General features: G+C 34.0%; 59 protein-coding genes, 2 riboswitches and 1 other annotated feature. Of the genes, 10 read left to right on the top strand and 49 right to left on the bottom strand.

Features of this window, described 5'->3' with window-relative positions:
- Nucleotides 1-225: 225 nt before the first annotated feature.
- The 9 genes from FYJ50_RS10565 to FYJ50_RS06530 form a co-directional block, all read right to left on the bottom strand.
- Entirely contained in the window at nucleotides 226-1,413 is a 1,188-nt protein-coding gene (locus tag FYJ50_RS10565; RefSeq protein ID WP_205946460.1) for a DUF4825 domain-containing protein, read from the bottom strand.
- Between the two features lie 310 nt (nucleotides 1,414-1,723).
- Entirely contained in the window at nucleotides 1,724-2,530 is an 807-nt protein-coding gene (locus tag FYJ50_RS06565; RefSeq protein ID WP_154460320.1) for an alpha/beta hydrolase, read from the bottom strand.
- A 34-nt stretch (nucleotides 2,531-2,564) separates the two neighbouring features.
- Nucleotides 2,565-3,479: a transketolase family protein gene (locus tag FYJ50_RS06560; protein WP_154460318.1), complete on the bottom strand. Its 915-nt coding sequence runs from the start codon at nucleotides 3,477-3,479 to the stop codon at nucleotides 2,565-2,567.
- A gap of 2 nt (nucleotides 3,480-3,481) precedes the next feature.
- Nucleotides 3,482-4,294 carry a transketolase gene (locus FYJ50_RS06555; RefSeq protein ID WP_154460316.1) on the bottom strand — a complete coding sequence of 271 codons (813 nt, stop codon included), beginning with the start codon at nucleotides 4,292-4,294 and terminating at the stop codon, nucleotides 3,482-3,484.
- Nucleotides 4,295-4,510: 216 nt separating this feature from the next.
- Entirely contained in the window at nucleotides 4,511-5,308 is a 798-nt protein-coding gene (locus FYJ50_RS06550) for an HAD family hydrolase (protein ID WP_154460314.1), read from the bottom strand.
- An 11-nt stretch (nucleotides 5,309-5,319) separates the two neighbouring features.
- Nucleotides 5,320-5,946 carry a hypothetical protein gene (locus FYJ50_RS06545; protein ID WP_154460312.1) on the bottom strand — a complete coding sequence of 209 codons (627 nt, stop codon included), beginning with the start codon at nucleotides 5,944-5,946 and terminating at the stop codon, nucleotides 5,320-5,322.
- A 35-nt stretch (nucleotides 5,947-5,981) separates the two neighbouring features.
- The gene (locus FYJ50_RS06540; RefSeq protein WP_154460310.1) at nucleotides 5,982-6,362 is read right to left on the bottom strand and encodes an ATP-binding protein; all 381 of its coding nucleotides are present in this window, start codon (nucleotides 6,360-6,362) and stop codon (nucleotides 5,982-5,984) included.
- An 8-nt stretch (nucleotides 6,363-6,370) separates the two neighbouring features.
- On the bottom strand, nucleotides 6,371-7,195 hold the full coding sequence (locus tag FYJ50_RS06535) for a protein phosphatase 2C domain-containing protein (RefSeq protein ID WP_154460308.1): 825 nt from the start codon (nucleotides 7,193-7,195) through the stop codon (nucleotides 6,371-6,373).
- 35 nt (nucleotides 7,196-7,230) lie between these two features.
- A complete protein-coding gene (locus tag FYJ50_RS06530) occupies nucleotides 7,231-9,069 on the bottom strand; it encodes a glycogen synthase (RefSeq protein WP_154460306.1) in 1,839 nt (612 codons plus the stop codon).
- 74 nt (nucleotides 9,070-9,143) lie between these two features.
- Nucleotides 9,144-9,223, top strand: a riboswitch (ZMP/ZTP riboswitch).
- A gap of 35 nt (nucleotides 9,224-9,258) precedes the next feature.
- On the opposite strand from FYJ50_RS06530, the gene FYJ50_RS06525 reads away from it, so the two are divergent.
- A complete protein-coding gene (locus tag FYJ50_RS06525) occupies nucleotides 9,259-9,858 on the top strand; it encodes a formate/nitrite transporter family protein (protein ID WP_154460304.1) in 600 nt (199 codons plus the stop codon).
- A 39-nt stretch (nucleotides 9,859-9,897) separates the two neighbouring features.
- On the opposite strand, the gene fucO is transcribed toward FYJ50_RS06525, so the two are convergent.
- From fucO to FYJ50_RS06465, 12 genes are all read right to left on the bottom strand, one after another.
- Complete coding sequence (gene fucO / locus FYJ50_RS06520) at nucleotides 9,898-11,046, bottom strand: lactaldehyde reductase (protein ID WP_154460302.1); 1,149 nt, start codon at nucleotides 11,044-11,046, stop codon at nucleotides 9,898-9,900.
- A 61-nt stretch (nucleotides 11,047-11,107) separates the two neighbouring features.
- Nucleotides 11,108-11,653 carry a pyridoxamine 5'-phosphate oxidase family protein gene (locus FYJ50_RS06515; RefSeq protein ID WP_154460300.1) on the bottom strand — a complete coding sequence of 182 codons (546 nt, stop codon included), beginning with the start codon at nucleotides 11,651-11,653 and terminating at the stop codon, nucleotides 11,108-11,110.
- 16 nt (nucleotides 11,654-11,669) lie between these two features.
- A complete protein-coding gene (locus FYJ50_RS06510; RefSeq protein WP_154460298.1) occupies nucleotides 11,670-13,895 on the bottom strand; it encodes an HAD-IC family P-type ATPase in 2,226 nt (741 codons plus the stop codon).
- 86 nt (nucleotides 13,896-13,981) lie between these two features.
- Nucleotides 13,982-15,199 (bottom strand): iron-containing alcohol dehydrogenase, encoded by a 1,218-nt coding sequence (locus FYJ50_RS06505; RefSeq protein WP_154460296.1) that lies wholly within the window; start codon nucleotides 15,197-15,199, stop codon nucleotides 13,982-13,984.
- A gap of 78 nt (nucleotides 15,200-15,277) precedes the next feature.
- Nucleotides 15,278-15,592 carry a YbjQ family protein gene (locus FYJ50_RS06500; RefSeq protein WP_154460294.1) on the bottom strand — a complete coding sequence of 105 codons (315 nt, stop codon included), beginning with the start codon at nucleotides 15,590-15,592 and terminating at the stop codon, nucleotides 15,278-15,280.
- Nucleotides 15,573-16,211 carry a MerR family transcriptional regulator gene (locus FYJ50_RS06495; RefSeq protein WP_205946459.1) on the bottom strand — a complete coding sequence of 213 codons (639 nt, stop codon included), beginning with the start codon at nucleotides 16,209-16,211 and terminating at the stop codon, nucleotides 15,573-15,575. The genes FYJ50_RS06500 and FYJ50_RS06495 overlap by 20 nt, the downstream gene beginning before the upstream one ends.
- A gap of 81 nt (nucleotides 16,212-16,292) precedes the next feature.
- Nucleotides 16,293-16,739, bottom strand: coding sequence for a GAF domain-containing protein (locus FYJ50_RS06490; RefSeq protein WP_154460290.1), 447 nt, complete (start codon nucleotides 16,737-16,739; stop codon nucleotides 16,293-16,295).
- Nucleotides 16,736-17,824, bottom strand: a complete 1,089-nt coding sequence (locus tag FYJ50_RS06485) for a PP-loop family protein (RefSeq protein WP_154460288.1) — start codon at nucleotides 17,822-17,824, stop codon at nucleotides 16,736-16,738. Before FYJ50_RS06485 ends, FYJ50_RS06490 begins: the two co-directional genes overlap by 4 nt.
- Nucleotides 17,825-18,158: 334 nt before the next feature.
- Nucleotides 18,159-18,986 carry a class B sortase gene (gene srtB, locus FYJ50_RS06480; protein ID WP_205946458.1) on the bottom strand — a complete coding sequence of 276 codons (828 nt, stop codon included), beginning with the start codon at nucleotides 18,984-18,986 and terminating at the stop codon, nucleotides 18,159-18,161.
- A gap of 47 nt (nucleotides 18,987-19,033) precedes the next feature.
- Nucleotides 19,034-20,125: a DUF7601 domain-containing protein gene (locus FYJ50_RS06475; protein WP_154460284.1), complete on the bottom strand. Its 1,092-nt coding sequence runs from the start codon at nucleotides 20,123-20,125 to the stop codon at nucleotides 19,034-19,036.
- Nucleotides 20,126-20,146: 21 nt separating this feature from the next.
- On the bottom strand, nucleotides 20,147-20,653 hold the full coding sequence (gene lepB, locus FYJ50_RS06470; protein WP_154460282.1) for a signal peptidase I: 507 nt from the start codon (nucleotides 20,651-20,653) through the stop codon (nucleotides 20,147-20,149).
- Between the two features lie 150 nt (nucleotides 20,654-20,803).
- Nucleotides 20,804-23,029: a vWA domain-containing protein gene (locus FYJ50_RS06465; RefSeq protein ID WP_205946457.1), complete on the bottom strand. Its 2,226-nt coding sequence runs from the start codon at nucleotides 23,027-23,029 to the stop codon at nucleotides 20,804-20,806.
- A 259-nt stretch (nucleotides 23,030-23,288) separates the two neighbouring features.
- Here FYJ50_RS06465 and FYJ50_RS06460 point away from each other — a divergent pair, with 259 nt between their 5' ends.
- The gene (locus FYJ50_RS06460; protein WP_154460278.1) at nucleotides 23,289-23,606 is read left to right on the top strand and encodes a hypothetical protein; all 318 of its coding nucleotides are present in this window, start codon (nucleotides 23,289-23,291) and stop codon (nucleotides 23,604-23,606) included.
- Here the strand turns inward: FYJ50_RS06460 and FYJ50_RS06455 are convergent.
- The 7 genes from FYJ50_RS06455 to FYJ50_RS06425 form a co-directional block, all read right to left on the bottom strand.
- Nucleotides 23,603-24,346: a sulfite exporter TauE/SafE family protein gene (locus tag FYJ50_RS06455; RefSeq protein ID WP_154460276.1), complete on the bottom strand. Its 744-nt coding sequence runs from the start codon at nucleotides 24,344-24,346 to the stop codon at nucleotides 23,603-23,605. The genes FYJ50_RS06460 and FYJ50_RS06455 overlap by 4 nt on opposite strands.
- A 26-nt stretch (nucleotides 24,347-24,372) precedes the next feature.
- Nucleotides 24,373-25,251, bottom strand: a complete 879-nt coding sequence (locus tag FYJ50_RS06450) for a DUF1848 domain-containing protein (protein WP_154460274.1) — start codon at nucleotides 25,249-25,251, stop codon at nucleotides 24,373-24,375.
- A gap of 20 nt (nucleotides 25,252-25,271) precedes the next feature.
- Nucleotides 25,272-25,955 carry a TatD family hydrolase gene (locus tag FYJ50_RS06445; RefSeq protein WP_154460272.1) on the bottom strand — a complete coding sequence of 228 codons (684 nt, stop codon included), beginning with the start codon at nucleotides 25,953-25,955 and terminating at the stop codon, nucleotides 25,272-25,274.
- Nucleotides 25,948-26,682 carry an ABC transporter ATP-binding protein gene (locus tag FYJ50_RS06440; protein WP_154460270.1) on the bottom strand — a complete coding sequence of 245 codons (735 nt, stop codon included), beginning with the start codon at nucleotides 26,680-26,682 and terminating at the stop codon, nucleotides 25,948-25,950. The genes FYJ50_RS06445 and FYJ50_RS06440 overlap by 8 nt, the downstream gene beginning before the upstream one ends.
- Nucleotides 26,683-26,689: 7 nt before the next feature.
- A complete protein-coding gene (locus FYJ50_RS06435; protein ID WP_154460268.1) occupies nucleotides 26,690-27,694 on the bottom strand; it encodes an ABC transporter substrate-binding protein in 1,005 nt (334 codons plus the stop codon).
- On the bottom strand, nucleotides 27,691-28,452 hold the full coding sequence (locus tag FYJ50_RS06430; protein WP_154460266.1) for an ABC transporter permease: 762 nt from the start codon (nucleotides 28,450-28,452) through the stop codon (nucleotides 27,691-27,693). The genes FYJ50_RS06435 and FYJ50_RS06430 overlap by 4 nt, the downstream gene beginning before the upstream one ends.
- A gap of 42 nt (nucleotides 28,453-28,494) precedes the next feature.
- Nucleotides 28,495-28,590, bottom strand: a riboswitch (TPP riboswitch).
- Between the two features lie 192 nt (nucleotides 28,591-28,782).
- Nucleotides 28,783-29,706 (bottom strand): DMT family transporter, encoded by a 924-nt coding sequence (locus FYJ50_RS06425; protein WP_154460264.1) that lies wholly within the window; start codon nucleotides 29,704-29,706, stop codon nucleotides 28,783-28,785.
- Between the two features lie 83 nt (nucleotides 29,707-29,789).
- On the opposite strand from FYJ50_RS06425, the gene FYJ50_RS06420 reads away from it, so the two are divergent.
- Together FYJ50_RS06420 and FYJ50_RS06415 are read left to right on the top strand one after the other, a co-directional pair.
- Nucleotides 29,790-30,950, top strand: a complete 1,161-nt coding sequence (locus FYJ50_RS06420; RefSeq protein ID WP_154460262.1) for an iron-containing alcohol dehydrogenase — start codon at nucleotides 29,790-29,792, stop codon at nucleotides 30,948-30,950.
- Nucleotides 30,950-31,393, top strand: coding sequence for an HD domain-containing protein (locus FYJ50_RS06415; protein ID WP_154460261.1), 444 nt, complete (start codon nucleotides 30,950-30,952; stop codon nucleotides 31,391-31,393). The genes FYJ50_RS06420 and FYJ50_RS06415 overlap by 1 nt, the downstream gene beginning before the upstream one ends.
- Nucleotides 31,394-31,408: 15 nt before the next feature.
- Here the strand turns inward: FYJ50_RS06415 and FYJ50_RS06410 are convergent, their stop codons facing one another.
- The 10 genes from FYJ50_RS06410 to FYJ50_RS06365 all read right to left on the bottom strand — a co-directional run bounded on the left by FYJ50_RS06410 (nucleotide 31,409) and on the right by FYJ50_RS06365 (nucleotide 41,015).
- Nucleotides 31,409-32,089, bottom strand: a complete 681-nt coding sequence (locus FYJ50_RS06410) for a 2-phosphosulfolactate phosphatase (protein ID WP_154460260.1) — start codon at nucleotides 32,087-32,089, stop codon at nucleotides 31,409-31,411.
- On the bottom strand, nucleotides 32,079-32,747 hold the full coding sequence (locus FYJ50_RS06405; RefSeq protein ID WP_154460259.1) for a methyltransferase domain-containing protein: 669 nt from the start codon (nucleotides 32,745-32,747) through the stop codon (nucleotides 32,079-32,081). Before FYJ50_RS06405 ends, FYJ50_RS06410 begins: the two co-directional genes overlap by 11 nt.
- Nucleotides 32,748-32,790: 43 nt before the next feature.
- Entirely contained in the window at nucleotides 32,791-33,732 is a 942-nt protein-coding gene (locus FYJ50_RS06400; RefSeq protein ID WP_154460258.1) for a thiamine pyrophosphate-dependent enzyme, read from the bottom strand.
- Between the two features lie 11 nt (nucleotides 33,733-33,743).
- A complete protein-coding gene (locus FYJ50_RS06395; RefSeq protein WP_154460257.1) occupies nucleotides 33,744-34,925 on the bottom strand; it encodes a pyruvate ferredoxin oxidoreductase in 1,182 nt (393 codons plus the stop codon).
- Between the two features lies 1 nt (nucleotide 34,926).
- Nucleotides 34,927-35,229, bottom strand: coding sequence for a 4Fe-4S binding protein (locus FYJ50_RS06390; RefSeq protein WP_154460256.1), 303 nt, complete (start codon nucleotides 35,227-35,229; stop codon nucleotides 34,927-34,929).
- A gap of 11 nt (nucleotides 35,230-35,240) precedes the next feature.
- Complete coding sequence (locus FYJ50_RS06385) at nucleotides 35,241-35,816, bottom strand: 2-oxoacid:acceptor oxidoreductase family protein (protein ID WP_154460255.1); 576 nt, start codon at nucleotides 35,814-35,816, stop codon at nucleotides 35,241-35,243.
- A gap of 44 nt (nucleotides 35,817-35,860) precedes the next feature.
- Nucleotides 35,861-36,085, bottom strand: a binding site (T-box leader).
- A 41-nt stretch (nucleotides 36,086-36,126) separates the two neighbouring features.
- Nucleotides 36,127-37,104 carry an asparaginase gene (locus FYJ50_RS06380; protein WP_154460254.1) on the bottom strand — a complete coding sequence of 326 codons (978 nt, stop codon included), beginning with the start codon at nucleotides 37,102-37,104 and terminating at the stop codon, nucleotides 36,127-36,129.
- Entirely contained in the window at nucleotides 37,101-38,132 is a 1,032-nt protein-coding gene (locus FYJ50_RS06375; protein ID WP_154460253.1) for an SPFH domain-containing protein, read from the bottom strand. The genes FYJ50_RS06380 and FYJ50_RS06375 overlap by 4 nt, the downstream gene beginning before the upstream one ends.
- 13 nt (nucleotides 38,133-38,145) lie before the next feature.
- Nucleotides 38,146-39,774: a putative manganese-dependent inorganic diphosphatase gene (locus FYJ50_RS06370; RefSeq protein WP_205946456.1), complete on the bottom strand. Its 1,629-nt coding sequence runs from the start codon at nucleotides 39,772-39,774 to the stop codon at nucleotides 38,146-38,148.
- Nucleotides 39,775-39,800: 26 nt separating this feature from the next.
- Nucleotides 39,801-41,015 (bottom strand): M15 family metallopeptidase, encoded by a 1,215-nt coding sequence (locus FYJ50_RS06365; protein WP_154460251.1) that lies wholly within the window; start codon nucleotides 41,013-41,015, stop codon nucleotides 39,801-39,803.
- 105 nt (nucleotides 41,016-41,120) lie between these two features.
- Between FYJ50_RS06365 and pdxR the strand changes: the two genes are divergently transcribed.
- Genes pdxR through FYJ50_RS06350 form a run of 3 tightly spaced genes read left to right on the top strand, consistent with a single transcriptional unit; the run spans nucleotide 41,121 to nucleotide 43,992 of the window.
- A complete protein-coding gene (gene pdxR, locus FYJ50_RS06360) occupies nucleotides 41,121-42,206 on the top strand; it encodes a MocR-like pyridoxine biosynthesis transcription factor PdxR (RefSeq protein WP_154460250.1) in 1,086 nt (361 codons plus the stop codon).
- Nucleotides 42,203-42,775 (top strand): flavin reductase family protein, encoded by a 573-nt coding sequence (locus tag FYJ50_RS06355; protein ID WP_154460249.1) that lies wholly within the window; start codon nucleotides 42,203-42,205, stop codon nucleotides 42,773-42,775. The genes pdxR and FYJ50_RS06355 overlap by 4 nt, the downstream gene beginning before the upstream one ends.
- Nucleotides 42,772-43,992: a class I SAM-dependent rRNA methyltransferase gene (locus FYJ50_RS06350; RefSeq protein WP_154460248.1), complete on the top strand. Its 1,221-nt coding sequence runs from the start codon at nucleotides 42,772-42,774 to the stop codon at nucleotides 43,990-43,992. Before FYJ50_RS06355 ends, FYJ50_RS06350 begins: the two co-directional genes overlap by 4 nt.
- Nucleotides 43,993-44,024: 32 nt before the next feature.
- Here the strand turns inward: FYJ50_RS06350 and FYJ50_RS06345 are convergent, their stop codons facing one another.
- From FYJ50_RS06345 to FYJ50_RS06305, 9 genes are all read right to left on the bottom strand, one after another.
- Complete coding sequence (locus FYJ50_RS06345; protein ID WP_154460247.1) at nucleotides 44,025-46,121, bottom strand: leucine-rich repeat domain-containing protein; 2,097 nt, start codon at nucleotides 46,119-46,121, stop codon at nucleotides 44,025-44,027.
- A 113-nt stretch (nucleotides 46,122-46,234) separates the two neighbouring features.
- Nucleotides 46,235-46,633, bottom strand: coding sequence for an ATP synthase F1 subunit epsilon (gene atpC / locus FYJ50_RS06340; protein WP_154460246.1), 399 nt, complete (start codon nucleotides 46,631-46,633; stop codon nucleotides 46,235-46,237).
- Nucleotides 46,623-48,023 (bottom strand): F0F1 ATP synthase subunit beta, encoded by a 1,401-nt coding sequence (gene atpD / locus FYJ50_RS06335; RefSeq protein WP_154460245.1) that lies wholly within the window; start codon nucleotides 48,021-48,023, stop codon nucleotides 46,623-46,625. The genes atpC and atpD overlap by 11 nt, the downstream gene beginning before the upstream one ends.
- Nucleotides 48,010-48,918 carry an ATP synthase F1 subunit gamma gene (gene atpG, locus FYJ50_RS06330; protein ID WP_154460244.1) on the bottom strand — a complete coding sequence of 303 codons (909 nt, stop codon included), beginning with the start codon at nucleotides 48,916-48,918 and terminating at the stop codon, nucleotides 48,010-48,012. The genes atpD and atpG overlap by 14 nt, the downstream gene beginning before the upstream one ends.
- Nucleotides 48,884-50,653 (bottom strand): F0F1 ATP synthase subunit alpha, encoded by a 1,770-nt coding sequence (atpA, locus tag FYJ50_RS06325; protein ID WP_154460243.1) that lies wholly within the window; start codon nucleotides 50,651-50,653, stop codon nucleotides 48,884-48,886. The genes atpG and atpA overlap by 35 nt, the downstream gene beginning before the upstream one ends.
- On the bottom strand, nucleotides 50,646-51,125 hold the full coding sequence (locus tag FYJ50_RS06320; RefSeq protein WP_154460242.1) for an ATP synthase F0 subunit B: 480 nt from the start codon (nucleotides 51,123-51,125) through the stop codon (nucleotides 50,646-50,648). Before FYJ50_RS06320 ends, atpA begins: the two co-directional genes overlap by 8 nt.
- Before the next feature lie 9 nt (nucleotides 51,126-51,134).
- Nucleotides 51,135-51,452, bottom strand: a complete 318-nt coding sequence (locus tag FYJ50_RS06315; protein WP_205946455.1) for an ATP synthase F0 subunit C — start codon at nucleotides 51,450-51,452, stop codon at nucleotides 51,135-51,137.
- A gap of 13 nt (nucleotides 51,453-51,465) precedes the next feature.
- On the bottom strand, nucleotides 51,466-52,281 hold the full coding sequence (locus tag FYJ50_RS06310; protein WP_154460240.1) for a F0F1 ATP synthase subunit A: 816 nt from the start codon (nucleotides 52,279-52,281) through the stop codon (nucleotides 51,466-51,468).
- A 74-nt stretch (nucleotides 52,282-52,355) separates the two neighbouring features.
- Nucleotides 52,356-52,670 carry a PTS lactose/cellobiose transporter subunit IIA gene (locus tag FYJ50_RS06305; RefSeq protein WP_154460239.1) on the bottom strand — a complete coding sequence of 105 codons (315 nt, stop codon included), beginning with the start codon at nucleotides 52,668-52,670 and terminating at the stop codon, nucleotides 52,356-52,358.
- Nucleotides 52,671-52,749: 79 nt separating this feature from the next.
- Between FYJ50_RS06305 and FYJ50_RS06300 the strand changes: the two genes are divergently transcribed.
- From FYJ50_RS06300 to FYJ50_RS06290, 3 genes are read left to right on the top strand one after another with little or no spacing between them, the layout of a single operon-like run.
- On the top strand, nucleotides 52,750-53,349 hold the full coding sequence (locus FYJ50_RS06300; RefSeq protein WP_154460238.1) for a YigZ family protein: 600 nt from the start codon (nucleotides 52,750-52,752) through the stop codon (nucleotides 53,347-53,349).
- A 12-nt stretch (nucleotides 53,350-53,361) separates the two neighbouring features.
- Entirely contained in the window at nucleotides 53,362-53,568 is a 207-nt protein-coding gene (locus FYJ50_RS06295; protein WP_154460237.1) for a hypothetical protein, read from the top strand.
- A complete protein-coding gene (locus FYJ50_RS06290; protein ID WP_154460236.1) occupies nucleotides 53,565-54,476 on the top strand; it encodes a GNAT family N-acetyltransferase in 912 nt (303 codons plus the stop codon). Before FYJ50_RS06295 ends, FYJ50_RS06290 begins: the two co-directional genes overlap by 4 nt.
- A 1-nt stretch (nucleotide 54,477) precedes the next feature.
- On the opposite strand, the gene FYJ50_RS06285 is transcribed toward FYJ50_RS06290, so the two are convergent.
- Both FYJ50_RS06285 and FYJ50_RS06280 read right to left on the bottom strand, forming a co-directional pair.
- Nucleotides 54,478-54,738: a hypothetical protein gene (locus FYJ50_RS06285; RefSeq protein ID WP_154460235.1), complete on the bottom strand. Its 261-nt coding sequence runs from the start codon at nucleotides 54,736-54,738 to the stop codon at nucleotides 54,478-54,480.
- A gap of 23 nt (nucleotides 54,739-54,761) precedes the next feature.
- Nucleotides 54,762-55,151: an inorganic diphosphatase gene (locus FYJ50_RS06280; protein WP_154460234.1), complete on the bottom strand. Its 390-nt coding sequence runs from the start codon at nucleotides 55,149-55,151 to the stop codon at nucleotides 54,762-54,764.
- Nucleotides 55,152-55,307 lie beyond the last annotated feature (156 nt).

The following is a 55,307-nucleotide window of genomic DNA, read 5'->3' as shown; positions in this document are numbered from 1 at the left end:
TACATGATGTGCAACGATTTATATAGCGACCGACGTAATGAATAATAAAAAACTCATCTATACAATTAAGTATAAATGAGTAAATTAGAATAAATATTAATGAGTCCAAACTTTTGGGTTCACTTCACAGTGTCTCCCTTTTTATTAAGATATGTGTAAAATACTAGATTAAATTTTAAAGTGAATTATTGATTTTTTCAGCTTTTCATATGTTGGTGGTCTCTATTATTCAAGATCCTGACTTTCCCTTTTCTCAAATATCTTCATGACATTTGATACAAATGTCGGATCCTTTATTTTTTCTTCTACATACTTCCTGAAATTCTTTGTAGAAATCGAACCATCTGTGAAAATTTCTGTATAATTTGGATAATTTTTCTCAATCGAATCACGGGTAACTATATAACTGCTCCCACTAAAATTAAAAGTAATATATTCAAGATTTTCAATCAAAACAAAAGCTGAAACAGAATTATATATCAAGGCTCTTTCCGTATACAAATCCACGTTATCATACCAGTCTGTAAAATGATAATCTATTATCAGTCCATAATCCTTAGAATCGATTTCATATACATATCCATATTCTGAAAGAGGCAATGCCTGAATTAGCTGACCTATGTTGCTGTTATCCCCTATATATTTGTTTTCGTACTGTAAAATATGTTCAATTGCACTGATATTCAGATTAAAAGGACTTACAGGAACGGTATCAATACCGTATTGCTTCTTACTATCAATGAGATAATATTCGTTTACAGTATCTGCATTGATTCGGTACACATTGTAAAATAGATTCTGGTATTCTATTAATTTGTTACCCATATCATCAAAAACAGTTGTTGTCTTATATCTATAAATCGGCGGACGTTCAAATTGTGTTACACCAATATAGTCTATGACAAAGAAAATACCTGCAATCAGAATAAATATACCCGATGAAATCAATCCTCTTTTCCACCTGGATGAAAAAGGCAGTTCTCTATAAATACCAATAACCATCACTAGAAGTCCTGCAATGGAATATATTTCTGACCAGCTGCTTTCTGAAGGAAAAATGGTAAAAGAACAAATACATATCAGGATGCCTGTTCCTATAATAAAAGAAGATATTTTCTTTTGTTCATTCTTAATCTTATTATCTGTGTACACAATGGTACTAAGCAAGTTTTGTTCTAAATATTCAACCGTCTTTTCTTCTTCAATGAATTCTCCTACCAATAATTCATTTATCGTAATTCCCAGTTCTTTACTAAGTGGTTCAAGTAAAGATAAATCTGGCATATAATTTCCATTTTCCCATCGGGATATAGTTTTATTGGTTACACCTAATCGTTCCCCAAGCTGCTCCTGTGTTAATCCTTTTTTCTTACGATTTTTCGCAATAAAAGATCCTATCTTTTTACTATCCATAGTTCAATCTCCTTTCAAAGAAAATGTTAAAACTTTTAACGTTAATTGAACACCCCACAAATAGCGAATCATCAATTCCAGCCTAATTTTTTCTTAAATGATGCAAAATTAACCTATCTTTTATATAAACCACCAACCATCTTCCTTTGTAGTTGATAATCTATTTTCCTTTTGTCTAAGTCTTTATTTGATACTCCTCTTTTCTAAAATTCTTTATAAATCAACATGACAAACATCAATTTTACTCATAATCATTTCATTCTACGTGATGGATAAAAAAGATGGAGACTCATTTTGTCTCCATTTTTCTTTATAAATTTACATTTCCACTACTGATTCCTTTTTCTTCTTCTAACTCCAGCCAGTCTAAAGCTCTTTTTATATACGTATCCCAGAAAGTCCAATCATGTCCTCCTGGACCTGTTTCAAAAGTATGAGGAATTTGTTTCTGATCTAAATATTGATGAAATTTCACATTAAATCGATACAATAATGAATCTTCTGTTCCACATGCCATATAGATATCTGGAATCTGTGAATTTTCTAAACGATTCACTAGAGCTATATAATCTTTATCGCTTCCTTTAATTTCATCTAAATTTCCAAATATAAATTCATAATAAGATCTTCTATGAAGAGGATTTGAACTGTTATCGTTTGATCTTACAATCAGATCCAGAATAAAAGCAGAAGATAAAGCTATGATGGAACCAAATGTCTCATGATATTTTAATCCATTGACCATGGCTCCATAGCCTCCCATAGATAATCCTCCAATAAATGTATCTTCTCTTTTAGTGGATAATGGAAAAGAACGTCTTGTAAAGGAAACCAGCTCCTCTCCAATAAATTTTGAAAAATACGCATTGGATTGAGGATGATCCACATAAAATTTATTTTCACCAGAAGGCATTACAACTGCTAAATTATGGTCTTGCGCCCATGCTTCAATACGAGTTCCATGAACCCAGTCATTCTGACTTCCATAAATTCCATGTAATAAATATAAAGTTTTATATTCTTTTATTTCATTTTCTTTATCCGTTGGTAATACAACATTTATATTGACTGTTCTCATCAAAGATTTTGAAAAGAAATTACAAGTTAAATATGCCATAAATCCTCCTAAAAAAGAGTGGAATCCTTCCACCCTACTTACTGGCGATTTTGGCAATTGCCTGAGCATCAATTTTATATTTTGCGAATAATTCAGCTGGTTTTCCACTTTCCCCAAATACATCCTGTACCCCCACTCGAACAAGTTTACAGGAAGACCCAGTTTCTGCTAAAACTTCGGCAACGGCACTACCCAAACCTCCAATGATGGAATGTTCTTCACATGTTACAATTGTATCATGAGTTTGTGCCAATTGTTGAATCAATTGTACATCAATTGGTTTGATCGTATGAATATTCACAACGGTTGGAGTCTCTTTCATCATTTCACTGGCTTTTAATGCTTCCTGAACCATTAATCCAGTAGCAACCAGTGCAACTTTCTTTCCTTCTTTTAAGATGACTCCTTTACCCAATTCAAATTTATAATCTTCTGGAGTGACCGTTTCCACTCCACTTCTTCCTAAACGGACATAACATGGACCTTCTGTATAAGCTACCGTTTTAATAGCTTGTTTTGCTTCATTATAATCACATGGAACAATTACTTTCATACCTGGAATTCCACGCATTAGACTAATGTCTTCAATACATTGATGAGAAGCTCCATCTTCTCCTACACTGATTCCAGCATGAGATGCACAGACTTTAACATTTAAATGCGTATATCCAATGCTGTTACGAATCTGTTCAAATGCACGACCTGTGGCAAACATCGCAAAAGAAGACGCAAAAGCAATTTTACCACTGGCAGCCAGTCCAGCTGCAACACTCATCATATTTCCTTCCGCAATTCCCATGTCAAAATGACGAGAAGGATCTACTTTTTTTGCTTCTCCACTTTTTGTACTTCCTGCTAAATCCGCATCCAATACAACAATATTTTTATCCTCTTTCAATAATTCTTTTAATGCATCACCATATGCAATACGAGTCGCAATCTTTGCCATATCTATGCCTCCAATTCTTTCATAGCTGCATGGTACTGTTCTTCATTTGGAGCCACTCCATGCCATCCTTGCTGATCTTCCATAAAGGAAACGCCTTTTCCCTTAATTGTCTTTGCGATAATAGCTGTTGGTTTTCCTTTTGTATTTCTGGCTTCCTCAAATGCTTTACGAAGCTGATCAAAATCATGACCGTCTACAGAAATTGTATGAAAATTAAATGCTTTAAATTTTTCTTCTAAAGAGAATACATTCATTACCTCACTGACACGACCATCAATCTGAAGATTGTTTTCATCAACAATAATGCATAAATTATCCAGCTGATAATGAGCTGCAGCCATAGCCGCTTCCCAGACTTGCCCTTCCTGACATTCTCCATCTCCTAACAGGGCATAGATACGATTTGAACTTTTATCCAGACGATTTGCCAAAGCCATACCTACTGCACAAGAAATTCCTTGTCCCAATGATCCCGTTGACATATCTACACCTGGAACATAATTCATATTTGGATGTCCCTGTAAACGTGAATTAATGGCACGGAAAGTCAATAATTCTTCTTCTTCCATAAATCCTTTTTCAGCCAGTACGGCATATAATGCAGGACTTGCATGTCCTTTACTCAATACAAATCGATCTCGATCAATACTGTTTAAATTTTCAGAATTGATATTCATTTCTTCAAAATACAAAAATGTAATGATATCCGCTGCTCCCAAAGATCCTCCTGGATGACCACTTTGAGCACTGTATACTTCCTTTACTATGTTTCTACGAATATTCTTTGCATGCAAAGACAATTCTTTATTTTCCATAATTCTGTCCGTCTCCTTTTTGCCTTTCCATTATAACAAGATTGTGCAAATTTTGCACTATTTGCAGGAATCATTCTTATAATCTTTACGCTCATTTACTATAAACGAATTTCCTTTATAAACAAAATTATTTTTATGAATTCCTTCAAAAACAATAAATATTTTTTGTTTAACGAAAATATTTAAGTCATTTCAAAAAAGATTCCTTATGGAATCTTAAAAATATTTCAATAAAAAGTCTCCCACTCCACCTTCATCACAAGATAAAGTCTGATATTCACAAATTTCTTTTATTTGATCCACTGCATTTTCCATTGCGACTCCATTAAAAGAAGACAACATTTCAAAATCATTCATTTCATCCCCAAAACACAATACATTTTCTCTTTGAATATTAAGCATTTGACACAATACATCTATTCCTGCCACTTTGCTTAAATCTGGATGGACAACTTCTGTTAATATCGGTGAACTGGCAAACATACGATAAGAACAGGGGTTTAAAGATTCAAATCGTTTTAATATTTCCACTTGAACTTCATGATCGGATACCAGTAACATTTTAGGATGATCACAAACGACATATTCTTTTAAATCTGTCTGTCTTTTATTTATATTGGCTTCTTTACAACGATACAGATAAGCCTCTGTTATTTTATTTGTGACCAGCGTATCGTTTTCAAATACACATAAAGATACATTAAGATCCTGATACGTATCAATAATCTGATGAATCACATCTTTTGGTAAATAATTCTGACTTTTCTGTTGTCCAGTTTTACAATCAATAATTGTCGCACCATTGTTACAAACCAGATAATCACAATGATTTTCTAAATTCCATCTCTTTAAATTCTTTTTTACCATCGCATAAGGTCTTCCCGTTCCTATCGCAAAAGGGATTCCTTTTCTTTTCGCATATTCAATTCCTTCAATATTTCGATTCGGACATTCATGTTTTTTATCAATTAATGTTCCATCTATATCACTGACGATTAATTTTATATCTTTCATAAAACCCTCTTTTATTCCTCTTTTATTCCACTTAATGCATATAAGATTTCATCTTCACTATAATCATCCCATACCAGTTCCTCTACCATTTCTTCCAGATCATAACCCTCCTCTAAACACTTCTGAGCCTTTCGTAAAGCCTTTAAATTATTTTTATTCTCTAAAAAAGAAATCGCACAAGCAATTTGAGAATCCTCAAATAAATCTTTTTGTAACTGTACTTTAATCTGTTCAAAATTCATATTTTCTTTTAAACATTCCAAAGCTCTTCTTTTTGCCTGTAAATTCCAGTCTATATTTAAAGGATCAATCAATTTTTCAGTCGATTTATATTGAAAACGAGTTAAAGATGCTTTTTTTATCAAAGCCATTTTGGAATATGGTTTTTCACGGGCATGAGTAAATAAGCTCTTTTGAAGATTTTTCGTTAATTTATCAATGGCTTCTTCTGTATCAAATTTTTCTTTTGATTTTCTATAAATCGTTTTTTTCTCTTCCAATTCCGGATGTGAATTTCTTAAAGCATAATATATAGCCCATCGATTCACCGGTGTATCTTTGATCAATGGACTGAAATAGGCATCATAAAATGGATCGTATGGATTTACAGGATATTCAAATGATTTATTCTTTTTCATATATTCATTATAGTAAAAAAAGGCGATTTTGTCGCCTATATATGTTTTCTCATTGTAAACACATTTTTCCCATTTAAATATTGATAATCTAAAGAATCCATTCGATTCTCTAAAATATACAATCCTATACCGGATTTACTGCGATTTAAAGAATCCGATAAAATTTCATTTTCTTTTGCCAAAGGATCAAATTGTACTCCATCATCCATAAAAGTCAATTCAATTAAAGAGTCTATTCGATTAATGAATAAATCAATGTAGCTGCAATTTGAATATTTCACAAGATTCACAAACACTTCTTCTATACATAATTTGATATCATCTAAACTATTTGAATCTATATTTTCTGTTTTCACATCAATCCATCGATAAATATCATTTAATTGTCCCAATTCTCTTTTAAATCTTTTTTTCATAGAATCTATTATAATCCAAAATTTAAATAAATATAGGTTGTATCGTCTCTTTTTTTCAATCTGGGATATAAAATACAATCCGCATCCATTTCCTGGTATTGATACAACTGCTTTTCAATGGGTTCATTTGTTTCAATGGCATCCAATATCTGTTTAATGTCTGAATAACCTGGATACATTAAGATCTGACTAAATCCATCACTCATACAACAGATCCTGTCTATATCTTTTAGATTCCATTCTTTTATGAGGGCATGAGAAATTCCTTTTTTTGAAGGGTCTAAAATATAATAATATTGATTGGATAATTTTCGATTTCGAATTAAATGTTCTTTAATTTCTATTTCTTCTCTTGTCTGTAAAAAAGGAATCTGTTTTTCTTTTGATAAAGAAATCATATGTTGAATGACACTTTGATCCAATTCATCTATTTTTTTATCTTCAAAAGACTCAATGCTTCCATCTTTCATCTGTATAATGCCAACACTGTCTCCCAATCCAAAATATTCCAGTTTATCTTCTTTAAAACGAAATAAAGAAATACAGGCATTTGGTAAATCAATCGAATCCATTGAATCAATATCCGAATATAGATTCTGAATTTCTGTAATCGCATTGTCAATAATTTTTGATAAAGAGAAAGGATCCTTTATATGCATTTCAATTTCTTTTTTTAACATTTGTACAAACCACATCGCATCATCTTCTGACATATAGTTTTTTTTCGATAAACCTGTTGCTCCATCCAATACCATAATATGAGAAGAAGAAAAGGAATACGCATCTTCATTGTATTTTTTATCACTGAAACAATAATATTTTGGTTTGTTCATTGTATCTCCTTAAAAAAGAGATTCAAAATGAATCTCTATTTTGTAACATCTACATATAAATCTTTATATTGTTTTGCGGAATTTTCCCAGGATACATCTTTGGCCATATCTCTTTGTACCATTTCATCCCAGCACCAGCGATTGTTGAAATATAAAGTTTTTGCACGATTGATGGCATCCAGTAATAATCCAGCATCATAACGATCAAATGTGAATCCATTTCCATCATTTGTATTTTTGTTATATGGTGCAACTGTATCTTTTAATCCACCTGTTTCACGAACGATTGGTACAGTTCCATAGCGCATCGCAATCAATTGTGTTAAACCACATGGTTCAAAACGACTAGGAACTAATAATGCATCAACCCCTGCATAAATTTCATGAGAACGAGCTTCATCATACATGATACTGCTTGATACATTTCCTCTATAATCATTTTCAAATTTTCTGAATGCATCTTCGTATACTTTATCTCCTGTTCCTAAAATCACAACCTGAGTAAAGTCATCCACAATTTCTGGTAATACCGCATTAATCAGATCCAATCCTTTCTGATCGGTTAAACGAGAAATCAGACCAATCACAAATTTAGAATGATCCTGATCCAGTCCTAATTTTGTCTGTAATGCCATTTTATTTCCAACTTTATTAGATACAACATTGGTAACATCATAATTAGAAGCTAAATATTCATCTGTAGCTGGATTCCAGATATCAATATCGATTCCATTTACAATTCCATGTAATTTTGGATTGTGATAACGTAAATGAGCATCCAGTTTTTCTCCATATTCCCATGTCTGAATTTCATTAGCATATGTATGACTTACAGTGGTAATCATATCCGCATAAGCCAATCCACCTTTTAACATATTGGCATCGTTATTTCCCTGTCCTAAACCATCTACATTAAATACATGATAAGGAAGATTTGTCCAGTATTGAATCGTTGGAACATTATAAATTCCCTGGAAACGTAAATTATGCACTGTTAAAATAGTTTTCGCACGACCTACTGGAGTTGGAGCAAATACAGTTTTCACATATACTGGGATCAATGCAGCCTGCCAGTCATGGCAATGAATGACATCTGGTGACCAGTTCATGTAATTTAAAGCAGCTAAAGCAGCTTTTGCGAAATAACAGAATTTAGGAATATCTCCTACAATGCTTGTATAAGGATTTCCTGAAGAGAAGAATTCTTCATTGTCAATAAAATCATAAATTACACCATCGTTAATATATTCCATAATTCCTACATAGAATTTTCTACCATCGGAACACAGATCCATATAGAAAGATCCTCTATAAACCATTTTTTCTTTATATTTATAAGGAATGCATTTATAGTTTGGAATCAGTACACGGACATCACAATTCAAGTCTACCAGTGCTTTTGGAAGTGCATACATTACATCCCCTAAACCACCTGTTTTCACAAATGGGAAACATTCAGAACCAATAAAAGCCACACTCTTTCTTGGACCATAAGTTTCAACTACCTGTTCTGCCATCTCTTTGGCTTCTTCAACAACTTCAGGTGTTACTTCTACAACTGGTTTTGTTTCTTCCACTTTTACTTCTTCAACTGGTTTTTCTTCTTTAGCGGTTTTTTCAACATTATCTTTTTTCACAGCTTTTTTACGAGTTTTCTTTACTGCTTTTACTTCATCTTTTTCTTTCTTTTCCGCTTTCTTTGTTGTTTTCTTTGGTTTTTCTTCTTTTTCGGATGGTTTCTTAGTCGCTTTTTTTGTTGTCTTCTTCACTGCTTTTGTTTCATCTGCAGCTTTTTTAGTACGCTTCTTTGTTGTTTTCTTTTCTACAACTTCTTCTGCAGCGACTTGTGTCTCCTTCACTTTTGTTTCTGCCATCTTAATACCTCCATATATCTTATATACTTATTTTACATCATTTATTGAAAAAGCAAAAATAAAATAATATAATTGAACCATCATACGACTGACGGAAGTAGAATTAACTACATGAAGTATGATTTTAAATGAGCCGACCGTCTGGGCAATGTATTTGTCCAGCTTTTTTTATGGACTAGAAAGGTTGTTATGAAACATTTTAAAACATTTTATTTAGCCGTTTTAGCCGGTATTGCCATTGGAATTGGTGGAACCATTTATTTATCTTTAGATAATAAAGTCATCGGTGCTTTATTTTTTGCGGTTGGTTTATATGCGATCTGTGTGCATGGATTAAACCTGTTTACTGGAAAAATTGGCTATGTGATCGAACAGAAACTATCTTATTGTCTGGATTTATTTTTGATCTGGGCTGGAAATCTGGCTGGAACATGGTTATGTGCTTTTCTGATTTCGTTTACTCGCTTATCCATTTCAGATACCGCAAAAACAATTTGTGAAATCAAAATGAATGATACTTTCATCAGTTTATTTATCCTGGCAATTTTCTGTGGTTTACTGATGTTTATTGCCGTAGACGGCTATAAGAAATGTCAAAATCCAATCTTATTATTTATTTGTGTCGCCGTCTTTATTTTATGTGGATTTGAACACTGTATTGCGGATATGTTTTATTTTTCAATGGCCAATGCATGGTCACTCACTTCTTTTATAGATATACTCATCATTACCTTAGGAAATGGCATAGGAGCTATATTCATTCCATTATCTAAAAAAATAAACAGCTAAAGCAAATGATGATTCAAAAAAAAGCCCGAAGGCTTTTTTTTACATTAATGATAAGAACATTGCTTTGATGTCTTCAATTGAAGCTGGTTTAGGATTTCCAGGAGCACATGCATCTTTAGCTGCATCTGCACTTAAAGCATCGATATCTTCCATAGGAACGACTCCTTTTAAAGACATCTGGATTCCTACATCTTCTCCTAATTGTTTAACTGCTGCAACCGCTAATTCACGTACTTCTTCCAATGGTTTTGTATAAGCACCTTCTACATCAAAAGCAGCTGCGATATCACGATATTTTTCTCCAGTTGCATCTGCATTGTATGCCATTACAGTTGGAAGTAAAGTCGCACAAGCTTTACCATGAGGCATTCCATAATAAGCTGATAATGTATGAGCCATTGCATGGTCAACACCTAAACCTACATTTGAGAATCCCATACCCGCAATGTATTGAGCCAGAGCCATCTGTTCACGACCCACTGGATCGTTTTTAACAGCAGCACGTAAATTTTTTGCGATCAGCTGAATGGCTTTAATATGGAACATATCACTTAATTCCCATGCACCTGCTGTAATATAACCTTCAATGGCATGTGTTAAAGCATCCATACCTGTTGCTGCAGTTAATCCTGCTGGCATACTTGACATCATATCTGGGTCAACGAATGCAACCACTGGGATATCATGAGGATCACAGCAAACGAATTTACGTTTGTTTTCTGGATCTGTAATAACGTAGTTAATTGTAACTTCAGCAGCTGTTCCAGCTGTTGTAGGTACAGCTAAAATAGGTGTACAAGGTTTAGTAGTTTCAGAAGCTCCTTCCAATGAACGAACATCTGCAAATTCTGGGTTTGTATTAATGATACCAATTGCTTTTGAAGTATCCATACTAGATCCACCACCAATGGCAACAATTACATCTGCTCCAGCTTCTGCATAAGCTTTTACCCCTGTCTGAACGTTTTCAATTGTTGGATTTGGCTGAATGTTGCTGTAAATTACATATTCAATTCCAGCTTCATCTAATAAATCCGTTACTTTTTTAGTCACTCCAAACTTAATCAGATCTGGATCGGATGCAACAAAGGCTTTTTTAAATCCTCTTGCCTTTATTTCATTTGGGATTTCTTTAATTGCACCTTTTCCATGATAGGATGTTTCATTCAAGATAAAACGATTTGCCATATTTTATAATTCCTCCTTTATGACTTGTTAATTTTATTTTACTCCAACAAAAATAAATTTACTAATAAATGTGTTCTTTTCCTTGAATAAAATCGATTTCAATTTCCAGTATTTTCGTTGTCTGTAACATACGATCATGATAAGGATGTTTTGTCCCTTCTATCAGTTTCAACAATACATCTTTCTTTATAGATAGATCCTTTACTTCCTTTAAAATTCCATACACCGAAACACTTCTATGATTATGTGTTCCAATTTCTGTATTGATTCCCAGATCCTGAATCAGATTATAGTTTACTTTATGATCTAATCCTTTCAATTTATATCCTTTCTGCGCACAGTGAAAATAAATATGTCCATCCAATACAATATGATTCATTCCAACTGCATGTGGATATGTGTCGGTATTTATACATAACGTTCCATATCTGAGTTCATTGATAACTTCCCAGCACCTCTGATAAGAAATCAGTTTTTCAGGATGTCTTATTTTTTCAACCGGTAAAAAAGTACAATCTGAATATCTTATGCATCCTTTTTTACATTCACATTCATCTTTAACAACTATTCCTTCTTCAAATTCATAAATAATATCATTCTGATTCATTCTATGATCCTTTCTATTAAAAACCAGCGATTCGACTACATATATTTGATAAAATTTTTAATACCGCCGGCATTAAACATACACTTATAAGTATATAAAGTATATGATTCCATTGTAAAGGAACTAGATAAAAAAATGAAGGGAAAAAAAGGATTGAAAATAGAAAACATACGCTCATAGAACCTATCAACAACTGTCTTATTTTCGTGAATGGTTTACAGACTCCTTTTAAAACAAATAAAGCATTACATCCAGCTAATATGGTACAGATTGTTGAATATTGTTCATTTGTCATCTCTATAAATTGACGATAGAAAAAACATCCTAAAACACTTAAAATTACACAAAATGCACCTGGTATCGCTTTTGATACAACATTCTTTAAAAGGTTTCCTTCTATACGATTTTCATTGGGTTCTAAAGTTAATACAAAGCTTGGAATTCCTGTAGATAAAGCAGAAATCAATGTCAATTGTATAGGTTTAAATGGATACTCCTTAATAATCAATAAAGCAAGTATGGCCAGTCCCATAGAAAATATATTTTTAACTAAAAATAAAGAAGCACTTTTTTGAATGTTATTGATAACACATCTTCCCTGTTTTAATAATTCCGGTAAAGAAGAAAACTGATTATTTAATAAAATTAAAGAAGCTATATTTTTACAGGCTTCACTTCCAGATCCCATAGAAATCGAACAATCGGCTTCTTTTAAAGCCATAATGTCATTAACTCCATCTCCAATCATTGCCACTATGTGACCTTGTTGTTTTAAGGAAGCAATCATTTCTTTTTTCTGTTTGGGAGCAACTCTTCCAAAAAATGAATATTGACTGATTTCATTTGGAATATTCTTTGATTGTCTCATATCAAAAGAGAGTCCATTTAAATTGGCTTGTTCACAAATGGATCGTACTGTATTTGTGTCATCCCCAGAAATAACTTTAATCATTACTCCCTGTTCTTTAAAATAGGATAGAATTTCTTTTACATCTTCTTTTAATTCATCCTGTATACAGATATAAGCTAAAACTTCATTAGAATAGAGAACTAGAACTCGATATCCTTTTGATGTATAAGAAAAAATTTTGTCTTTTACCGTTTCATCGATTTCATTCACAATGAACTCATAAGCCCCTAATTTATAATCCCCATCTGAAAAAATAACCTGACTGTATTTTCTTTCACTTGAAAAAGGAAGAACTTGAATAGCTTCTTTAAAATGATTATCTCCCACATATTCTCGAATTGCTTTAGCTGTGGCATTGTCATCCGGAAGAGCATACATCATATCCTGTAAAATAGGAATCACATCCATCTGTGAATCGATTTTAATTACTTTTAAATTTCCTTTTGTGAGCGTTCCTGTTTTATCTAAACATAAAGTATCTACACGAGCCAACGTTTCTAAACAATACAATTCCTGTACCAGTACATTCGCTCTCGCCATTTTCTGTGCCCCTATGGATAAAGCTACACTGGTCAAAAATACCAGTCCTTCTGGAATCATTCCTACAACTGCAGCAACTGTAGATAAAACCGCCTGTGTATATCCAAATAAATTATATTGAACCACAAATAATATCGTTCCTAATGGACATAAAATGTAAGTACACCACTTTATGATAAAATTTAAGGAATCTCTTAATTGCGATGGATATCGTTTATAACGTTTGGCATCTTTAATAATTGAAAAAACATACATATCCTCTGCAACTTTTAAAACCTGCATCTTGGCCATTCCAGAAGTCACAATGCTTCCTGCATAAACAGAATCCTTTACATTTTTTAAAATTGAAATACTTTCTCCTGTTAAAATGGATTCATCGCATTCAATATTTCCTTCTACAACAATTCCATCACAAGGAATTTGAATCCCTGTTTTTAAAATTAGAATGTCATCAACCACAATATCTTCTAAACCGATCCATTGAATTTTTGAATTTCTTAATACTTGTATTTTAGTCTGATTTAATATAGATAACTGATCCAGTTTATGTTTTGAACGAATCTCCTGTACTAACCCAATGATCGTATTTAAAGTGACCGTCCCCATGAACAACATATTTCTTTGTGATCCGGTAAAGAATACAATAATGGCTAAAAATAAATTGATTCCATTAAATAAAGTAAATAAATGCTGAAATAAGATTTCTTTATAACTTTTTGATACTTTATATTCAGTCTGATTCTTTTTATGATTTTCAATATGAATCAATCCTGTTTTAATATTGGTTTTCATATTTAATTTTTATCGCATATTTTTAAAAAAGGAAAGAAATTTGAACAAAAAAAATCGTTGATTAAAATCAACGATTTTTTTATCTTTTAGAAATCTACATCTAAATCATAGTAAACAGCTTTTAATAATTTAACCATTTCTTCCTGATTTGGCTGACGTGGATTGGATCCTGTACAAGCATCTAAAATGGCATTTGCCGCAATGGAATCCAATCTTTCTAAGAATACTTCTTCAGATACAAATCCATTTTCTGCAGGTAATCCATTGGCTCCATAATGATTAATGGATTGAGGAATATTCAGATCGTCATTCATCTTTCTTAAATAAGCTACAAGACTATTTACTTTTTCATCTTCTGTATTACCTTCTAAATGCATATAGTCGGCAATAACAGCATAACGTTTTTTCGCTTCTTCATTTTTCGCATTGTATTGAATTACTTTAGGAAGATACATCGCATTGGCAGCCCCATGAATGATATGCGCACCCTGATCGGCAAATACAGCTCCTGTTTTATGAGCCATAGAGTGAACAATTCCTAATAATGCATTTGAGAACGCCTGACCTGCCAGACATTGTGCATTATGCATAGAAGCACGAGCTTCCATATCTCCATTATAAGACTTCACAAGATTTTCCTGAATCATTTCAATGGCATGAATCGCAAGAGCATCTGTATAATCACAATGACAAGTTGAAACGTAAGCTTCAATAGCATGTGTCATCGCATCCATACCTGTATGAGCTACTAATTTTACTGGCATTGTTTCAGCCAAAGATGGATCTACGATGGCAATATCTGGTGTAATATTAAAATCAGCCAGTGGATATTTGATTCCTTTGTCATAATCGGTAATAACAGAGAAAGCTGTAACTTCTGTAGCTGTTCCTGAAGTTGAAGGAATGGCAACAAATTTTGCTTTCTGACGTAATTCAGGTAAACCAAATGGAACGATCATCTGTTCAAATGTTGTTTCAGGATATTCATATTTGATCCACATTGCTTTTGCAGCATCAATAGGAGATCCTCCACCGATGGCTACAATCCAGTCAGGCTGGAATTCCTGCATCACCTGAGCTCCTTTCATAACTGTTGTTACAGATGGATCGGGTTCAATTCCTTCAAACAATTTAACTTCCATTCCTGCTTCTTCCAGATAAGCCTGAACTTTTTGTAAGAACCCTCCTCGTTTCATGGATCCACCACCAACACATACAATAGCTTTGTTTCCTTTTAATGTTTTTAAAGCTTCCAAAGCTCCTGGACCATGATATAAATCACGTGGTAATGTAAATCTCTGCATTATACTATTTCCTCCTTTTAATGTAATGATTTATCTATAAACAGTATAACACTTTGTTAATTTATTAACAAATAAAGACTATTTAATTTTTACAGCGGTTCCATACGCTATAATTTCCGCTGCTCCAGACATCACAGAAGAAGAACCATATCGAATATTAATGATTGCATCTGCTCCTAAAGATTCTGCTTCATCCACCATTCGTTTTGTCGCTATCTGGCGAGCTTCTTTTAACATATCCGTATAACCAGCCAATTCTCCACCTACAATGGTCTTAAATCCAGCTCCAATATCTTTTCCAATATTTTTCGATTGAACCGTTTGTCCCTTTACAATTCCAAGTGCCTCAACAATTTCATATCCAGGCAAATAATCAATATTTACTAGCTTCATCGATTTCTCCTTTCTTAATTTCTTTAATTCGATTGATTAATATTTTTGGTACGATTAAAATAGGAACTACAAAAAAGGATTCTAAAAACACAAAAAGTATCCAGGGCATTGGTTCCTGAGTTTGAGCAAATATCAATAAACTCGCCAACAATCCAAAAAAGGCACAAAATCCAATGCTTGAAAAAATGGCTCCATTTATCTGTTTCTTATGTTCCTGTTCGTTCTTTCTCATTGTAAACCCCTCTTTATTTAAAACATTCATGCTTTGAAAGTATTGATCTATTTCAATCGTATCTAAAGATTCATTGGCATCCAGTATTTTTTGACAAAGTAAGGTGACTCTTTCATAATTTCTTCTTTCCTGTGCAATTTTGATTAAACGAGATTCTATACACTCTCTTAAACTGATTTCATTTTTCATCACTTTTTTTAATTCCTGTACAGGAACTCCCAATTCTCTTAAAAATTTAATAATTTTTAATTGTCTTAAATTCATTTCATTATAGAAACGATATCCATTATTTGAATTTCTTTCAGGAGCAATCAATCCCATTTCCTCATAATATCGAATGCTTTTTTTAGATAAACCTACAATACTTTCTACATCATTGATTAACATAAGACCTCCTTTGTTCCTTTTATAAACCATTCCCTAAGGGAAATGTCAATTTATTCTATCTTTATTTTAAAAAAAACAGATTTATAATAAATCCGTTAATTTTTTTTCTAATACTTTTACCATTTCCACAATACATTCTTTATCTTTTTCAAATCGATCAAATGAAGTACTGTCCAAATCTAAAACACCATATAATGTATCCTGAATGGTAATTGGAACTACAATTTCACTATTGCTGGCACTATCACAGGCAATATGTCCTTTAAATTCATGAACATTTTCAACTACCAATGTTTCCTGATTTAAAGCCGATGTTCCACAGACTCCTTTTCCTAATGGAATAACTGTACAGGCAACCTTTCCCTGAAAAGGTCCTAAAATCAATTGTTTGTCTTTAAATAAATAAAACCCTGCCCAGGAAACATCTTCTAATGAATGATAAATAAAACTGGACATATTGGATAAAATAGTTACTTCATATTTGTCATCTTCAATTAAACATTCCAATTGTTTCGATAATAAATTCATAATTCCTCCTGATATGTATCTAAAAAGTGAATTTTCTTTCCCTCTTTTTTGTACGCAATCACTGTATCTAAGTTTACATTTTCTACCGATTTAAAAATATTGGCTTCTACATAAGGATTGACTTCATGCAGTTTCTGAATCAATTGTTTGATTTCTTTACGCTTAGAAACCCCTTCAATTTCTTCACTCATTTCCGTTAATTTACAGGCACAACGTAAACATTGTACATGATTGTATGCAATCCAATGAATAATGGATTCTTCTCTTACTAAATATAAAGGACGAATCAACTCCATTCCTTTAAAATTTGCACTATATAATTTAGGCATCATAGTTTGAATCTGTGCTCCATATAACATGCTCATTAAAATCGTTTCAATCACATCATCATAATGATGACCTAAAGCGATTTTATTACATCCTAATTCTTTTGCAGCATTATATAAATGGCCTCTTCTCATTCTGGCACACAAGTAACAAGGGGCTCCATTTTGTGTAGAAACATATTCAAATATATCGGTATGAAACATATGAATGGGTATATTTAAACGTTTCGCATTGATTTCAATCAATTGTGAATTCATTTCATTGTATCCTGGATTCATCACAAGAAAGACCAGATCAAATTGTATCTGTCCATGTTTTTTTAATTCCTGAAACAGCTTTGCTAAAAGAATGGAATCTTTTCCTCCAGAAATACAGACTGCAATTTTATCTCCTTCATTCACCAGTTGATATTCCGTAATGGCTTTGGTAAATTTTCGCCATATTTCTTTTCTGAATTTTTTAATGATACTTCTTTCCACTTCTTTACAATCAAAAGATTGAATAGAATCTATGTAACCATAATATCCATTATCTATGGCATACGATTCATATCCATTCTGATTTAATTCTTTTGAAAGACGTTCACTTTTATACCCTGTGTAATCCAGAATAAATACCGGTTTATCTTTAGGTAAAGAAAATAATTCATTTTCTTTTAAATGAAGAGAACCCTCAATATGATCTCTTTGATAAGCTACAGAATCTCTTATATCCACTATAATTTTATCCTGTATTTTTAATACATCTTCTATTTTCATATGTAAAGTGTATCAAAAAATAAGAAGAAAATACAATAGTAAAAAATGAAAGCCATTCTATTCATTACATACTGGCAGAAGGGAATCCTGCAATGTATAAACACTGTAAAAGTACAAGTCAGAATGCAATGTAATGGTTTTGATCATTCTGTTTAGAATCTATATTTTTTATTTTATGATAAAAGTTGTCGTATTATATCATTTTTAGATACATTACCGATTGTATATTTTTTTGGCAGATAATGCTGTGACATAAACCACCTTTAAAGTTATAATTGTTTCATAGACCATGACTGGCACATAAAAAAACTGTAACGAAATTCAATCATTACAGTTATTTCTTTTTAGACCATACCAGTACAATCAGAATACATAGTATCAATAAAATCATAATTCCATATAGAAACATATGATACCAGTCAATTGAAGACTCTTCTTCTATTTCTTCTTTTTCAAGATAAGGATCTTCAAATGTTTCAGATGTAATTGAACCAACTAATATCACTCGTCCATTGGTTGAATCGGAAGAACAAGTACTTAAACAAATCAATCTTTCACATTCTGGTATATCCAATTTCTGTAGATTATAAGAAGATATATACTCAATATATTGATTTATATCTCTTTCATTTGTGTTATAGACTTTGGAATCATACGCATCCGCTTTTATCAGCATAAAGAATTCAAGTCCATAATTCTTTCCATCTACATACAGATTTCCATATCGATGTTTATTAAAATAGTCCTCTTTCTCATAATGATCCAGTCCTCCAAACATCTTATCCTTTTCCATATGATGTCCATAGATTATATTGACCGTATCACTCATATTCCTTGCATTATTACAGTCCAAAAACAATGCCCCAGATAAAGAAAAGTTTCCTTCATAGTCTGTATTGACATATTTGTCATTGTCTTCTCCCTGTACTAAAGGATAATCAATTTGAGTTCCATAAATACTGATCCATCCATATACATCTGGATTGATCCTTATTAATTCTTCAAATGATTTCGTATCTTCCTTTTCAGGCTTATACGTTTCATATACACTTGGACTGGCCTTTGTATAGATATGATTGTTGTCCCATATCGAATACCCACTGAACAGAACACACAATATAAAAAAGAGTAGTACCGCGATATTCACGGTACTATCTATCATAGAAACAATCTTTCTTGGTAAAGATATCTTTCTATCTTTTCTCTTCATTATTTCTTAGAACGTTTTTTACTGGCTGCCAATACGACCAATCCAGCTCCAGATGCTCCTAACAATGCGATATATGGCATATTGTTTACGATGACACCTGTTAATGGAGATGAATCTTTGTTGTTTGTGAAGATAACACTGGCATCTGCATTTCTTAATGTTTGACTTCCTGTTGAAGTTCCTGTTGTTGCAGAATTACTTCCATTTAAAGTGTATGTTTCTGTATAGTCAGTATCCGCTTCAGAAACTGTATATGTAGTACCCGCAGGTAAATCAGCAATTACAACACGTGCATTATCTTTCATTTTTCCAGATAAAGTTACAGTATTACTACTAGCAAATGATATTTTTCCATTTACAATATCTGCATCATTAGTTACAGCTTGTTCTCCTGATCCAGTTACTGTAAATTCTTTTGTTACATTTTCATTTGTTCCATAATAAGTTGCTGGTAAAGTAATTTCAATTGTGAAATCAAAAGCATCTGCAACATTTGCACCTTTTCCAGTTACTTCTTTTCCAACTGTTAAATCAGCGTATTCATTGTAGTGGTTCAAAAAATTAGGAGTGGTTTTTGTATTTGTATTGTCTCCTGTAGCCACCACTGTAATCTGGTCAACTTCCAAAGCACCTGGTACAGCAGAGTCACTGTTAACTACACGTACAGTAATAGTATATGAAGTAGCTCCTTCAGTTGTAACATTATTAGTTCCTTTATTTGTTTCTGACAATACATAAGTATAAGTTCCAGGAACAACGGTTTTACCTTCAGTAGATGGTTGAGTTGCATCAAATGTAACTGCTAAAGTTTGGGTACCTGACCCAGTAAATGTTAGTGACCCACTTGAAGCAATTGTTGCCAATGGTGCATTATCTTGATTTGCAGTGATTGTATATCCAAAAGTTTCAGATCTAAAGTTATCAACTGCTGATTCAATTGTAAAAGTTTTAGTTAAAGTTACTGTGTTTCCATCAATATATGTTTTTCCATTTGCATCTTCATTATAATCTTCGGCCAATACCGGACTGACTGCTGTAGCTAAAGCTAAAGCACCAGCCATTAATATCGGTTTAATATTTTTCTTAAACATAATTAATTCTTTCCTTTCTTTTTAAAGGTTCCTTCTTCTGCATATCAGCATTACGGAACCTTTGATATCTGACCTTTTTACAGGTCCAAATATTCTTCCATCCTGGGCATTGTCCCGATTGTCCGCCATCAGAAACACTTCATCTTTCTTCAGCGTTACCGGAAATTCGATTCCCTCCTTATAAGGATACGTTTTGGTAAATACATGACTTTCCTGTTGAACGAAGCCGTTTACCATTAGCTGTCCATCCTCATTGATATCCACTGTATCACCTTCAACAGCAACGACTCTTCTTACGATCGTTCGATCTTTGTATTTCATCACAACCGTATCATTGGATACATAGGTCCTGTCCAGCCTGTAATACAGGACCAGGTCCCCTTCACAGAAGGCAGGGGACATCGAGTCATCTGGATTTGCTATAAATCCAAAGCAGAATCCAAACAATACAGAAAATACAATGATAAGAAGTCCAATCTTTATACCCAGTTCCTTTATTTCCTGTTTCAAAGCTAACCTTTGATTCATGAATCTTTTCCTTTATATTTTTCTTGTTTATTCACATAAACAATACTGATAGAATTGAATTGAAATATTTATATACAAGGTATTCTTGTCTTAAATATTTCGTACTCAATGTAGAGTAAGTCATATAATTTCTCAGGTTATCTACTTACTCTACATTTTTAATTGTCTTTTTTTCTTTAGAACGAATGCGATAGCTGCAATTTCAACTACGATTGAACCAATCAATCCAAGTCCTTTTGGAGTGTTATCTGTGATACCTGTTAGTGGTACGGCTTCTGCAGTGTTAGTAACTGTTACAGAAACTCCATCTTTATTTCCATAAGTAAAAGTATCACTAGGTACTGTACTAGATGGTTTATTTGAATCCGATTCTGTACCTGTCAAATAGGTTGTTTCATATCCATCATAAGAATCTTCTTCAACTTTATAGCTGTAGTTTCTTGGTAAATTATTGAATTCAACTTTTTCATTATCTTTTAAAGTAAATTCGTATTTTCCATCTACAAACTTTATGCCACCTAAAGTATCGTTCACTGGATTTCCTTCTTCATCCTTTAAAGTTAAAGTGAATTTAAATTCATCGTTTACATTTGCATAAGCGCCTTTAACTTCTTTTGTCACAGACAATTTATTAGCCGATACTTGAATTTCTGGTTTTTGTTCATATGGTACTGTTTTCGTTTCTGAACTTTCACTATCTCCATATGTATAAGTCAATGTAGCCAATCCATTGGATTCAAATCCAGTTAAGGCATTTTCAGACTCATCTACACCATAAGATCCATTGTTTTTTGAAAATTCAGTATAAGCTTTTTGACTTGGAGTCACTCCAAATGAAACAGAATACGTGTAATTTTCTTTCAATGAATATCCATCATTAAAATCACAAATCACATTATTTCCACTAAAGGAAACACTCATACCTGCTTGTGCATTTTCTGTTGAAGTTACATCGATTCCATTTGCATCTGTAATCAATATTGTCGCACCTGTTACAGTTCCATCTACAACACTGCTGCTTAAATTGACATAATCACTTAAAGAATCGGTAATCGTAACGTTTGATACTGTTAATGAACGATCCATTATTGAATTGGATATTTCCGTAAATGCATTTTTTAGACTGGCTGTATTCGTTCCTTTATAATAGGCTTTAATACCTGCATTTGAATACGTTAACAATCCCTTTAAGAAAGTTTCATTTGCATTTCCTGCAACACCTACTGTATAGAATCCATCCAATCCATAACCATTAAGATAAGTTCCTACAGCTTCATTTGCACGTTTAGAACAAATACCATTGTAATCTTCTCCTTCTGGAACCGGTATTTCTGAAGCAGTTGTATCACTATTTCCATTTCCAAGTGTTATACCTTCATCATATTTTTCTTCTGTAGTTACCCATCCTTGTGAATACTTACCATATTTCCAGACACCAACACCTTCTTCTTCAAAATAATGCCAGCCAGTATCCCGTTGTCTAATAGAATACCATTCGGTTTTTGTGACTGGTCTCAAGCCTTCCCAAACAATATGTTTCCCATAAATAACATCCGTTCCATACTGTTCTACAGTAATTCCTTCTTCATTAGGATTTAATGTACCTTCAGGAATTTCCTGTTCAGTAAAAGACAAAGACCAATTAGTGGTTGGATAATAATCCTCACCATTTGCATAATAATAAGTTGGTGTTCCATCGGATAAGAAAATTAAATATTTTTGTGCATCGCTTCTTGATGTACTAAATACTTCAGAGGCTTTAATCAAACCGGCTTCACAGTTTGTTCCTCCATCTCCATCAATTCCATTTACGCTTGCATTAATGGATGAAACTGCACTTTCTCCTGTAAAAGAACTTCCTGAATAATTTCCAACCCAATTAGAAATTGTTACTGCATCGTTGTAAGCTGTATCTTCGTTAGATGAAGGTGGCTGTAAATCACCATAAGCATCTTCAGATCCACTATAAGCTACAACGGCTATTTGGGCATCTAAATTCTCATTTCCTAAAATTGTTTGACTTAATCCATTTTTGCCTGTAACAATTTTCTTTAATGCAGCCATTCTTGTAACTTTTGCACCTGTATCTGGATCTGTCATATCATAAGAATCATTGTTATCCATACTTCCAGATTGGTCAACAACCAGAACAACGTCTACCTTTGGTTTCTGTCCAGGAATGGTTTCTTTCTGTCCCTTAACATTAAGTGTTAAAGTATAACCATTTTCTTCATCCCCACTTATGGATTTTTCATGAGCCGGAACGGGTGTGTTGCTACTTTCTTCAGCAGAAGTAAATGAAGAGGTATGACATAAACCGATAACCATAAAACAAGCTACCAGGCATGGAATTAATGTTTTTAATAATCTTTTCATACTTCTCCTCCTTTCTTTCAGACCCATAATGAGCCTTACATACGTATTATAAATGAATAAACGATAATTTTACAGTCAAAAATGTATTTTATTACATATATCTAGTTTATTTGTACATTTATTTGTATTATTTATATACTTTTATATGTTCTTTATATCGTTTTTATAGTAATTTATTGCTTATAAAACAAAAAAATCCTGATTTTATCAGGAGTTAACATTTTATAAAATTCTATGATACAATAATATAGGTGATATTATGTTTTTTATAAAGAAAAATCCAGAAGCCGTTAAACAGGAAAAAATCGCAAATTTATGGCACTATATGACTTCTATGTCTAAAAAGGATAAGAAATTATTTCAACAATTAATTGAACAGGATAATGAACCTTTAAAATTTAAAGATGGAGAAGTTCCTAAATCTCAATTTTTAAAAGATAAAAAAATGATCGAAAGGTTTGTTATTCAAGAACAGATTGATTCCAGATTATATGATTATATCTGTTTTAAATTCAAAGATGATATTTTTGAATTACTGGATGAATCGTATGATCAATTTTATTCAATCATCGGTTAAGTACCGATAATTTCTATTATTGTTTTTATAAAAAATAGAATAAGTACAAGAATCATTATTGGTTTTACCGATAATGATTTTTTCTTAAAATAAGAAGAACCTATATAGTTTCCCAACATATTAAAGATTCCAGCTATCAGTCCTAATATGAACAATACTTTTCCATTTAATATATATACAATTAATGCTGCATAATTAGTCGTTAAATTAATCACTTTTGTGATTCCATTAGCCTGTTTTAAATTTAAATGGGCAAAACCTGTTAAACAAATTAAAAGAAACGTTCCTGTTCCAGGTCCATAAAATCCATCATAAACTCCAATAAAAAAGGCAACCGTACAACTGATCCATACGGTTTTTATATAGCTCAATTCTTCTTTTTCTTTAAAAGATTTAGGATACATAACATATATCGCAATCAAGGGTAAAAGTATCAACATGATCCTTTTAAAGAAATAATCACTGATCGATAAAGCTAAATTGGCTCCTAAAGAAGAACCAGCCATCGCAAAGATAACACAGACCAAAGCAATATCCCATCGTATATATCCAGCTTTTCCATATCGTATCGTTGTAATTGTTGTTCCCATTGAACTGGATAATTTATTGGTCGCAATTGCCTGATGTACAGGTATTCCTCCCATTAAATAAGCAGGCAAAGAAATCAGACCTCCACCACCTGCAATGGCATCCACTAAACCTGCTAAAAATACTAAAATAAATATCATTATATACTTCATGAAATTTATTATAATTAAAGTTTTTATTATTTCAATCTTTCTTTGATTTCATCTTCTTTCTGTATTTGTCCAACGCATAAAGAAGAATCTGGATCGTGTTTTGAATAATTATATTTTACTTTTTCTTCATCATAATTCGCATAACAGTATCTGCAGAAATGAGGACAGCTGTTATAATATCCAATATCCACCATTTCTACACATCCACAATCTCTTGCTTTCCATTTTTTAAAGACTTTGTTGGTTAATTCAAATGCTTTTTTACTGGACAAACATACATCTCTGTCCAATCCAAATTCCACTAAATTGTTTTCTTCAAAACATGTATAGACTTTCATTTGATGACTATGGGCAATCTGTGAAAAATTCAGTCCTATTTTTTTATAATCTTCTTCAGTACATTTTATATAGTGCAGTTCCTGTTTATGTTTCTTTACATTTTTATATTCATCTAAAAAAGAAATCACAATTTCATCTATATATCCATCCAGTAACGTACATAAACGATCAAATGCTTTTATATGATAATCCAACGTATACTTTTCATTCAAAAAGATGGGATCGTATCGTAAAACCACCTTATCTTTTCCTAATTGTTTACTGCAGGTTTGTATTGCTTTAATAATTTCTGTCTTATCCAATACATTTTTTTCAATATCTTTATGATATCCTGTAACTGTTACCTGCAAATAGATGGGAATGTTAATCTGATTCAGATAAGGAATCAAAGGAATGGGATTTTTGGTACAGAACACGATTAAATCTACATTTTTAAAGTCAATTCGAGAAATCTGTTTTTTATAAAATGGATTTCTTACATCTACATACCCTTCTTTGTATCGATTCATAAACCATTCCATATAAAAGGCTACTATATCACATCTTCCACTTACATTTAAAATCATATATATAATATAAAAAGAGCTTACGCTCTTTTCAATAACTGTTCAAAATTTAAATCAAAATCAATTTCTTTTCCTTTGATTGCTTGAATCATTTGAATCGAATGAAACAATGTTGGGATGTATTCTTTTGAACCAGTCGCCCATTCAATGGCACTGATTCCATCGCTTTCAATCAATAATTTACTGGCATCTATTTTCTTTGCGACCCGAGTGACTGCTTCATCTTTCCCAACAGAAGGACCAATGGTAAAATAATCAATAACTTCATCATACTCTTCCAGATGATCCATACAGGAATACCAGTGAGATACATAACAATTCTCATATTTCTTTAATAAAGGTAAAGCTTCTTTTTCCATACCTTTAATATGAAGTATTACTGGTTTTTTTAATTGATTCGCCAGCTTCAGCTGTTTTTCAAATACATCCATCTGAATCTTAGTATCTACATCACACCATGTATTATCCAGACCAATTTCTCCAATAAACTGTGCTTTTCTTAAATAAGGTTCCATTTCTTTAAAATCAATCGAATCGGCTTTCCATGGATGAATTCCAATGCTTGTACAAAAAGAATACTGTTTCAGATAATTCTGTACTTTATGATATTCTTCAATACTGCTGATATTACAGATTCCTTTTAAAGAATACAATTGAAAGTCTTTAAACAATTCATCGGATATATGAAAATGTGCATCATGCATTGTTTTCCCCTTTTAATAATTCAAATATTTCTTTTTTTAGAGTCCCCTGTTCAAACAGCCAGTCTCTACTTTTTGATACATTGGATAAATCTATTTCTTTTAGAATCGAAGCCGGACGATGACTTAAAATCAAAATCCGATCCGCTAAAAATAAAGCCTCATCTATATCATGTGTAACCAGTAAAGTGGTTCGATTGTATTGTTTTCTTAGATCCAGCAGCCAGTCCTGCATATCATTTCGAGTAATCACATCCAGGGCTCCAAAAGGTTCATCCAGTAATAAAATATCTGCTTTGCATAAAGCGGTTCTTAAAAAAGCAGCTCTTTGTCTCATACCACCCGATAACTGATCCGGATAAGAATTCTGGTATCCATCCAATCCAAATGTTTTGAATTCTTTTAATGCGTTTTCTTTCGCCTTTGAATCGTGATTGATCTGTCCATATAAAGTCACATTATCCAGTATCGTTTTCCATGGCAATAATAAATCACTTTGTGGCATATAAGCAAAATGATCGCTTAATCCTTTAATTTCCTGATTGTCTACTTTAATAATTCCTGTTTCTTTTGAAAGTAAACCCGCTAATATATTTAATATAGTCGATTTTCCACATCCGCTTGGCCCTAACAAAGCCACAAATTCTCCCTGTCGAATCTGAAAATCGATATGATTTAATATTAACTGTTTATCAAAAGAAATTGATAAATTCTCTACACAAAGCTTCATATGTTTCCTATCCTAAAAATTCGTTTGTATATTGCTGGCTAGCTTCAATTTTATGATCGATCAATCCATATTCGAACATAAAATCCGTATAGTTATCCCAGACTTCATCTTTCATTACACCCCAACTATCGGCATCCAATGCATATTGCTGACTTAAATATTCCTGTGATTTCTTTAAGAATTCTAAGTCTAGATCACTTAATGCTTTATCATGCAGAATTTCAGCCGATTCATCTGGATTTTCGATCGCATATTCATATCCTTTTTTAGTTGCTTCCATGAATTTTTCACAGATTTCACTGTTGTTTTCGATCATATCATCATTTGTGATAATAACAGGTGTATAGTAATCCAGACGTGAATCCAATTCATTTAATGGTAAATAATTGACATCATATCCATCCATGATTGCTCTTAATACAGCCCATCCATAGAATTCCCAGTGAAGATTGACTTTATCTTCTCCTGTTTCAGCTGACAATCCACCAATTCCAGAACCATCAGCACCAACAATTCTTAATTTTGAATAGTCGGCTCCTTCTTTTTTCATAACCGCCTGAATGACTGCTTCTTCACTTGGTGCTCCCCATCCAGCATATGTTTTTCCTTCAAAATCTTTAGCACAAGTAATATTGGCATCTTTTAAAGAAACAAAACCAGATGTGTTATGTTGAATGATGGTTGCGATGGCTTTAATTGGTAAAGCTTCTTGTGCTGTTAAAGCATATGTCACATCTTCCTGATAAGACACTCCAAAATCCGCTTTTCCAGTGGCAACCATACTTGTTGTCGCATTGTCTCCTGGTTCAATGATTTCAACATCTAAACCAGCTTCTTCATAATATCCTTTTTCTAAAGCTACATAGAATCCGGTATGATTTGTATTGGGTGTATAATCCAGCATTAAAGTTACTTTTGTTAAATCGTTAGATGAATTATCCTGTTTATTGGAACAGGCAACCATTGTTAAAGCCATTGCCCCTGATAAAAGGGCAGATATAATTTTTTTCATTTTCTTTTTCCTTTCTTTAAATGCGGAAAAACCATATATTCGATAAAGGTTACCGCAAGATTCAATAAAATACTCCAGATAATAATCATTACCACACAAGCAAATACTTTATCCAGCATATAGCCATTCTTTACTCGCAGCATATAATATCCCAATCCAGCACTGCTCGATAACCATTCTCCAACAATGGCTCCTCCTATACAGTAGGTAGCTGCCACCTTTAATCCTGAAAATAAACCCAGAGCTCCAGATGGAATTTTGATCATTTTATATATTTGAAATGTACTGGCCCCAAAACTTTTTAATAGATTCACCTGTTTTTCATCTACTTGTCCTAACGCATCGCAAAAAGAAATCGCAACGGGAAAGAAACACATGAAAATAACGATCAATACTTTTGGGGCCAGACCAAATCCCAACCAGATGGAAAAAAGAGGTCCTAATACCATAATGGGAACGGTCTGTGTCACAATCAGATAAGGGTATATACTGGTTTTAAACACTTTTGAAAGATCCATTCCAATGGCAATCCAGATCGCAAGAAGTGTACTGATTACCAAACCAATCAAGGCTTCTTTTAATGTGACCATTGAATGCATCCATAAAATGTCAAAGTTATCTAGTATTGCCATTACAATTTTAGAAGGAGCCGGTAAAACATATAAACTGATATGAAAGGCTCTTACACTCATTTCCCAGATTGAAATGACAAGAATAAATACAAGAATGGGCATCATAACTTTTTGTTTGGTTTTCAAATTGTACCTCCTTTCATAAAAAAAGACGTCGGTAGACGCCATATATGTATTGATATGACTCCCTACGCTAGTATTAACTAGATCAGGTCATAAGGGATTGGTAAACCATCTCAGCCAAAGGCACCCCTGTCATGACAAATATTCACTTGTAGAGATATTATACATCAAAAATAATAAGAGTACATCATAAATTACATAGAGCATACAATGGAATGTTCACAATCCATTCCTGATCGTTATTATTTAATTAAAAATCGAACTGTTTTTTTAAGAAATATGTATATAATACAGAATTTACATTTATTCAAATCTAAATAAAAAGACGTGAATTCACGCCTTAACTTTCATTTTTTGTTTGATCAGAAAATCTTTTGGAAGCTGTGCTAAAAGGATCGCAATAAAAATCAAAACACAGCCTAAGCTTTCTCTTTGTGTTAATTTCTGTCCCAGTAATATCCAGGAAGCCAGAACGCAAAATACCGATTCCAGAGACATGATCAATGAGGCAATTGTTGGATTCAGATCTCTTTGTCCAATGATCTGTAGTGTATAGGCAATCCCACAGGAACAGACTCCCGCATATAAAAGAGAACCCCAGGCAGAAAGATTAAACTGGTAAATCCATTGTGAATCGATTTCTTTAAAAATCATAGGAATGGCTGTTAATAGTCCACAGACAAAAAACTGTATGCAGGACAACCGGACACCATCCACTTTTGGAGAAAAATAATCAATAACCAGTATCTGAAGTGCAAATACTGGAGCACAGATAATTGTCAGAATGTCATAGAATTCAATTTTAAATTCTCCATGAATGCATAAAAAATATAGACCCAGTACTGCCAGCAATACACTGATCCAGATATTGATTCCACATTTTTTCTTCAGAAACAGACCAAATACAGGTACCAGTACAATGTAACAGGCTGTTAGAAAGCCAGCTTTTGAAGAAGGGGTTCCAAAATATAAACCTAACTGCTGAAGGTTGGTTGCGACAAAGATCAAAGATCCTGAACAGATTCCTCCAGTTATCAATGTCTTATAATCTTGTTTTGTTTCTGGTTTTCTGGATAAACCCATTCGATCCAGTAAAAAAATCACAGGAATCAATACTGCAGTTCCAATAAAACAACGAATGCTGTTAAAAGAATAGGGACCTATCGCATCTCCTCCTTCACTTTGAAACACAAAACTGATTCCCCAAAGCAAAGCGGCAAATGTTAATAAAAATGAATTACGAATTTGTTTGCTCATAATCACGATTATAGGTAAATTTAAAATGAAAATCAAATGATTTTTCTGAACAAAAAGTATTATAATAATTGAGGAGGTTAATTATGAATAACTTTACATATTCCATTCCTACCAAAATACATTTTGGAAAAGGTCAAATTAAACATTTAAATGAATTAAAAGAAAACGGAAATAAAGTATTGCTTGTATATGGTTCTGGAAGCATTAAAAGAGCCGGAATTTATGATCAGGCTCTTGAAATATTAAAAGACAATCAAATCAAAGTCTTTGAATTGTCAGGAGTCGAACCCAATCCACGAATTGAAACGGTTCGTAAAGGAGTTCAAATCTGCAAAGACAATCAGATTGATATGGTTTTAGCAATTGGTGGAGGTAGTACTATTGACTGTTCTAAAGTCATTGCTGCAGCCAGTCTGTATGAACAGGATGCCTGGGATCTTGTCATTCATCCAGAAAAAATTAAAGGTGCATTACCAGTTTATGTCGTACTGACATTATCTGCCACAGGTTCAGAAATGGATCCTTTTGCGGTAATCAGTGATCTTACCTTAAATGAAAAACTGGGAACTCGTGCTCCCTGTTTAAATCCAACCATGTCCATTTTAGATCCAACTTATACTTTCAGCGTTCCCGCTAAACAGACTTCTGCTGGAGTGGCTGATATGATGTCTCATACACTTGAAAACTATTTCAACAATGTTTCCGGAAGTGAAATGCAGGCTGGATTCAGTGAATCCATTTTACGATGCTGCATCAAATATGGTCCAATCGCATTAAAAGAACCTGACAATTACGATGCTCGTGCCAGTTTAATGTGGTGTTCCAGCTTTGCAATCAATGGAACCATCAAATGTGGCTGTGAAGTCAAATGGTGCATCCATCCTATGGAACATGAATTATCGGCTTTTTATGATATCACGCATGGACAGGGTCTTGCCATTTTGACTCCTGTCTGGATGGAATATGTTTTAAATGAAAAAACCGCTTCTCGTTTTGCCCAGATGGCCCGCAATGTATTTATGATTCAGGAATTGGATGATCTAAAAGCTGCTCAGAAAGGTATTCAGGCATTAAAACAATTCTTCTTTGATACAATGAAACTTCCTAAAACTTTACGGGAAGTAGGAATTTGTGAAAAAGACAATTTTGAAATTATGGCTAAAAAAGCTGCTTCAAAATGTGCTGGAAGTTTTGTTCCATTAACGCAAAAAGATATTGTAGAAATATTTAACAGGGCGTTTTAATGACAAAAAAAGAAAAAATCAGATACTATGGTAAAGATATTTTAGATTCTAAATCCATACAGATTCAAAAACAATGTCTTCAACATGGAAAAAGAACTGTTTTTGAACATTCATTAGCAGTTGCTTTGATGTGTTTAACGATTAATGAATTTCTGCATTTAAAATTAAATGAAAGACGATTGATTCGTGGTGCTTTATTACATGATTATTTTCTATATGACTGGCATGTAAAAGATAAAAGCCATCGTCTGCATGGATTTAGACATCCTTATTTTGCTTTAGAAAATGCCCGAAAAGAATATGAACTGGATCCTGTTTTAGAAGATATGATTGTAAAACATATGTTTCCATTAATTCCCATTCCACCCAAATATAAAGAAAGCTGGGTCTTATGTATAGCTGATAAAATTTGTGCTTCAAAAGAAACAATATTAAGAAAATAGAGGTAGTTACGATGGTTATTTCGTAACTACCTCTATTTTTTGAATTTTTCCTTTTTCATATTTTAATACAAATGGAAATCTGTCTGTATCTACACATAAATAAAAATCCTGTTGTGGAAAGATTTCATTCTGTTTCACATCAAAAAATTTAGCTCCACTTGTTCTTTTTAATAAATCTGTATCAATTGTATAGGGTTTTTCTTCCAGTAGACTTTTGATATATTCCGCACACATTGTATCTTCTTCGGTTGATTCTTTTCCTTCCCATCCCATACAGACCAAAGATACTTCTTCTGGATTTTTTGTCTTAATATATTGTGCAATCGCTTTGGCATTCACAAAACTTCCTGTTAAAATCTCATCCGCATGAATCGCATTGGTCAAACCCTGTGTTCCAGCACTGGTGGTATGTACAATGGTTTTATTTTTAAAAGAAATCCCCTGTATTTCACTGGGAGAATTTCCAAAATCAAAACCCGGTAATTTTATACCATGTCGTTCTCCAATCAGTACAATAGAAGGATCTTTTTCTTTATATTCATACGCAATTTCTTTTTTTCCAACTGGAATGATTTCTTTTGCGTTTTGATGGATCAAATAAGCTTCTAAGCTAAAAGCACGAAATACATCAATGATTACTACGATTCCTGTTGCCTTTTTGGCTCCCTGTAATAATTGTAAAATATTAATCTTCATCAAAAATCACATCCCCTGCATCTATATAAACTGGTTTTAATATATTAATATCTTTCATCGGTCCTATTTTCATTTTCACAATAAAACGAAGCGCAAATTTTTTCTTTTTATCATAGACAAAACGTAAAGACATAAATTTCATTTTATATTGTATGGCCATCTGATAAAATTCCATAAATCGATTGGCTGGATATAATGTATAGACCACTCCATTGTCTTTACAGAATTTACGAAAACATTTAAACATATCTTCCAATGGCATCGATTCTTCAAACATTGCTCTTTTATAATATTCATTTTCTTTTATATCTCTTGTCATTTTAAAATAAGGTGGATTGCAGATTACCACATCCACTGGATCAATTTCAAGATCCTGTACTCTGCAGCAATGCAGTTCAATATTATCCGTGTATTTTTCTAAATTCAGCTTTGCTAAGTCCAGTGCTTTCTGAAAAATATCACATCCGATAAACTGTGTAGCTCCTTTTAAATAGGCATACAATAATAAAGAACCATTGTTGCATCCCATATCCAGAACACTGCGATTTTTCATAGGCTCCAGACTCATTCCTAAAGCCGTAGTATCGGAATTGTATTTAAACATGTCTTCGTCCTGATAAAGTTCTATATCGGTATATTTTAAATAATCTTTTCTCATATTCAGAGTATATCATAAAGAAAAAAGTTCTCAAAGATGAGAACTATCGATTGCATTTATAAAGCAGATCTTCCCATCTGCGATCCACTTCTTCCTGGATTTCCTGAATCAGGTGTTCATTTCCTGGTTTGAACAAATGTTTAAAACGTCCTTGTGTTTTTAAAAATTCTTCAATTGGAAGTTTTTCTTTTGGCATATAGTTTAAATGCCATTGCCCATGATCCACTTCAAACAGTGGCCAGTAACACGTTTCAACTGCTAAACGGCAAATTTCCATTACATCGCTGGCATCATAACGCCATCCTCTTGGACATGGTGTCAATACATTCAGAAAAGAAGCGCCTGGTGTATAAATAGCTTTTTCTGATTTTGTATGAATGTCTTTAAAATCACGTGTTAATGTCGTTTGTGCCACATAAGCTACATTGTGATCGGCAATAATAGAAGCCAGATCTTTACGGCTTTGCATCTTACCATTGGACTGGGATCCAACCGGTGTAGTTGTAGTATCGGCATATTTAGGAGTGGCACTGGAACGCTGAATCCCTGTATTCATATACGCTCCATTGTCGTAACATACATAGGTCAGATCGTGTCCTCTTTCCATGGCTCCTGACAAAGACTGGAAACCAATATCATACGTTCCTCCATCTCCACCAAAAGTAATGAATTTATAGTTTACATCTTCTGCTATTTTTCCACGTTTCTTCAATGCCTTATAAGCCGTTTCCACTCCACTTAAAGTAGCTCCTGCATTTTCAAACGCATTGTGGATATAACTGTCTGTCCATGCGGTATAAGGATACGTAAAGGAAGAAACTTCCAGACATCCTGTCGCATTTCCAATGACCGCATGATCTCCTTCATGCAGTCCTCTTAATACCGCTCTGACTCCAATGGTTGCCCCACAACCAGCACACATACGATGACCAGGAGCCAAACGATCGGGTTTTGATACGGTTTCTTTAAAATTGTATTTTGCCATGATTCTTCCTCCTATTTACGCAGTCCAATGTACTGATACTGTTCTGGTTCAATTCCATTTTCAATCAGCTGTTCCAATTCATTAAATACATCAAATACATGATTTACTGTAAAATCACGTCCTCCTAATCCATAGACATAATTTACCGTTTCAATCATCACTTTATTTCTGAATAAAGCCGCATTGACTTCACTTGCCAAAGGACCTCCATTTGTATTGTAGCTTTCACAACGATCCATAATGGCAGCCGCTTTACAATTCTTCAATGCCATTGCGATTTCTTTTGCCGGGAAAGGACGGAATACACGAAGTTTTAAGATTCCTACTTTTTTTCCCTGTTCTCTTAAGGCATCCACAGCTTCTTTTGCCGTTCCTGCAGCCGATCCCATGATCATCATAATATAGTCGGCATCTTCACAGCGATATTCTTCAAATAAACCATAATGACGTCCTGCCATTTTTTCAAAATCTGCAGCTACCTGTAAAATCACTTCTTTGGATTTTTCCAGAGCCATTTCCTGTGCTTTACGAGCTTCCATTACATAATTTGAAATCGCATAAGGTCCTACCGCAATTGGTTTACCCGGATTTAATAAATATTCTTCTGGTTCATATTCTCCTACAAAATTTTTAACCTGCTCATCTTCCAGCAATTCAATATTTTCTACCGCATGACTGGTAATAAATCCATCCTGACATACCATAACCGGTAATCGTACTTCTTTATTTTCCGCAATTGGATAAGCCATAATGAAATTGTCATATGCTTCCTGATTGTTTTCCGCATAAATCTGAATCCATCCTGTATCACGAGCTCCCATACCATCGGTATGATCGCAGTTGATATTGATTGGACCTGATAAGGTACGGTTTACCAGTGTCAGTACACAAGGCATACGGTTGCTGGCTGCCAGCAACAATTCTTCCCACATCAAAGCCAGACCCGCGGAAGATGTTGCGGTTAAACTGCGAGCTCCGGCTGCCTGGGCTCCAATGGTAGCTGACATACTGGAATGTTCACTTTCAACAGGAATAAATTCGGTGTCCATCTGTCCATTGGCAATATAGTTGGAAACCATTTGTGGAATTTCCGTAGAAGGAGTGATTGGAAAAGCCGGCATAACATCTGGATTCACCTGACGAATCGCATAAGCCGTTGCTTCATTTCCAGACATTCGATCTTTTCTTGCCATATTATCTTCCCTCCCTCATAACAATAGCTCCAAAAGGACAGTTTTTTGCACAAATTCCACATCCTTTACAGTGGTCATAATCAAAATCCAAACGTTTTTTATTCACAACCGGAATACTTGAATCTGGACAAGTTGGTACACATAATAAACACTGTTTACATTTATCTTTTAAATAAACTGGTGTATCCGTTCTCCATTCTCCTGTATTGAATTCAACAGAAGTCGCACTGGCAAACATTTGAAGTCCTTCTGTTAAATCCTGATAAGGTGTCTGTTCATTGATTTTATTTACATCTGATCTCATAGCGTTCCTCCTTATAATCCCAATGCTTCAAATGTCATTGTCAAAGCTTTCATATTTCCATCAATGACCTCTGGTTTTTTCGCAAATTTATGCTGATAAGATGCTCTCATTTCATTGATAAAAGTATCTTTATCCATTACTTTACTTACCGCTACGGCTGCCGCTAACATTGGTGAATTGGGAAAATATTTACCTAATGCATCCACTGAAATTTTACGAGCATCGACTGTATATACATTTCCTTTGTATCCTTTTAATTTTGGAAGGATTTCTTCTTTGTCTTTATCTGTATTCACAATAATAGAGCCATTTTCTTTTAATCCAGCGGTTACATTTACCGCATCCAGTAACGTTTCATCTACAACAACCACTAAATCGGGTGTATATATATTAGAATGAACGCGAATCACATTATTACTGATTCGATTGTATGCAGTAATGGGAGCTCCCATTCTTTCTGGACCATATTCAGGAAATCCCTGTACATATTTTCCAGTTTTAAAAGCCACATCCGCCAACAATAGAGCCGCAGTTTTCGCACCTTGTCCACCACGACCATGCCATCTAATTTCAAGTGTCTGGTTCATATTTCTCCTCCTGTAATAAATAAAAAAAAGTCTCTTTGTATAAACAAAGAGACGAATATAATCCGCGGTACCACTCTTCTTCGAGATTCCTCACACTCAGATATCCAACAATATCTTATCTTTTAACGGGAATGCCGTCTTGAATTACTCTTCTTTCATCCAAGCCACTCACAGGTGATACTGAATCTCGAATTTCTGCTACCTTTCACCAAACATAGCTCGCTTCTTAAAAATCGGTTGAAATTCACAGTCCTGTTCTTCGTGTTTGATAGAATACTAACGCTTTTTTTAATAAAAATCAAATGAAATTTTAATATAAATTAAAAATTTGTCGTATCTGTTCTCGATTTTTCGTTTTTTTCAAAGCCAGCATCAATAACACTCGTGCCTTTTGCCCACTTAATGTGTTGGATGGAATACAGTAATGATTGGGATCAAAGATATCATCGTCAAAAACGATTCCTTCCTGTACTCTGGAAGAACGTACAAATATAATACCTTCCTTAGATAAATCCTCAATTGCCCTTTTCCATCTTTCATTATAGTTTCCAGATCCTGAACCAACCAGTACAATTCCTTCATTTTCTTCTGCCAGATGATACAGGATGTCTTCTGTAGCTCCTGCATAGAATAAGGCAATGGATACTTTAGGAAGAGAACTATAGTTTCCAGCAAATAAAGACTGTACGGTATGTTTTTTAAACGTATCAGAGAAAAAATATGCTTTTTCATCCTGCATATAGCCTAAACATCCAAATGTTTTCTGGCCAAAGGCATCAACCTTAAAATTATTGACTTTCTGTACATCTCTACCCGAATAAATGGTATTAGAAAACAAAACCATAACACCTTTTCCATAAGCTTCATTATGACAGGCTAAAGAAACTGCCTGGTATAAATTAAAAGGTCCATCGGCACTGGTAGCTGTTGCTGGTCTCATAGCACCAGTTAGAACTACCGGCTTATTGGTATTGATCGTTAATGTTAGATAATAAGACGTTTCTTCAATGCAATCCGTTCCATGGGTTACCACAATGCCATCCACATCTTCTTCTAAAACTAAAGTATTGATCAGGTTGGATAAAGTCATCCACTTCTGTTCATCCATTTCATTGGAATCAATATTATACAACTGAATGGCTTTTAAATGAGCAAGCTTATTGATTTCAGGAAGCGATTCCAGTATTTCCTGCATATCGATTTCTCCTGCCCGGTAAACCACTGTTTTTCCATTCTGTCCTTTTCCTGCAATGGTTCCTCCAGTTGCGATAATGACTATATTTTTCATTCGTTTTCCCCCGGTAAAGGAGGTAAATTCCCTTTTACCTCCTTTGTGATGGGACTTCTTTCATCACTATCACAGCATGCATCTTCTTTCACTTCTACTTTCTTTATCTTTTCTTCAATATCCACTTCCTTGCTGGAAGGCATTCCTAACATTTCCGAAATATAACTTAAATCACTGGCTGATTGTGCCAGATCGGTCGGAACAATAATTTTTGTGGCTCTTCCATCGCCCAATTCTTTTAAAGCCTCTAATTTTTTTAATGTCAATACATTGGCATCCACATGGGCCTCTTTCAACAATTCCAGCCCCTTTGCCTGGGCTTCATAAACCAGACGGATTGCCTCTGCCTCTCCACTGGCTTTGGCAATACGAGCTTCTTTGTCTGCCTGAGCTCGTATGATCAAAGCTTCTTTATCTCCCTGCGCTCTGGTGATGGAACTTTCTTTATGGGCCTGGGCTTCTAAAATTGTCTGTCTTTTTTCACGTTCGGCTTTCATCTGTTTTTCCATCGCATCTCGTATTTCTCTAGGAGGAATGATATTCTTTAATTCCACTCGATTGACTCGAATTCCCCAGGCATCGGTTGCTTCATCAATGATGATTTTCATTTCGGTATTCACTTTATCTCGAGATGTCAATGTCTGATCCAGCTCCAGATCCCCTATGATATTTCTTAACGTTGTAGCCGTTAAATTTTCTAATGCCAGAACAGGCTGTTCTACTCCATATGTAAATAAAGCCGCATCAAAGACTTTATAATAGACAACCGTATCAATTTCCATCGTAACATTGTCTTTGGTGATAACCGATTGCGGTGGAAAATCCGCCACCTGTTCTTTTAAAGATACTTTACGAGCCACTCTGGATAAAAATGGAATCAGTACATGAATTCCAGCCTGCCACGTTTCTTTGTATTTTCCCAGAAACTCTACAATATAACAGCTTCCTTGAGGAACAATACGAATGGCACTGACCAGAATGGAAATCAGTAAAATAAAGAATAAAGTTTTTAATATAAAGAAAAACATAATTCAATCCTTTCTATACATTTTTTTGAATGATTTGCGTAATGATCGGTACGATCTGTTTTTTTCTGGAAATGATTTTTTCCATATAAGGAGGCTGCCCATTCACAAGTGGAAATTCATTTTCAATCCATTCCGCAATTTTTCCTTCATTATAGAAATACGATCCATTTTCCGCTATACTGGTAAACACCAGACAAACCAGATCACAATTCTTTTTTCTGACATATCGAATCAGTTCATCATGAATGGATTCTTTAATAATATTTAATCTTTCAAAAGAAGGAATCACTGCCTGAGCAATAATCACTTTATAGCCTTCAATATCAAATGATTTTACATCTTCTTTTAAAAAATCTGATACACTTTTTGTTTCCGATTCCGAATTGATAAACAATATATCATACGCAAATTCATCCATATTTAATTGTGAAATCTCTTCTAACATTTCAGCCATATCCAAATCTTTTTGAGTAGTTGTAGGAGACTGAAAATTCAAAGTATCCGATATAATGGCTCCCAACATTAAACCTGCCAATTTTTTCGGTATGTTTACATTTTTTTCTTTAAATAGTGAGGCAATAATTGTTGAACTGCTTCCTACAATTTCATTTCGAAATAAAATGGGTTCTTTACTATAAAAATCATAAATTCGATGATGATCGATCACTTCTAATACCGTTGCTCTTTCAATATAAGGAACCGATTGAGAAAACTCATTATGATCCACAAGAATAATGGATTTATTCTTATAACTCATCGCATGATCTTTTAATATATATCCCGTTAAATAATTTTCACTGTCAATGACTGGATAAGCACGATATCTTTTTTTGCTCATCTTCTTTGCGACATCTTCCAGAAATTCATCTTCATAAAAGCACATCACATTTTCTTTCATAACAGTCTGAATTTCTGGAGAAAAGAATAAATAACGTGAAGTATTCATACTTCCATATCCAGAAATTAATATTGGACAATGATATTCCTTTGCCAGTTCTATTACATCTTCTTCTACGGAATTGGCCCATACTATAATTAATAAACCTGCACCTTTTTGAATCAGATGTTTCTGAGAAATGGGATCATCTCCAATAATCACAATACGATTTTTAACTTCATAATCCGCACTCAATCGCTTAGATAAAGCCACAATACTGACTTTTCCATTTAATTTCATCTGATCGTCTCGAACAATAATTTTTCCCTGTAAAGTTTTACATATATTATCCAGTGAAACATTTTTTAATAAATCAATGCCAAAAGCGGTATCCCCTAAACCAATATCCGCTAAATCGTTTCGTGTAATCATTCCAGTAACTTTATTCTGGTGATTCACAACACTGATAAAAGGCTGATTGTGCTGTTTCATTTTAGCCAATGTTTCAAAAATTGTTTCATCTTTGTGTACTGAAATTGCTGGTTCTAAAGAAATTTCCGATAACCGAACTCTGGCATCTTCCAGTAAAATCGGTTCATCAAAATCAAACCGATTTAATAAATATTTCGTTTCTTCATTACAAGGTCCCAATCGACAGGCAATCGCATATTCATCCGTCTGCTGTTTTAGATAACTATACGCAATGGATGAAACAATGGAATCGGTATCCGGATGCCGATGTCCACAAACATATATTTTTTCCATTAAAATCCTCCAAAAAAAGATACAGTCTAGCCTGCATCTTCTAACTTTTTCATTGAATAATCCAAACCATGTGCCAGTACATATTCTTCTAAAGTCCATCCATTTTCTTTGATTTCTTTGGCAGCTTCTTTCCCTACATATCGAAAATGACAAGGTTTATAAGCAGTTCCTGTCACATCTTCCTGATTTTCAGGATAACGAAGAATAAATCCATACTCATATGCATGTTTTACCAGCCATGCATACTCATTTGTATCTTCAAAAACCAATTCTTCCCCATCCAGTACTTTCTGGCTTTCCAGATCCACACAAGTTCCCAACTGGTGTTCATTGATTCCTGGTTCAATCAGATATACAGATGCAGCCCACGTTCCATAAATATTGGCATATTCATCATATTGTTTTTTCTGGTAAGAATACGATTCATATCCACTGGTCAACACAATTTCCAGATCTTTCTCTTTGGCATCACTGACCATATCTTCTAAGGCAATGGCTGCTTCTTCCACCAGTTTATAATTTGTACAGTCTTCTGTTCTGGATACATCCACTTTCACAAGATTTTCTGGTTTATAATTTTTTGACAGTACAAAACGATCTTTCACAATTGCCGTCAAACTATCTTCTGGATCAATCTGATAAATATCCGAACAATCCACAGATGAATCGATAAATCCATAGGAATATTTCATAACCGCTTTGATTGCACTGGATCCACTGTTCACATATTGAGGCAGATCATCAATAACGGCTCCATTTACTTTTAAATATTGTTTTGCGGTATCATAATCAATCTGATTTTTCGCAAATACTTCAAAATCTTCAATGCGGTAATCCGAATAATGTTTTCGACAATAGTCTCTGGAATAACCTAAATTAACCAGTTCTTCATAAATTTCATAAAGTCGATCCACATTTTTAATTACTGTCATTTCTGTTAATTCTGTATTGGCTCTTTGATACAATTCATAATCATAATAATGATGTGAATTGGAATATTCATTCCATTTCTCTAAATCAATTTTTTCATCCAGAGATAAATATTCTAAAATTTCTTCTTCTGTACAATCCAATAATATTTTTCTTTCTTCTGAAGAATATCCTTTTCTATACAGATCAATGCTTGTTTTCTTAAATATAAAAATATTTATAAAAACCGCAATCACAATTAACCCGAACAACATTCGTTTTAACCGGGTATAATTTCTTTTTACTTTTTTCTTCTTTCTTTTCTTTGCCATACATACCTCAGAATTATTGTATCATAAAAGATACACATTCTCTTGAAAATTTATTAGAGTTTGATACTATAATTTTATTATATATTAAAGGAATAATAAGACCAGATGAAATATACAATTGATAAAGAAAGTAAAGTATCTGCCTATATGCAGATCTATACCCAGATAAAAAACGATATCATAAAAAATATTATCCATTACCAGGATAAACTTCCCTCCAAAAGACAATTGGCTCTGGACACCCAGACCAGTGTCATTACTATAGAACATGCCTATTCGATTCTTATAGATGAAGGATATATTGAATCCAGAGAACGCAGTGGATATTTTGTGATTTATCAAAACAGTCGGTGGTTTAGTGCATCCAATGAGAATCGTCCAATGATCCATCATCCCTTAAATCATTACAGCCAGGAAACCTTTTCCTATCATTTATATGGAAAAGCCATGCGAAAAGTATTACAGGAATACCAGGAACAGATCATGGTAAAATCGCCAAATTTCGGCTGTGTTGAATTAAAAAGCGCGATAGGAAATTATTTAAAAAGAAATCGAGGCATCCAGGTAGAAAACAATCAGATCATTATTGGTTCAGGTGCGGAATATTTATATGGACTAATTGGTCAAATGATTGGAAACGATGTGATCTATGCACTTGAAAATCCATGTTATGACAAAATCAAAAAAGTGTATCAGTCCAATCATATTGAAATCGATCTTCTGAAAATGGGAAGCGATGGCATTCAAAGCGAAGCTTTAAAAAACACAAAGGCAAAAGTACTGCATGTCACTCCCTACAACAGTTTTCCTTCCGGAATCAGTGCCAGCATATCCAAGCGAAATGAATATGTACGTTTTGCCAAAGAAAGAAAAGGCTTTGTGATTGAAGATGACTTTGATTCTGAATTCTGTTTGTCCACAAAAATTGTCGATACCATTTATTCTTTAGAACCCGATACCTGTGTCATCTATATGAATTCATTTTCAAAGACGATTGCTCCTTCCATTCGTATTGCCTATATGGTATTACCAAAACAGTACACAAAAACATTTTGTGATAAGATAAGCTTTTATTCTTGTACTGTTCCAACGATTGATCAGTATGTACTGGCAGAAATCTTAAACAATGGAGATTTTGAACGCCATATCAATCGTGTTCGAAGAAAACTCAGAAAGGAAATGAAAAAATGAAACAATCATGGAAACCAGGGAATATGCTCTATCCCTTACCCGCTGTACTGGTTACCTGTAAATATCAGGATAACATAAATGTATTTACCGTTGCCTGGACAGGTACGATCTGTACCAATCCACCAATGGTTTATATATCAGTCAGACCCGAGAGATATTCTTATGAATTAATTGAAAAAAGTAAAGTCTTTACCATCAATCTGACCACTAAAAAACTGGTAAAGGCTACCGATTACTGCGGTGTTCGTTCAGGAAGAAATGTCGATAAATTTAAAGAAATGAATCTGGAAACCACTCCAGCCATCAAAATAGATTGTCCTGTTTTAAAGGACAGTCCAGTGAATATTGAATGTAAAGTAAAAGACATATTAAAATTAGGATCGCATCATATGTTTATTGCCGATGTTCTGAATGTTCAGGTCGATGACTCGTGCTTGGAAGAAAATGGAAGGCTGGCATTGGAAAAAAGTGAACCCATTGTGTATTCTCACGGAGAATATTATGATCTGAATCAGCTTCTGGGAACTTTTGGTTATTCTGTAAAAAAGAAAAAGAGGAAAAGAAAATGAAAATGAAAAGAGACTATCCAATTGTACAAATTACGCAAAAAGGAAAAAAATATCTTCAAAGTGGACACAGCTGGGTTTATGAAGGAGAAGTTCTAGAATTAAGTGAAGCAATTGAAGATGGAGCCTTAGTGGATGTTCTTTGTCAAAAGACTTATTTAGGAACGGGTTTCTACAATTCACATTCAAAAATTCGTGTTCGTTTAGTTTCCAGAAATGCCAATGATACCTTTGATGAAGCTTTCTGGATGCGTCGGGCAAAATATGCCATTGACTATCGTAAAACCGTTATGCCAGAAGAAGATTTTAAATGTTGTCGACTGGTACATGGCCAAGCCGATGATTTCCCAGGTTTGACCATAGATCGTTTTAATACGATTTTATCCGTACAGATTGCCTGTCTGGGAATGGATCAGATCAAAGACATAATTTTAAACGCATTTTATACAATATTAAAAGAAATGGGAGAAGACATCCAGGGAATTTATTTAAGAAACGATTTATCGGTTCGTAAACTGGAAGGCTTAAAAGAAGAAAAAGGCTGGTATGAAAAAATTGAACATCCCAACCAGACCAAAGTTGAAATTGTAGAAAATGGAATTTCTTATCTTGTAGATGTAGAAAATGGACAGAAAACCGGATTCTTTTTAGACCAGAAATACAATCGAAAAGCTATTTCTCGTATATCTAAAGATAAAGAAGTTCTGGATTGTTTTACCCATACAGGTTCTTTTGGTTTAAATGCCGCAAAAGGAAAAGCCAGACACGTAACCAGTGTTGATATTTCCAGTACTGCCATAGAAATGGCAAAAGAAAACGCGAAACGAAATCATATTGAAAATATTTCTTTTGAAGTATGTGATGTATTCCAATTGTTGACTGATTTATACAATCAGAAAAAACATCCCTATGATTTTATTATCTTAGATCCACCTGCTTTCACAAAAAGTCGCAACACCATTAAAAATGCCACTTCTGGCTATAAAGAAATCAATTATAAAGCCATGAAGATCTTACCAAGAGGAGGTTATCTTGCGACTTGTTCCTGTTCTCACTTTATGAGCGATGAAAACTTTCGAAAAATGTTAAAAGAGGCGGCTAAAGATGCCAATGTCACTTTACGACAGATTGAAGCCAGACAACAAGCCTGTGACCATCCAATATCCTGGAACGAAGAAGAAAGCGATTATTTAAAATTTTATATTTTTCAGGTATGTTAAAAGCTGTTACGTTTCCATAACAGCTTTTTTTACTATTTCATTTTTCTTTTTCTACAGATCAATCCAATTCCCATGGCTTCCAGACTCGTGAACATTAAAGAGATCCATAAACCAATATTAGAACCCAATCCGGTATTGGTTGTATTCTTAGAAGGTTTAACCGTAGATGTTTTATTCACGGTAAATTCAACCGAAGCTTCTCCTGTTTCAGAAACAATGGTAAGGATATGTTTTCCAGCCTTTAATGTGGATACAAAATCTTTATTCAATGTGACAATTGTACTTCCTTCTTTGACTGTATAATTTTTAGAATCTAATACCTTTCCATCCAATTTTACATATTTAAATTCATTAAAAGGAGCACTGGAAGTAAAAGATAATGATTTCTTTTCTCCCTGATTTACGCTTTGTCCTTTTCCTTCAATAATTTCAGGTGCTTTTCTGGATACAACAGTATCTTTTAATTCGATTTCATTTTCTCCATCTTTATCTGAAAAATATTTTTCACAACCTTTACATGTCCAGTATTCAATATTTCCTTCTTTTGATGCCGTTGCATCCTTAGCTGAAATATGCTCAAGAATATGATTATCTAAAATTTCTACTGTTTTTGTGACTGTAAATTCAAATCCATCTGAAGTTTTCGCATATACAACAAATTTTAAACTATTTTCTTCTCCTGGATAACTTTCATGAGATACTTTTCCATTTAATCCATCCGAAGCCTCTAGATCAATTTCACCGCCACTATGACTGAATTCATGATACAGTGTAGCATTTTTAAGACCTTCCGGTAAAGATACAGATACTACCGTATCATGTGTTCTACATACCTGATCCGGTGCATTGATTACAATAGTTGGAACAGTTTGTTCTTGTGTTTTTTCTTTACAAATACCACATTCACCCTTATATTTTCCATTTATCTCAGTCCAGTTATAATAATGCGTATGAGAACTGATTTTATCCAACAATCCATCGGCAACTCCAGTTACCGGATATCCACCAATCTTTGCAGGAATTTCAACATCTGTTTTTCCACTTCCTAAATCAATGCTGGTAATGATTACTTTACCATTTTCAATCTTGTATCTTATTTTTGATGTCGTATCCAAAATGGCATGTTCTGTACCAATTGACAGTTCCTTGTCAGGAAGGAATATACTTTTCAGATTTGAACAACCATAAAAAGCCATATCCTGAATTGAATTTACGCTTTCTGGAATTACTATGCTTTCTAAAGAACCACAACTCTCAAAAGTTCTTCTATTAATGGATTCAAGCTGAGAATTCATGCCAAAGGATACATTTTTAAGATTACTACACGAAAAAAACGCATTATCTCCAATCGATGCAACACTGGCTGGAATACTTATACTTGTAAGATTTTTGCATAAAGAAAATGCAGCTACTCGAATTGATGTAACACTTTCTGGAATGTTATAGGATTCACAAGATTTATTAATAGGATATTGTATCAGCTCTGTTTTATCTATATTAAACAGGATTCCATCTTCGCAACAATAATAAAGATTTCCTTCATCCACTGTAATATCTGCAAGTTTATCACATTCTGCTAATGCACTTATCCCAATGGATGTAACATTTTTTGGGATTTCTATACTTGATAAAGACATACATTGATAAAATGCAGCATTTCCAATGGATACGACATTTTCCGGAATTGTTATGTTTGTAAGTTTAGAACATGAAACAAAAGTCTCAGGACTAATTGATGTTATCCCTGAAGGAAGCTTTATATTTTCAAGATTCCAGCAAGAAAAAAAAGCCCCTTGTCCAATCGATGTAACGCTTTCCGGAATGTTTATATTTTTAAGAGCACCACAATTTCTAAAGGCATACATTCCAATTGAAGTAACACCATCTGGTATCTTTACACTTTCAACATTAGTGCTCAGAAAAGCATATTCTCCAATCTCTGTTACGGTTTTCCCATCGATTGTGTCTGGAATTTCAACTTCAGTTGCATCACCTACATATTCTGTAATTTTAACTGTATCACCAGATTCACTGTAGTGAAGACCACTTGGTACTTGGGCAAATACTACGGTTGGCATTAGAAGACATAAGGTACATATCGATAAAAATATACTCAGGATCTTCTTCATATTTTATCCTCCTAATCATTTATAAGCAATCATTTATATTATCTATTTATTTCTAATTTATGTCAATCTGTATATGAAAAAAGAAGGTCTATTTGACCTCCTTTGTGTAATGATTAGTGAGATTTTACTTTTAATCTGGATAAAGCTCTTTGAAGATGAGCTTGAGCCATATGGTATTCCTGCATACTTCTTTTTTGAAGCAGTTCTTCTTTTGCTTTGGCAACGGCAAGCCGGGCTCTTTTTTCATCAATTTCATCGGGTCTTTCAATTGTATCGATCAATACAAGTACATCATTGTTTTCCACTTTGATCATACCCGATCCAATGGAACAGTATTCATCTTTCTGATTAGGTCTACGATATTGAAGCTGTCCTGGTATTAATGCCATGATCACATTGCTGTGATTGGCTAAGATTCCTACCAGTCCATCATTGGTTGGTACAATCAAAGATTCACACTCTCCCTGATAAAAGATGCGGTCGCTGCTGACGATATGCAGATTAAAATTCATGAGGCTCTCCTTTAACTCTTTGAATCACTTCATCAATGGTTCCTGCATTAAAAAAGGCACTTTCTGGATAATCGTCCAGTTTTCCATCCAGTATCATTTTAAATCCTTCTATTGTTTTTGATAAAGGAACGTATACACCTTTGATTCCTGTAAATTTTTCCGCTACATGGAATGGCTGTGATAAAAAACGCTGAATCTTACGAGCTCGATTGACCGTAATTTTATCTTCATCGCTTAATTCATCCATTCCTAAAATCGCAATGATATCCTGCAGATCATTATACTTCTGCAAAGTTTCCTGTACTTTTCGACTGATTTCGTAATGCGTCTGTCCTACAATATCCGCTTCCAGAATACGTGAAGACGATTCTAGTGGGTCAACCGCTGGATAAATTCCCTGTTCGGCTACTTTTCTGGATAAAACCGTTGTCGCATCCAGATGCGTAAAAGTAGTTGCCGGTGCCGGATCGGTCAGATCATCGGCTGGTACATAGACAGCTTGTACCGAAGTAACGGAACCATTTTTTGTAGAAGTAATTCTTTCCTGCAAAGCACCCATTTCGCTGGCAAGAGTGGGCTGGTATCCAACCGCAGAAGGCATTCGTCCCAGTAAAGTGGAAACTTCACTTCCTGCCTGTACAAATCGAAATATATTATCGATGAACAACAAAACGTCTTTATTTTCATGGTCTCTGAAATATTCCGCCATGGTAAGTCCAGATAAGGCCACTCTCATACGCACACCTGGGGATTCATTCATCTGTCCAAAGACTAAAGCTGTCTTACTGGAAACTCCGCTTTCATTCATTTCTTTCCATAAATCGTTTCCTTCACGACTTCTTTCTCCAACTCCTGTAAAAATTGAATATCCACCGTGTTCCATTGCGATATTATGAATCAATTCCTGAATCAAAACGGTTTTTCCCACTCCAGCTCCTCCAAATAAACCAATTTTTCCACCTTTTGGATAAGGTTCCAGTAAGTCAATGACTTTAATCCCTGTCTCTAAAATCTCAATACTTGGTTTCTGTTGTGAAAATACAGGTGGTTTTCGATGAATTGGCCATCTCGTTTCCAAAGCGGATATTTCCTCTTTTCCATCAATTGGCTGTCCTAATACATTGAACATCCGTCCCAATGTGCAATTCCCAACTGGTACTTCAATGGTTTTTCCATCCGCATACACTTCCATTTCTCTGGATAAATTTTCACTTGGAGCCAGCATAATGCAGCGTACAATCTTTTGTCCAATGTGAGAAGCCACTTCCATAATACGAGTTTCATTGCCGACTTTTACTTTTAAAGCTTCTTTGATTTTTGGCAGAGGTCCATTTTCAAAAAAGACATCCACAACTGGGCCTGAGATTTCTACAATCTTACCTATGTTCATTCTGGGCCTCCTTTTTCTTTCGTTTGTCTCTTTGTGCTTTTGCTCCCGCACTGATTTCCGTAATTTCCTGGGTAATCTGCGCCTGTCGGACCCGATTGTATTCCATTTTCAGTTGGGATAATATTTTTTCCGCATTCTGATTGGCTGAATTCATTGCGCTCATTCTTGCGTTCTGTTCGGAACAGAAACTATCCACTAAAGCACTATAAATGAAACCAGCAATATAACTGGGCATCAGACTTTCCAGAACTTCTTTTAAAGAAGGAGCAAATTCAAAATCCGTTTCAATTTCATCTTCTTTCATAAATTCAAAGCGATGAAACGGAAGAAGTCGAAACACTCTTGCTTCTTCTTCAATGCTATTTTCCATATCTGTATACACTACATATATTTTTTCCAGTTCTCCTTTATCATATAAATTTAATAAAATCGAACTAATTTCTCTGGCTCGATCCATAGTTGGATTGACTGCAGTATACAGAAAGGATTGTTCAATGGGTATATTTCGTTTCATAAAATATCGACGACCATATTCTCCCACTACAAATAATTTTGTATCTTTATGTTTTTCTAACAGTTCTTCTGCTTTTTTGATCACATTTAAATTATAGGCCCCTGCCAGTCCTTTATCCGCTGTAATCAGTAAACAGCCATAAGTCCCATTTAATGGTTCCTCTTCTTTTGAAGGATAAAAATAATGAGACTGCAGATCGGGAGCTCTTCGAAAAATTCGTTTGATTTCTTTTTGTGTATAATTGAAAAAAGGACGAGTATGATCTAATTCTCTTTTTGCCTTTTGAAGTTTTGTGGAAGAAATTAAATACATCGCATTGGTGATTTTCTGTGTATCTTTTACACTGTTAATATGATTCTTGATTTCTTTGGTGGAAGCCATATTCTTTTACCTTATCTAAAAATTCATTTGATAAAGAAACAATGCGATCTTTATTTTCCTGTGATAAAACTTTTGTCTGTTTAATTTCAACATCTAAATCCGGTGCACTGGCTTTTATATATTTCACAAGACTCAATTTAATATGATCCAGTTCTTTAACCGGTACATCCATAAATAAACGATTCAATCCCGCTACTAATAAATAGATCTGTTCCTGTAAAGACAATGGAGAATATTGTGGCTGTCTTAATAAACGCATCAGTCCTTGTCCATAAATCAATTGATTCCTTGTTCCTTCATCCAGGTCCGATGAAAATTGCGTAAACACTTCCATCTCGCGATATTGTGCTAAATCCAGACGTAAAGAACCTGTTGCCTGTTTCATAGCTTTTGTCTGGGCATCTCCTCCCACACGAGAAACCGACAATCCAACATTTACTGCAGGTCTTTGTCCAGAGAAGAACAGATTGCTTTCTAAAAAAATCTGTCCATCGGTAATGGATATGATATTGGTAGGAATATAAGCGGACACATCTCCTGCCTGTGTTTCCACAATTGGTAGAGCCGTTAAACTTCCACCATTCAGGTCTTCACTTAAATGAGCCGATCTTTCCAGCAAACGCGAATGAAGATAGAATACATCTCCAGGATATGCTTCTCTTCCCGGTGATCGTTCCAGCAATAGACTTAAAGCACGATAGGCAATCGCATGTTTCGACAGATCATCGTAAACAATGAGAACATCTTTTCCCTGATGCATGAAATATTCTGCTAAAGAAGTTCCCGCATAGGGAGCAATATACTGTAAAGGAGCACTGTCACTGGCTGTCGCACATACGACAATGGTATAATTCATAGCTCCTTTTGATTTCAGATTTTCACAAAGCTGCGCCACAGAACTGGCTTTCTGGCCAATGGCCACATAGACACAGATCACATTTTTATCTTTCTGATTCACAATGGTATCGATAGCCACCGACGTTTTTCCCGTCTGACGATCACCAATAATCAGTTCTCTTTGCCCTCTTCCAATCGGAAACATAGAATCAATGGCTAAAAGCCCTGTTTCCAATGGTGTATTTACCGGCTGACGATAAATGATTCCTGGGGCTGCTCTTTCGATTGGATAGTAGTCTTCCGCTTCAATTTCCGGAAGATCATCGATTGGATTTCCTAAGGCATCCACCACTCTTCCAATAAAAGCTTCACCAACCGGGATTCCAGCCTGTTTACCTGTACGTTTGACAATGCTTCCTTCTACAATTTCACTTTCATCTCCAAACAGGATACAGCCAATTTCATCCTTTCTTAGATCCTGGATCATTCCTCGAATTCCACCTGTAAAAATCAGGATTTCGCCATATTCTGCTTTCTTTAATCCACTGACAAACACAATTCCATCACAAACTCGAAGCACGTGTCCCACCTGAGAGGCCATAGCCTTAGGTATCCAGGTCTGTAAAGAATCCTGCAGCAGAGGAATGATGTCTTCATTGGCTTTCTTGATGGAATTCATCCATCGATCCTGCAGCTGCTGCATTCGACTTTCCAGAGACCAGTCATAGAAATCATCTCCAATTGCGATTCGAAATCCATTAACTAGAGATGCATCGTATACATATTTTAATAAAACTTCACAATCGTATTTTCGATCCAGAAATTCAATAATCTGATCTTTCTGGCTATCATCTGGCTTTTTTGCACTGTATAAATAAGCTACTTTTGAACTATTCATCTAAATCACCCTGATTGCAGGCCTGAACAAACTGAGAATAGATATCCTGATCGGTCATCATTTTCTTTGCGGTATCCAGTGCCAGATCCGTAATTTCTTCTTTTGCCTGTTCTACCATCTTGTCATGATGCATCTTTGCCTTAATATGTGCATCTTCTAAGATATGACTGGCTTCCTCTTTTGCACTTTGAATACGTGCATCCACCAGTTTTTCACATTCTTTAATGGCCTCTACTTTTTTAATCGCCATTTCATCATTAAACTGATTCAGCTTTTCATTGTATTGTGCCTCTTTTTCTTTTGCCTGCTCTAAAGCCTGCTGTGTTTCTTTTTCTAAATTCGAAAAATATTGTTCTCTTTTATTCATAAAATCAACAACTGGCTTATATAGAAGCAAATAAAGCCCTCCACCTAAAATCACAAAATTAAATAGATGAAGAAAGATTTGTTGAAAATTAATATTTAAAGGCATAACACCCTCCTATAATACAAAGATAATTAAAATCGCAACAATCAATGCGTAAATAATCGCTGTTTCAATAAAAACAAGTCCTAACATTAAAATGGTCTGAATTTTACCAGAGGCTTCTGGCTGTCTGGATACTCCTTCACTTGCCTTACTAATGGCCCATCCCATAGAAATGGCACCGGCTGCTGCTGCAATTCCAATCACAATAGCCGCTGGCATTGCTTTATCCGCTACAATTGAAGATTCTGATGCAAAACAGGAAAGAGTATTTAAAAATAGAATACTGCATCCACATACACTGGAAAATGCACTTTTCATTAATGATTTCATATATAATTCCTCTCTAGGCTTCTGCCTTTTTATGACTTGGTTCACTGACTTCTCCATAGAATAGGGCCGTCAGCATCGTTAATACATAGGCCTGAATCAATGCATGAAGAAGGGTAAATAAGATTCCGACAATAATCGGCAATACAAAACTTAAAGTAATATAATAGTACACAAGTTCCGTTACTAACAATCCACTTAATAAAGCTCCAAACAATCGAAAGCTCATTGAAATGGGAAGTGAAAAATCTTTTAATGTCTTTCCCACTCCTTTTAAACCATTTCCAGCAATTCCTCCCGATAAAATAACCAGATAGGATAAACAGCCTAACGATAAAGCTCCATTAATATCCGACAGTGGGGCAACACTGGCCATACTGGTTCCACTTGTGGTAAAAATCTGGATTCCAAACAATTCCGACAGCGTTCCAAAAAAGATATAAACACCTGCAGCAAATAAGTAGGCCCCTAGAAATCGATTTCGATGGGGACTGTTTGTCTTTGCTAAATTATAAAAATATCCTACAGCCGTCTCGATCACTATTTGAGGTTTGGTTGGAACCATTTTAAATTTTGGAATCAGAAATAAACGAATGCATAAGGCAAGTCCTAATAAAATACCGGTCACAATGATTCCCGAAACTACCGATGGGTTCACTTCCATGATTCCAAACAAAGAAATTTTATTGGCTTCATGTAAAACACCATCTTTCATGACTTCCTGTATGCTTTCCGCATTTTCAGGTCCCTTACATATTATGGAAAGAACCAAAAAGAATATAGCCAGTAAAAGTATGATCAGGACACTTCTTTTTCTTTGTTTCTTTGTCATAGCTCTCCTTTCTAAAAGAAAAACCCTTTATCAACAGTGATAAAGGGTTTATCATTATTGATGAATAAATAATTTTACAATTCCACTTTTTTATAAAGTTCTATCATTTCTTCAATTAATTCCTGTGCCAGCATAGATGTCATCAAATGATCCTGTGAATGAACCAGCAGTAAACTCATTTCACTGGTATTTCCATTCATTTCATCAAATAATAAATCCGTTTGTGCCTGATGCGCCTTAACACCTGCATCTTTTGATTTTTGTAAATATTGTTGTGCAAGTTCAAAATTCTTATTTTTTGCTTCCTGTAAAGCCTTAAACGCATACGATCTGGCATCCCCTGCATATGCAATGATTTCAAAAGAAATCTGAGTTAAATCTTTTTCCATACCGTAATCCTCACTTTCTTCTATTGTATTTGAAATATGTCATGTTTTCAATTTGAAAAGTTTCATATATAATACAAATATGCCAAAACTCAAAGAAGATGTAACCAATACTATTGAAATTAAAAAAAGTAAATTTATTACCTATTTACATCGTTGTGAAAGTGAAGAAGATGCCAAAGAATTTCTAAAAATCATTAAAAAAAGACATCCCGATGCCACGCATCATTGTACCGCAATGATCATAAAAAACATCGTTCGTTCCAATGACGATGGAGAACCCGCTCAAAGTGCTGGACATCCTATGTTGAATGTACTCTTACATGAACAGTTAGAAGATGTATTTGCGGTTGTGGTTCGTTATTTTGGAGGCATTAAACTGGGAACAGGTGGTCTGGTTCGCGCTTATAGTTCTAGCGTTCAAAAAGCTTTAGAAAATGCAGTATTGACACAAAGCACTTTATTTCATGAATATAAAATCAGTTTCAGTTATGATTTAATAGGAAAAGTAGATGCTTATTTCAGAAAATATGAAATTGAAATTGCCTCAGTTGAATATGATGAACAAGTTCATTATCATTATATTGTAGAACAGGATATTTCAAAAGATCTGCTGGAGCTTTCCAATGGAAGCATTCAGCCCGAATGGATTCAGGATATCACAAAAGAAAAAAATATTTAAAAGGAGATAGAAATGGAACTTATATTACTTATTTTTATTGTTGTTTTGATCATCAGTATTTTTCTTCCAATATTAGCTTATGTTCTTCCTTTTCTGATTATTTTATGGATCATCAATTATCTGATCAAACTATATCGAAGCAAACATGAGTCATCAAATTCTACAGACAGTAATATTATAGATGCAGAATATCATGAATATGAGGACGATGGACAATGATCGTTCATAATGCGATTGGACTTCAATCCGATATTTTATCTTTACTGGAAAAATCCATCCTTCATATGGATAAAAATCAGATTCGTGCCTGGATGAAATATGAATTTGATCCTTCCAGTATGTTTTGTATGATTATTGATAATAAAGTTGTATCCTGTCTTCAGACAAAAAGAAGAACGTTTTATAATGGAGAATCAAAATGTATGGCCACTGTTTTTACAATGGCAGCTACTTTACCGGATTATCGTCAAAGACGTTATTTTTCTGCTTTACTGGAAGCCGCTTTATCCAGAAGCAATGCCAATGATTTAGTTTCTGTTGTTTATACAACGTTTCCCAAATTATTTGAAACACGCTCCTTTCTACCTGTTTCAAAAACATTAAAATATTCGATTTCTTCCTATCGATGTGATAAAGGAAATGAAAAAAATGTATCTTTCTATAATGAAACAATGGATCTTTATCCCATCTATAAACAGTTTATGTCCTGTTTTGATGGGAGCATCCAATACACAAAACAGGAATTTGAAAATCAGCTTGCCTATCAGTTAAATAGTCAGAAAAAAATACTGGTAATGAAAAAAGACAATGATATCGATGGATTCCTTGTCTATAAAGATTTAAAAACGCATATAAAAGTGGATTATATGGTTTATTTAAACTCTTCTTCCATCTATGATGCGTTTCGTTATTTAAGCCTTAGAACCACTTCCATTACTTTTATTGTCAGTGAATATGAAAGAATGGAAAAACTGTTCTTATTAGACTATCCCCGTTTGGAAGGAGAACTTCTGGTTCGTTTAAATCACGCCCGATTGTTTTCTCAATGGAGCGGAAAAGAAATAAAAAATGCATCCCAATACTATCAGAGTTTAGAAAACCCGGTATGGATGCATGTTATTGAATGATTTACTGATGATGATATCGCCACTGGTAATATTCATCATCTTTTTCTTTTGAAATGGATGAATCGGATTGCTCAATCAGCTGAAAATGACAGCTTGAAAAAGAAGTAAGAAAATCTTCCAGTTTTATTCGACTATGCCATTGTTCATTATATAAAACAATCATAGAATCCTGTAAATATAAAATTACTTTTGAATCCAGACAATATAAAACATAATTCTGTTTTAAATAAGGAAGTGCCTGATCAATATCAAAAATATCCATAATAAAACGGTGTCAAAACACCGTTAATCCTCATTAGCCCATGATGGAATTTCATTTCCACGATAAATCAGTATCGCTTTCTGAAATTCAGTCTGATTTAAAAATTCCAGAATGGAAAGTGTTTCTTCCTCTGTACACCCTAATAATAATTTTACTTCACAGTCTTTCTTTAATACATCCGCACTGATTGCTAAAGCTGCCACTGAATTTGATTCTTTGCTTCCTACAAAAATATCAATCGGTGCCTGATCCGATCCGAGTGTGTCTGTCAAAAAACCATAATCCACTGGATAAATTAGATTTTTATATTTAAAATGACAAGTTCCTTTTGGTCGATCAATGGTAATATTGCTTGATAATAAAATCGTATCTAGTTTTTGCCAAAAAGTCGCATTATTTTCTATTCCAGCCATAATAAAAAAACCTCCTGTATAGAATATTATTGATATGTACCCAATATTCTGGACATACGTTAATTTGAATTGAGTTTAACACATGGATGTTTCTCTGTATACAACAGGAGGCATCCATTTTGTTTTGGATTGAATTCTTTTGTTGTTATAGTAATA

Origin of the sequence: Floccifex porci, assembly GCF_009696175.1 — a bacterium.
Lineage (GTDB): Bacteria > Bacillota_I > Bacilli_A > Erysipelotrichales > Erysipelotrichaceae > Floccifex > Floccifex porci.
This window is presented reverse-complemented; position numbering and strand designations above follow the sequence as displayed.

What these genes read in the sequence shown, in the direction of transcription:
- FYJ50_RS06400 (WP_154460258.1), bottom strand. Translation starts at nt 33,732, where the DNA reads ATGGCAAAATACAATTTTAAAGAAACCGTATCAAAACCCGATCGTTTG.
- FYJ50_RS06345 (WP_154460247.1), bottom strand. Translation starts at nt 46,121, where the DNA reads ATGAAGAAGATCCTGAGTATATTTTTATCGATATGTACCTTATGTCTT.
- FYJ50_RS06350 (WP_154460248.1), top strand. Translation starts at nt 42,772, where the DNA reads ATGAAAATGAAAAGAGACTATCCAATTGTACAAATTACGCAAAAAGGA.
- FYJ50_RS06290 (WP_154460236.1), top strand. Translation starts at nt 53,565, where the DNA reads ATGATCGTTCATAATGCGATTGGACTTCAATCCGATATTTTATCTTTA.
- FYJ50_RS10565 (WP_205946460.1), bottom strand. Translation starts at nt 1,413, where the DNA reads ATGGATAGTAAAAAGATAGGATCTTTTATTGCGAAAAATCGTAAGAAA.
- FYJ50_RS06415 (WP_154460261.1), top strand. Translation starts at nt 30,950, where the DNA reads ATGACAAAAAAAGAAAAAATCAGATACTATGGTAAAGATATTTTAGAT.
- FYJ50_RS06555 (WP_154460316.1), bottom strand. Translation starts at nt 4,294, where the DNA reads ATGGAAAATAAAGAATTGTCTTTGCATGCAAAGAATATTCGTAGAAAC.
- atpD (WP_154460245.1), bottom strand. Translation starts at nt 48,023, where the DNA reads ATGAACATAGGTAAGATTGTAGAAATCTCAGGCCCAGTTGTGGATGTC.
- FYJ50_RS06380 (WP_154460254.1), bottom strand. Translation starts at nt 37,104, where the DNA reads ATGAAAAATATAGTCATTATCGCAACTGGAGGAACCATTGCAGGAAAA.
- lepB (WP_154460282.1), bottom strand. Translation starts at nt 20,653, where the DNA reads ATGAATCAAAGGTTAGCTTTGAAACAGGAAATAAAGGAACTGGGTATA.
- atpA (WP_154460243.1), bottom strand. Translation starts at nt 50,653, where the DNA reads ATGAATAGTTCAAAAGTAGCTTATTTATACAGTGCAAAAAAGCCAGAT.
- FYJ50_RS06450 (WP_154460274.1), bottom strand. Translation starts at nt 25,251, where the DNA reads ATGATTTTAAATGTAAGTGGAAGATGTGATATAGTAGCCTTTTATATG.
- pdxR (WP_154460250.1), top strand. Translation starts at nt 41,121, where the DNA reads ATGAAATATACAATTGATAAAGAAAGTAAAGTATCTGCCTATATGCAG.
- FYJ50_RS06305 (WP_154460239.1), bottom strand. Translation starts at nt 52,670, where the DNA reads ATGGAAAAAGATTTAACTCAGATTTCTTTTGAAATCATTGCATATGCA.
- FYJ50_RS06465 (WP_205946457.1), bottom strand. Translation starts at nt 23,029, where the DNA reads ATGAAAAGATTATTAAAAACATTAATTCCATGCCTGGTAGCTTGTTTT.
- FYJ50_RS06440 (WP_154460270.1), bottom strand. Translation starts at nt 26,682, where the DNA reads ATGAAGCTTTGTGTAGAGAATTTATCAATTTCTTTTGATAAACAGTTA.
- FYJ50_RS06495 (WP_205946459.1), bottom strand. Translation starts at nt 16,211, where the DNA reads ATGTTAATCAATGATGTAGAAAGTATTGTAGGTTTATCTAAAAAAAGC.
- FYJ50_RS06295 (WP_154460237.1), top strand. Translation starts at nt 53,362, where the DNA reads ATGGAACTTATATTACTTATTTTTATTGTTGTTTTGATCATCAGTATT.
- srtB (WP_205946458.1), bottom strand. Translation starts at nt 18,986, where the DNA reads ATGATAGATAGTACCGTGAATATCGCGGTACTACTCTTTTTTATATTG.
- FYJ50_RS06410 (WP_154460260.1), bottom strand. Translation starts at nt 32,089, where the DNA reads ATGAAGATTAATATTTTACAATTATTACAGGGAGCCAAAAAGGCAACA.
- FYJ50_RS06505 (WP_154460296.1), bottom strand. Translation starts at nt 15,199, where the DNA reads ATGCAGAGATTTACATTACCACGTGATTTATATCATGGTCCAGGAGCT.
- FYJ50_RS06280 (WP_154460234.1), bottom strand. Translation starts at nt 55,151, where the DNA reads ATGGCTGGAATAGAAAATAATGCGACTTTTTGGCAAAAACTAGATACG.
- FYJ50_RS06560 (WP_154460318.1), bottom strand. Translation starts at nt 3,479, where the DNA reads ATGGCAAAGATTGCGACTCGTATTGCATATGGTGATGCATTAAAAGAA.
- atpG (WP_154460244.1), bottom strand. Translation starts at nt 48,918, where the DNA reads ATGGCTTCCACCAAAGAAATCAAGAATCATATTAACAGTGTAAAAGAT.
- FYJ50_RS06375 (WP_154460253.1), bottom strand. Translation starts at nt 38,132, where the DNA reads ATGTTTTTCTTTATATTAAAAACTTTATTCTTTATTTTACTGATTTCC.
- FYJ50_RS06285 (WP_154460235.1), bottom strand. Translation starts at nt 54,738, where the DNA reads ATGGATATTTTTGATATTGATCAGGCACTTCCTTATTTAAAACAGAAT.
- FYJ50_RS06355 (WP_154460249.1), top strand. Translation starts at nt 42,203, where the DNA reads ATGAAACAATCATGGAAACCAGGGAATATGCTCTATCCCTTACCCGCT.
- FYJ50_RS06530 (WP_154460306.1), bottom strand. Translation starts at nt 9,069, where the DNA reads ATGGCAGAAACAAAAGTGAAGGAGACACAAGTCGCTGCAGAAGAAGTT.
- fucO (WP_154460302.1), bottom strand. Translation starts at nt 11,046, where the DNA reads ATGGCAAATCGTTTTATCTTGAATGAAACATCCTATCATGGAAAAGGT.
- FYJ50_RS06370 (WP_205946456.1), bottom strand. Translation starts at nt 39,774, where the DNA reads ATGGAAAAAATATATGTTTGTGGACATCGGCATCCGGATACCGATTCC.
- FYJ50_RS06435 (WP_154460268.1), bottom strand. Translation starts at nt 27,694, where the DNA reads ATGAAAAAAATTATATCTGCCCTTTTATCAGGGGCAATGGCTTTAACA.
- FYJ50_RS06525 (WP_154460304.1), top strand. Translation starts at nt 9,259, where the DNA reads ATGAAACATTTTAAAACATTTTATTTAGCCGTTTTAGCCGGTATTGCC.
- FYJ50_RS06485 (WP_154460288.1), bottom strand. Translation starts at nt 17,824, where the DNA reads ATGAAAATAGAAGATGTATTAAAAATACAGGATAAAATTATAGTGGAT.
- FYJ50_RS06405 (WP_154460259.1), bottom strand. Translation starts at nt 32,747, where the DNA reads ATGAGAAAAGATTATTTAAAATATACCGATATAGAACTTTATCAGGAC.
- atpC (WP_154460246.1), bottom strand. Translation starts at nt 46,633, where the DNA reads ATGAATTTTAATCTGCATATCGTCAGCAGCGACCGCATCTTTTATCAG.
- FYJ50_RS06310 (WP_154460240.1), bottom strand. Translation starts at nt 52,281, where the DNA reads ATGACAAAGAAACAAAGAAAAAGAAGTGTCCTGATCATACTTTTACTG.
- FYJ50_RS06455 (WP_154460276.1), bottom strand. Translation starts at nt 24,346, where the DNA reads ATGAAGTATATAATGATATTTATTTTAGTATTTTTAGCAGGTTTAGTG.
- FYJ50_RS06300 (WP_154460238.1), top strand. Translation starts at nt 52,750, where the DNA reads ATGCCAAAACTCAAAGAAGATGTAACCAATACTATTGAAATTAAAAAA.
- FYJ50_RS06425 (WP_154460264.1), bottom strand. Translation starts at nt 29,706, where the DNA reads ATGAGCAAACAAATTCGTAATTCATTTTTATTAACATTTGCCGCTTTG.
- FYJ50_RS06460 (WP_154460278.1), top strand. Translation starts at nt 23,289, where the DNA reads ATGTTTTTTATAAAGAAAAATCCAGAAGCCGTTAAACAGGAAAAAATC.
- FYJ50_RS06475 (WP_154460284.1), bottom strand. Translation starts at nt 20,125, where the DNA reads ATGTTTAAGAAAAATATTAAACCGATATTAATGGCTGGTGCTTTAGCT.
- FYJ50_RS06385 (WP_154460255.1), bottom strand. Translation starts at nt 35,816, where the DNA reads ATGAACCAGACACTTGAAATTAGATGGCATGGTCGTGGTGGACAAGGT.
- FYJ50_RS06565 (WP_154460320.1), bottom strand. Translation starts at nt 2,530, where the DNA reads ATGGCATATTTAACTTGTAATTTCTTTTCAAAATCTTTGATGAGAACA.
- FYJ50_RS06420 (WP_154460262.1), top strand. Translation starts at nt 29,790, where the DNA reads ATGAATAACTTTACATATTCCATTCCTACCAAAATACATTTTGGAAAA.
- FYJ50_RS06535 (WP_154460308.1), bottom strand. Translation starts at nt 7,195, where the DNA reads ATGAACAAACCAAAATATTATTGTTTCAGTGATAAAAAATACAATGAA.
- FYJ50_RS06315 (WP_205946455.1), bottom strand. Translation starts at nt 51,452, where the DNA reads ATGAAATCATTAATGAAAAGTGCATTTTCCAGTGTATGTGGATGCAGT.
- FYJ50_RS06550 (WP_154460314.1), bottom strand. Translation starts at nt 5,308, where the DNA reads ATGAAAGATATAAAATTAATCGTCAGTGATATAGATGGAACATTAATT.
- FYJ50_RS06500 (WP_154460294.1), bottom strand. Translation starts at nt 15,592, where the DNA reads ATGAAGCTAGTAAATATTGATTATTTGCCTGGATATGAAATTGTTGAG.
- FYJ50_RS06320 (WP_154460242.1), bottom strand. Translation starts at nt 51,125, where the DNA reads ATGCCTTTAAATATTAATTTTCAACAAATCTTTCTTCATCTATTTAAT.
- FYJ50_RS06445 (WP_154460272.1), bottom strand. Translation starts at nt 25,955, where the DNA reads ATGCATGATGCACATTTTCATATATCCGATGAATTGTTTAAAGACTTT.
- FYJ50_RS06490 (WP_154460290.1), bottom strand. Translation starts at nt 16,739, where the DNA reads ATGAATTTATTATCGAAACAATTGGAATGTTTAATTGAAGATGACAAA.
- FYJ50_RS06540 (WP_154460310.1), bottom strand. Translation starts at nt 6,362, where the DNA reads ATGAAAAAAAGATTTAAAAGAGAATTGGGACAATTAAATGATATTTAT.
- FYJ50_RS06365 (WP_154460251.1), bottom strand. Translation starts at nt 41,015, where the DNA reads ATGGCAAAGAAAAGAAAGAAGAAAAAAGTAAAAAGAAATTATACCCGG.
- FYJ50_RS06395 (WP_154460257.1), bottom strand. Translation starts at nt 34,925, where the DNA reads ATGGCAAGAAAAGATCGAATGTCTGGAAATGAAGCAACGGCTTATGCG.
- FYJ50_RS06510 (WP_154460298.1), bottom strand. Translation starts at nt 13,895, where the DNA reads ATGAAAACCAATATTAAAACAGGATTGATTCATATTGAAAATCATAAA.
- FYJ50_RS06545 (WP_154460312.1), bottom strand. Translation starts at nt 5,946, where the DNA reads ATGAAAAAGAATAAATCATTTGAATATCCTGTAAATCCATACGATCCA.
- FYJ50_RS06515 (WP_154460300.1), bottom strand. Translation starts at nt 11,653, where the DNA reads ATGAATCAGAATGATATTATTTATGAATTTGAAGAAGGAATAGTTGTT.
- FYJ50_RS06390 (WP_154460256.1), bottom strand. Translation starts at nt 35,229, where the DNA reads ATGAGATCAGATGTAAATAAAATCAATGAACAGACACCTTATCAGGAT.